At 58.9% G+C, this 57671-nt stretch carries 50 protein-coding genes (2 of these 50 only partly in view); 19 read left to right on the top strand and 31 right to left on the bottom strand.

Translation table 11 applies throughout. From position 1 onward, the window contains the following. Both J4E00_RS21735 and J4E00_RS21730 read right to left on the bottom strand, forming a co-directional pair. Positions 1-1385, bottom strand: partial view of a gliding motility-associated C-terminal domain-containing protein gene (locus tag J4E00_RS21735; RefSeq protein WP_208177387.1) — the start only. It extends 1588 nt beyond the left edge of the window; the window shows 1385 of its 2973 coding nt (coding positions 1-1385); the start codon lies at positions 1383-1385; its stop codon lies beyond the left edge, outside the window. Between the two features lie 243 nt (positions 1386-1628). Continuing rightward, the gene (locus J4E00_RS21730) at positions 1629-4571 is read right to left on the bottom strand and encodes a gliding motility-associated C-terminal domain-containing protein (protein ID WP_208177386.1); all 2943 of its coding nucleotides are present in this window, start codon (positions 4569-4571) and stop codon (positions 1629-1631) included. A gap of 288 nt (positions 4572-4859) precedes the next feature. Between J4E00_RS21730 and J4E00_RS21725 the strand changes: the two genes are divergently transcribed. The 3 genes from J4E00_RS21725 to J4E00_RS21715 all read left to right on the top strand — a co-directional run bounded on the left by J4E00_RS21725 (position 4860) and on the right by J4E00_RS21715 (position 8540). After that, positions 4860-5618: a succinate dehydrogenase cytochrome b subunit gene (locus tag J4E00_RS21725; RefSeq protein WP_208177385.1), complete on the top strand. Its 759-nt coding sequence runs from the start codon at positions 4860-4862 to the stop codon at positions 5616-5618. A 94-nt stretch (positions 5619-5712) separates the two neighbouring features. Continuing rightward, the gene (locus J4E00_RS21720; RefSeq protein ID WP_208177384.1) at positions 5713-7647 is read left to right on the top strand and encodes a fumarate reductase/succinate dehydrogenase flavoprotein subunit; all 1935 of its coding nucleotides are present in this window, start codon (positions 5713-5715) and stop codon (positions 7645-7647) included. A gap of 137 nt (positions 7648-7784) precedes the next feature. Beyond that, on the top strand, positions 7785-8540 hold the full coding sequence (locus tag J4E00_RS21715; RefSeq protein ID WP_208177383.1) for a succinate dehydrogenase/fumarate reductase iron-sulfur subunit: 756 nt from the start codon (positions 7785-7787) through the stop codon (positions 8538-8540). Positions 8541-8636: 96 nt separating this feature from the next. On the opposite strand, the gene J4E00_RS21710 is transcribed toward J4E00_RS21715, so the two are convergent. Both J4E00_RS21710 and J4E00_RS21705 read right to left on the bottom strand, forming a co-directional pair. Then, positions 8637-9491, bottom strand: a complete 855-nt coding sequence (locus J4E00_RS21710; RefSeq protein ID WP_208177382.1) for an aldo/keto reductase — start codon at positions 9489-9491, stop codon at positions 8637-8639. Between the two features lie 200 nt (positions 9492-9691). Then, positions 9692-10858 (bottom strand): MFS transporter, encoded by a 1167-nt coding sequence (locus J4E00_RS21705; RefSeq protein ID WP_208177381.1) that lies wholly within the window; start codon positions 10856-10858, stop codon positions 9692-9694. A 378-nt stretch (positions 10859-11236) separates the two neighbouring features. Here J4E00_RS21705 and J4E00_RS21700 point away from each other — a divergent pair, with 378 nt between their 5' ends. After that, the gene (locus J4E00_RS21700) at positions 11237-12484 is read left to right on the top strand and encodes an MFS transporter (protein WP_208177380.1); all 1248 of its coding nucleotides are present in this window, start codon (positions 11237-11239) and stop codon (positions 12482-12484) included. Positions 12485-12861: 377 nt separating this feature from the next. After that, a complete protein-coding gene (locus J4E00_RS21695) occupies positions 12862-13371 on the top strand; it encodes a carboxypeptidase-like regulatory domain-containing protein (protein WP_208177379.1) in 510 nt (169 codons plus the stop codon). A 116-nt stretch (positions 13372-13487) separates the two neighbouring features. Here J4E00_RS21695 and J4E00_RS21690 read toward each other — a convergent pair whose 3' ends face one another. The 4 genes from J4E00_RS21690 to J4E00_RS29885 all read right to left on the bottom strand — a co-directional run bounded on the left by J4E00_RS21690 (position 13488) and on the right by J4E00_RS29885 (position 18390). Beyond that, positions 13488-14831 (bottom strand): hypothetical protein, encoded by a 1344-nt coding sequence (locus tag J4E00_RS21690; protein WP_208177378.1) that lies wholly within the window; start codon positions 14829-14831, stop codon positions 13488-13490. A gap of 110 nt (positions 14832-14941) precedes the next feature. Continuing rightward, positions 14942-16516, bottom strand: coding sequence for a S8 family peptidase (locus J4E00_RS21685; protein ID WP_208177377.1), 1575 nt, complete (start codon positions 16514-16516; stop codon positions 14942-14944). A 560-nt stretch (positions 16517-17076) separates the two neighbouring features. Further along, positions 17077-17496, bottom strand: coding sequence for a hypothetical protein (locus J4E00_RS21680; RefSeq protein ID WP_208177376.1), 420 nt, complete (start codon positions 17494-17496; stop codon positions 17077-17079). Positions 17497-17775: 279 nt separating this feature from the next. After that, positions 17776-18390 (bottom strand): helix-turn-helix transcriptional regulator, encoded by a 615-nt coding sequence (locus J4E00_RS29885; RefSeq protein ID WP_208177375.1) that lies wholly within the window; start codon positions 18388-18390, stop codon positions 17776-17778. Positions 18391-18685: 295 nt separating this feature from the next. Here J4E00_RS29885 and J4E00_RS21670 point away from each other — a divergent pair, with 295 nt between their 5' ends. After that, positions 18686-18871: a hypothetical protein gene (locus J4E00_RS21670; RefSeq protein ID WP_208177374.1), complete on the top strand. Its 186-nt coding sequence runs from the start codon at positions 18686-18688 to the stop codon at positions 18869-18871. A gap of 2 nt (positions 18872-18873) precedes the next feature. Here the strand turns inward: J4E00_RS21670 and J4E00_RS21665 are convergent, their stop codons facing one another. The 6 genes from J4E00_RS21665 to J4E00_RS21640 form a co-directional block, all read right to left on the bottom strand. Then, positions 18874-19830, bottom strand: a complete 957-nt coding sequence (locus J4E00_RS21665) for a cation diffusion facilitator family transporter (protein ID WP_208177373.1) — start codon at positions 19828-19830, stop codon at positions 18874-18876. A 231-nt stretch (positions 19831-20061) separates the two neighbouring features. After that, positions 20062-20985 (bottom strand): T9SS type A sorting domain-containing protein, encoded by a 924-nt coding sequence (locus J4E00_RS21660; RefSeq protein ID WP_208177372.1) that lies wholly within the window; start codon positions 20983-20985, stop codon positions 20062-20064. A gap of 500 nt (positions 20986-21485) precedes the next feature. Continuing rightward, positions 21486-22907: an MATE family efflux transporter gene (locus J4E00_RS21655; protein WP_208177371.1), complete on the bottom strand. Its 1422-nt coding sequence runs from the start codon at positions 22905-22907 to the stop codon at positions 21486-21488. Positions 22908-23071: 164 nt separating this feature from the next. Beyond that, positions 23072-23437 (bottom strand): hypothetical protein, encoded by a 366-nt coding sequence (locus tag J4E00_RS21650; RefSeq protein WP_208177370.1) that lies wholly within the window; start codon positions 23435-23437, stop codon positions 23072-23074. 66 nt (positions 23438-23503) lie between these two features. Further along, complete coding sequence (locus J4E00_RS21645; RefSeq protein ID WP_208177369.1) at positions 23504-23863, bottom strand: hypothetical protein; 360 nt, start codon at positions 23861-23863, stop codon at positions 23504-23506. 386 nt (positions 23864-24249) lie between these two features. Then, positions 24250-24954, bottom strand: a complete 705-nt coding sequence (locus J4E00_RS21640; RefSeq protein ID WP_208177368.1) for a carboxypeptidase-like regulatory domain-containing protein — start codon at positions 24952-24954, stop codon at positions 24250-24252. A 595-nt stretch (positions 24955-25549) separates the two neighbouring features. On the opposite strand from J4E00_RS21640, the gene J4E00_RS21635 reads away from it, so the two are divergent. Then, complete coding sequence (locus tag J4E00_RS21635; RefSeq protein ID WP_208177367.1) at positions 25550-26077, top strand: NADPH-dependent FMN reductase; 528 nt, start codon at positions 25550-25552, stop codon at positions 26075-26077. Positions 26078-26105: 28 nt separating this feature from the next. On the opposite strand, the gene J4E00_RS29610 is transcribed toward J4E00_RS21635, so the two are convergent. Next, positions 26106-26234: a hypothetical protein gene (locus J4E00_RS29610; RefSeq protein WP_410779762.1), complete on the bottom strand. Its 129-nt coding sequence runs from the start codon at positions 26232-26234 to the stop codon at positions 26106-26108. Positions 26235-26442: 208 nt separating this feature from the next. Here J4E00_RS29610 and J4E00_RS21630 point away from each other — a divergent pair, with 208 nt between their 5' ends. Next, positions 26443-27972 (top strand): tail fiber domain-containing protein, encoded by a 1530-nt coding sequence (locus J4E00_RS21630; RefSeq protein WP_208177366.1) that lies wholly within the window; start codon positions 26443-26445, stop codon positions 27970-27972. Positions 27973-28678: 706 nt separating this feature from the next. Here the strand turns inward: J4E00_RS21630 and J4E00_RS21625 are convergent. Beyond that, entirely contained in the window at positions 28679-29212 is a 534-nt protein-coding gene (locus tag J4E00_RS21625; protein ID WP_208177365.1) for a DUF2062 domain-containing protein, read from the bottom strand. A gap of 100 nt (positions 29213-29312) precedes the next feature. Between J4E00_RS21625 and J4E00_RS21620 the strand changes: the two genes are divergently transcribed. Then, on the top strand, positions 29313-30254 hold the full coding sequence (locus J4E00_RS21620) for a YihY/virulence factor BrkB family protein (RefSeq protein WP_208177364.1): 942 nt from the start codon (positions 29313-29315) through the stop codon (positions 30252-30254). A 27-nt stretch (positions 30255-30281) separates the two neighbouring features. After that, positions 30282-31721, top strand: coding sequence for a DEAD/DEAH box helicase (locus J4E00_RS21615; protein WP_208177363.1), 1440 nt, complete (start codon positions 30282-30284; stop codon positions 31719-31721). Between the two features lie 31 nt (positions 31722-31752). Here the strand turns inward: J4E00_RS21615 and J4E00_RS21610 are convergent, their stop codons facing one another. After that, complete coding sequence (locus J4E00_RS21610) at positions 31753-32265, bottom strand: GNAT family N-acetyltransferase (protein ID WP_208177362.1); 513 nt, start codon at positions 32263-32265, stop codon at positions 31753-31755. A 184-nt stretch (positions 32266-32449) separates the two neighbouring features. Here J4E00_RS21610 and J4E00_RS21605 point away from each other — a divergent pair, with 184 nt between their 5' ends. The 4 genes from J4E00_RS21605 to J4E00_RS21590 all read left to right on the top strand — a co-directional run bounded on the left by J4E00_RS21605 (position 32450) and on the right by J4E00_RS21590 (position 36899). Continuing rightward, a complete protein-coding gene (locus J4E00_RS21605; protein WP_236050013.1) occupies positions 32450-32659 on the top strand; it encodes a hypothetical protein in 210 nt (69 codons plus the stop codon). A gap of 20 nt (positions 32660-32679) precedes the next feature. Further along, entirely contained in the window at positions 32680-33999 is a 1320-nt protein-coding gene (locus J4E00_RS21600; protein ID WP_208177361.1) for a hypothetical protein, read from the top strand. Positions 34000-34035: 36 nt separating this feature from the next. Further along, complete coding sequence (locus J4E00_RS21595; RefSeq protein ID WP_208177360.1) at positions 34036-34977, top strand: M90 family metallopeptidase; 942 nt, start codon at positions 34036-34038, stop codon at positions 34975-34977. Between the two features lie 71 nt (positions 34978-35048). After that, positions 35049-36899 carry a M2 family metallopeptidase gene (locus J4E00_RS21590; protein ID WP_208177359.1) on the top strand — a complete coding sequence of 617 codons (1851 nt, stop codon included), beginning with the start codon at positions 35049-35051 and terminating at the stop codon, positions 36897-36899. A gap of 97 nt (positions 36900-36996) precedes the next feature. Here J4E00_RS21590 and J4E00_RS21585 read toward each other — a convergent pair whose 3' ends face one another. Then, the gene (locus J4E00_RS21585; RefSeq protein WP_208177358.1) at positions 36997-38538 is read right to left on the bottom strand and encodes an alpha/beta hydrolase family protein; all 1542 of its coding nucleotides are present in this window, start codon (positions 38536-38538) and stop codon (positions 36997-36999) included. 140 nt (positions 38539-38678) lie between these two features. Further along, complete coding sequence (locus J4E00_RS21580) at positions 38679-39656, bottom strand: fasciclin domain-containing protein (protein ID WP_208177357.1); 978 nt, start codon at positions 39654-39656, stop codon at positions 38679-38681. Positions 39657-39872: 216 nt separating this feature from the next. On the opposite strand from J4E00_RS21580, the gene J4E00_RS21575 reads away from it, so the two are divergent. Further along, positions 39873-40775: a hypothetical protein gene (locus J4E00_RS21575; protein WP_208177356.1), complete on the top strand. Its 903-nt coding sequence runs from the start codon at positions 39873-39875 to the stop codon at positions 40773-40775. Between the two features lie 110 nt (positions 40776-40885). Here the strand turns inward: J4E00_RS21575 and J4E00_RS21570 are convergent, their stop codons facing one another. The 11 genes from J4E00_RS21570 to J4E00_RS21520 form a co-directional block, all read right to left on the bottom strand. Further along, complete coding sequence (locus tag J4E00_RS21570) at positions 40886-41608, bottom strand: pirin family protein (RefSeq protein ID WP_208177355.1); 723 nt, start codon at positions 41606-41608, stop codon at positions 40886-40888. Between the two features lie 132 nt (positions 41609-41740). Beyond that, complete coding sequence (locus J4E00_RS21565) at positions 41741-42565, bottom strand: helix-turn-helix domain-containing protein (RefSeq protein WP_208177354.1); 825 nt, start codon at positions 42563-42565, stop codon at positions 41741-41743. A gap of 116 nt (positions 42566-42681) precedes the next feature. Then, positions 42682-43488, bottom strand: coding sequence for a hypothetical protein (locus J4E00_RS21560; protein WP_208177353.1), 807 nt, complete (start codon positions 43486-43488; stop codon positions 42682-42684). A gap of 78 nt (positions 43489-43566) precedes the next feature. Next, positions 43567-44472 carry a hypothetical protein gene (locus J4E00_RS21555; RefSeq protein ID WP_208177352.1) on the bottom strand — a complete coding sequence of 302 codons (906 nt, stop codon included), beginning with the start codon at positions 44470-44472 and terminating at the stop codon, positions 43567-43569. 83 nt (positions 44473-44555) lie between these two features. Further along, positions 44556-45452 (bottom strand): hypothetical protein, encoded by an 897-nt coding sequence (locus J4E00_RS21550; RefSeq protein ID WP_208177351.1) that lies wholly within the window; start codon positions 45450-45452, stop codon positions 44556-44558. Between the two features lie 21 nt (positions 45453-45473). After that, positions 45474-46301, bottom strand: a complete 828-nt coding sequence (locus tag J4E00_RS21545; RefSeq protein ID WP_208177350.1) for a hypothetical protein — start codon at positions 46299-46301, stop codon at positions 45474-45476. A gap of 53 nt (positions 46302-46354) precedes the next feature. Beyond that, positions 46355-47125, bottom strand: coding sequence for a hypothetical protein (locus tag J4E00_RS21540; RefSeq protein WP_208177349.1), 771 nt, complete (start codon positions 47123-47125; stop codon positions 46355-46357). Positions 47126-47330: 205 nt separating this feature from the next. After that, the gene (locus tag J4E00_RS21535; RefSeq protein ID WP_208177348.1) at positions 47331-48227 is read right to left on the bottom strand and encodes a hypothetical protein; all 897 of its coding nucleotides are present in this window, start codon (positions 48225-48227) and stop codon (positions 47331-47333) included. Continuing rightward, complete coding sequence (locus J4E00_RS21530) at positions 48224-48898, bottom strand: DUF2306 domain-containing protein (RefSeq protein WP_208177347.1); 675 nt, start codon at positions 48896-48898, stop codon at positions 48224-48226. The genes J4E00_RS21535 and J4E00_RS21530 overlap by 4 nt, the downstream gene beginning before the upstream one ends. A 90-nt stretch (positions 48899-48988) precedes the next feature. Further along, positions 48989-51724: a DNA helicase RecQ gene (gene recQ / locus J4E00_RS21525; RefSeq protein ID WP_208177346.1), complete on the bottom strand. Its 2736-nt coding sequence runs from the start codon at positions 51722-51724 to the stop codon at positions 48989-48991. Positions 51725-51807: 83 nt separating this feature from the next. Beyond that, positions 51808-53028: a class I SAM-dependent RNA methyltransferase gene (locus J4E00_RS21520; RefSeq protein ID WP_208177345.1), complete on the bottom strand. Its 1221-nt coding sequence runs from the start codon at positions 53026-53028 to the stop codon at positions 51808-51810. 164 nt (positions 53029-53192) lie between these two features. Between J4E00_RS21520 and J4E00_RS21515 the strand changes: the two genes are divergently transcribed. Both J4E00_RS21515 and J4E00_RS21510 read left to right on the top strand, forming a co-directional pair. Then, positions 53193-54182: a BPSS1187 family protein gene (locus tag J4E00_RS21515; protein ID WP_208177344.1), complete on the top strand. Its 990-nt coding sequence runs from the start codon at positions 53193-53195 to the stop codon at positions 54180-54182. A 67-nt stretch (positions 54183-54249) separates the two neighbouring features. Next, a complete protein-coding gene (locus J4E00_RS21510) occupies positions 54250-55647 on the top strand; it encodes a sugar MFS transporter (RefSeq protein ID WP_208177343.1) in 1398 nt (465 codons plus the stop codon). A gap of 95 nt (positions 55648-55742) precedes the next feature. On the opposite strand, the gene J4E00_RS21505 is transcribed toward J4E00_RS21510, so the two are convergent. Next, complete coding sequence (locus J4E00_RS21505) at positions 55743-56288, bottom strand: RNA 2'-phosphotransferase (RefSeq protein WP_208177342.1); 546 nt, start codon at positions 56286-56288, stop codon at positions 55743-55745. 39 nt (positions 56289-56327) lie between these two features. On the opposite strand from J4E00_RS21505, the gene murB reads away from it, so the two are divergent. After that, positions 56328-57365 (top strand): UDP-N-acetylmuramate dehydrogenase, encoded by a 1038-nt coding sequence (gene murB, locus J4E00_RS21500; protein WP_208177341.1) that lies wholly within the window; start codon positions 56328-56330, stop codon positions 57363-57365. A gap of 119 nt (positions 57366-57484) precedes the next feature. Beyond that, a protein-coding gene (locus J4E00_RS21495) for a fibronectin type III domain-containing protein (RefSeq protein ID WP_208177340.1) crosses the window boundary here: on the top strand, positions 57485-57671 show its 5' end (the start). The gene runs 821 nt beyond the window's last position; 187 of the gene's 1008 nt are visible here — the first part of the coding sequence; its start codon is at positions 57485-57487; the stop codon falls past the right edge of the window.

The raw sequence follows: 57671 nt of genomic DNA, 5'->3' as shown, positions 1-57671 counted from the left end.
ATGCTGGTGGGGTTGCTACCCGGCACGGCGGTGGCCTGCAGGCTTTGCGGCGGCGGCCCTACTACCGTAATCCGCCAAACTTTAATGTCAACCAGTGGCGGATTGGTGCTAGACGAGCCGGTTGGGGTATCCTGAGCCTTAAAGGTGACCTGATACGGCAGCCGAGCCACGTTGCTGCAATCCGTCTGCCAGGCAAACGTGCCGCTGGCTTGCAACGGGCCGGTCTGCGACTGCACAAACGTGGCCGGTGGAATGATGCCCGAATAGGCAAACAAGCTAACGGCCGTAGCCGCCGAACTGGTCGGCGATACCCCGTCGGTGGCTGTCACGGTGCCGCTCACCCGCTGGCCAGCCACCACGCAGATATCGGCGGGCACAATTAGGCTAGGCGGCAGGTCATTGGTAGCCAGCACATTGATTTGCATATCGCGCACCACCTCCCCTATCAGTCTTTTTCGACCACCGCCAAACCTACGCCATTCTTCTACCACCATGGCCACGTTGTAGAACCCAACGGCTACTGGCGCATTCCAGGTAATCATGCCCGTTTGGACATCCTGAACAAATGTCGCCGGCTGGCCCGCAAAACCTGTCTGCACACCATATTGGTCAATGAAGTCGACTTGGTAAGGCGGGTTATTTGCGGCCGTAACATTGGGGGTATTGGGCAGCCGGTAGTTGGTGCAGTTTATGGGAATGGGGTTGTTAGTGCCGGTGCCCCCATTGGTCCCGGTACAGGGTGGGCCCAATGTACCCAATACTCCGGCAGGCACCTGCTGGCACGGTACCAGCTTATAAGCCAATGAGTCGCCATCCGCATCGAAGCCAGCCGGGTTGTGCTGAAATACTTGGTATAGCCCGGCTTTGTCCACCGCCGGCGCAGTGAGGATGGCAGAATGGTTGCGACCCAAGGTCGGGTCAATGGTAATTCTTGTGCGCAGGTAAAACGTCTGGGTGGAAGAATTTGCCATATTCAGCACCCCGGCAACACGGTTTTGACCAATAAACTCTACCTCAAACGCGCCGACTGACTGGTACGTGTGCTCGAAATAATAAATATTAACATCGGTGTCGGCTGTGCCCGGCACGCCTCGTACAACGGCTCGGGGAATCCCATTGTAGCAACTGGAAGTTCCATCCCCAAAGAAAACCGTTTCGAATTCTTCAGGCACATTGGGCCCGGGGTCAGTATAGAGCGTCAGCTTAAAAAATATCCGGAAGGGATTCGCCCGTGACGTGGTGTCAACCTTCGCCTGAATATCACCAGCCCGAATGTGCATGGCATATGCGATATCAGGCCGTAGGGCCAGCCCGGCCAGCAGCATTATTGTCAATAGCACTGGCCGTACCAGTAGCCTTGCCCCGAGTGTAAAGCGTTGTTCCATAAGTGAGGTAGTAGAAACCTGTGTACGAATTCAATCAAATGTAACGGATTGAACTACGACATATTGCACTAGATGCAGTGTGCCGGATTTATGCATAACTGAACGCGAATATTCCGCATACGCAACAGCAAGCTGAACCCATTTCCGTGGGTTGTACTGCTCAAAAATTAAGCCATGAAAAAGGCCGCCGCGAATAAACACGGCGGCCTCCCCCAACTCTTTAGTACGGCTATAATCCGTAGGTTACCTAATCACCTCCACCCAGCCCTTGTAGGTGCGCTTGGTATTGGCAAAGTCCGCAAACTCCACCTCGGCCAGGTAGTAGTATACCCCGCCTGAGACCCGAGTTGTGGTGCCGTTGCCAATTTCACCGGCTACCCCACCGGCGTTCCAGTTGATGAGGACGGGGTCGTCGGCGGTGGTCGTGTTCTGGAACACCTGCACGCCCCAGCGGTTGAAGGCCTGGAAACGGATGCGCCGCACCGGGCTGTTGTTCTTGGGCCGGAACACGTCGTTCTGCCCGTCCCCATTCGGCGTGAACACGTTCGGCAGCTTGAAGAACAAACAGTTGTCCTGGCAGGCCACATTGCTCGTGTCGCTCAGCGCCCCGCTGCTGGCCACGGCCTGCACGGCGTAGCAGCCGCCGGAAAACAGCAGGTTCGGGTGCACAAAGCCCGGCTGGGCCGTGCTGCCCAGGTAGGCGAAGGCCCCCGTCGGCGTGGGCCGGTAGTAGACCCGGTAGCTGGCGATGGCCGCCTCGCAGCCGGCCGGGGCCCGGCCCACGGTCCAGCGCAGGCGGTTGGTGTAGCGCTCGCGCAGCCCGGGGAACTCCGGCAGGTTCGACAGGCTGTCGCAGTTCGTCGTCACCAGCGTCAGCTCCGGCGTGCACGGCGGCGTGATGAGCACAGCACATTTTTCTTGGCTACGGTTCAGCAGCGAGCTTAGGAAAGCGAAGCCAGCGTAGCGGCCGTTGGTTTGCACGTAGTAGCAGTAACTCTGGCCTTTCACCAATGTTGGGTCGCTATCGGTGTAGGTGCCGCCGGTGGCTGTGCTGGTAGCAGTGCCAATAGGCACGAAGCCCGTTGTGTTACGGCGATAAATGGTGGTTGGCTGAGCAGTGTTATCCCACGGTACATTATATGTCCAGTTCAACACAATGGCCGTAGCCGTGCGGTTGGGAATAGCATTCAGGCGCACACTGCTGGCTGTAGGCGAGGTTTCAGTGATAGTAGCGCCAGCCCCGGCAGGGAATGTGCGCACGAAGTCCAGCTTGTAGGTATACTGCTTGTCCTGCGTGTTCAGGTTGGTGTCGGTGTAGCAGGTATCGGTGAGTGAAGTCAGTGTCGTTACCGGCACGAAGGCCGTAGCGGCCGGACTTAGCCCCTCGGCCCGTGAAAGCACATAGCTTGGGGTGCCATCAAAGGGTGCACCCGTGGCCGAGCGGGGTCGGGTCCAGCAAACCTGAATCTGACCGGTAGTGGTCTGAGTAGTGGCTACGTCTACCTTCGTAATCATCGCCCCGCGCCCAGCAATGAACGTGCACGCTTCGGCGGAGGCAATGCTCTGGCCAGCGGCGGGCAGCGGGAAGTCTGCATAGATGCGGTAGCAATAGTTCTGGCCCCGGTCGAGGCCAATCACCGTGCCGCTGGCATCGACGCCCCTATCGTTAAAGGTGGTGGTACCAATCGGGACGGTACCGATGCGCACATACCCCGCCGAAGCTGGAATGCCCGTGTCGCATGGTCCCGGCACAAAGCCCGACGGATTTACCTTGCGATAGATATGCATCTGGGTAGCATTGGCGCACTGATACGTATTCCAGTTTAGCGTAATGCTGTTGGGGTTGCCGTTGCTACCTGGCACGGGCGTGGCCCGCAGGTTTTGCGGCGGTGGCCCCACTACCGTAATTCGCCAAACTTTTTCGTCAATCAGCGGCGGGTTAGTTGTCGATGCGCCGGCCGGTGAGTCCTGGGCTTTAAAGACTACCTGATAGGGCGAGCGGGCTACGTTGCTGCAATCGGTGCGCCAGCTAAAAGTGCCCCGTGCCTGCGGTGGGCCGGTCTGCGACTGTATAAACGTAGCTGGCGGAATAATACCTGAATAAGCAAACAGGGAAATGGCAGTCTGTGGCGAGTTTGCACTAACCCCATCTATTGCCGTTACTGTGCCCGTCACCGTCTGGCCTGCCACCACACAGATATCGGCCGGAATAGTAATGGTAGGACGCAGGTTGGCAGTCGCCGACACAATAATCTGCATGTCGCGAATCACCTCTCCAATCAGGCGGTAAGTACCATTAGCAAGTCGGCGGCGCTCTTCCACCATCATTGCCACATTGTAAAGCCCCACTGCGGCAGGAGCGTTCCAGGTAATCTGGCCGGTGTTTGGGTTCATCACGAAGATGGCCGGGTTGCCACCGGAGTCCGACGGAACTCCGGTGTAGGGTACTGTTAAGGCCCCAGGAGATACGACCGGGTCGTTGGGCAGGCGGTAGTTGGTGCAGGACACTGGGCTGGGCCGGTTATTGCCACTACCACCTGTGCAAGGCGGGCCCACGGTACCGTCGATGCCCGCAGGTACCTGCTGGCAGTTGATTAGTCGATACGACAGCGAGTCACCATCCGCATCATACGCGGCTGGATTGTGCAAAAAGACCTGGTTTACGCTGGCTTTATCGATGGCTGGGGCGGTCAGAATCGCCCCATGGTTCAGGCCTAGCGCGGGGTCAATGGTAACAGCAGTACTAATGTAAAACGACTGCTGGTCCGAAAACGCCATATTCAGCACACCCCGGTTACGGTTCTCACCAATAAAGCTGACCTCGAACCGGCCAGTAGATTGGAAAGTGTGCTCAAACAAGTAGATGTTGATACTGGTATCGGGGCTGCCGGGAATGGTTCGCTTGGATGTGCGGGCCACCCCGTCTTTGCAACTCGACGTGCCATCACCGAAAAAGATAGTGGCCGTCGGCTGGTCCACCGACGATGTATTGTCGGTGTACAAAATCATTTTAAAGAAAATCCGGCGTGGATTGGGGTTGGCCGTGGTGTCCACCTTGGCCTGAATGTCGCCGGCACGGATGTGCGATGCCCGAGCGACCTGCGGCCCCCAGCTGGCCAGTATCAGCAACAGCAAGGCCGCACCCCGCATCATTGCCTTGTTCCGAAACAGAAAAAATTGTAGCATACCAACTTGGATAGCGAGAAAAAAGAAAGAAGTTCGAAGCAGTTATCCTGCCCGATTGAGAGGCTGACCAGACGTCCCCACCGTTTGGCCGGCTATGCTTGTGACCGGGCGCGCCCGTACGGGTTTATTTAACGATGCCGACAAGGGATAGATTCACTAAGGCCCTGCAATGTTTTCGAAACACGGCAGCAGCTGCAAGAAACAAGCCCTTCCATTGCCCGGTTAGCCAGTGAGGGCTACCTTTGAGCCCTTAAACATACCTCTTCACATCCCCAGTTTGGCAACTTTATGAGTTGGATATCCAAAACATTCACCAGCAGCATCGGCCGCAAGATTATTATGGCCCTCACGGGCCTGTTCCTGTGCTCGTTCCTGGTAGTTCACCTCATTGGCAACCTGCAACTTTTTAAGCACGACCAAGGCGCGGCGTTCAATGTCTACTCCCACTTCATGGGCACCAACCCCATCATTCGCACCATCGAATGGGGACTGGTACTCGGGTTTGGCTTTCACATTTATGAGGCCCTCATGCTCACCCGCCGCAACAAAGCCGCCCGCGGCGCGCAGGGTTACGTGAGTAATCACTCCGAGCAAAACAGCGAGTGGACTTCGCGCAACATGGGCATTTTGGGCACCATTATCCTGATTTTCCTCATTGTCCACCTCTACAACTTCTTCTGGCGTGCCCGTTTCGCCGGCAACCTGCCCAAAATGGGCGGCGCCGACCCCCTGACCAGCGACTACGACAACCTCTACATGGCCGTAGTGTCGTCGTTTCATATCTGGTGGTACGTGCTGCTTTATGTGGCTGCCCAAATCAGCCTCGGCTACCACTTGTGGCACGGCTTCCGCTCAGGCTTCCAGACCCTGGGCCTGAACCATCGCAAATACACGCCGGCTATCAAATATGTTGGCTACACGTTTGCCGTAGTAGTTTCGGCAGCCTTTGCTGCCATGCCCCTGTATTTCTTCCTGTTTACTGATGCCCAGGGCGAATTGGCAACCAATGCCCCTGCCCTGCTGCACTCGGTGGCTGCCGCTTTCTAATTTGCTGACGAGCAACAAAACGCCAACTGCCAATAACACTCGGCAACTTCGGCTGTTTACTTGCTGACAATCACTCCATCACTCCGTCATCACTATGCTGTTGGATTCCAAAATTCCTGAAGGCCCCCTCGCTGAAAAATGGGAGAAGCACAAGTTTAACGTCAAGCTCGTGAACCCCGCCAACAAGCGGAAATACGACGTGATTGTGGTCGGCACGGGCCTGGCGGGCGGTGCTGCCGCTGCTTCGCTCGCCGAGCTGGGCTACAACGTAAAAGCCTTTACTTACCACGATTCTCCCCGCCGTGCGCACTCCATTGCCGCGCAGGGGGGCATCAATGCCGCTAAAAACTACCAGAACGACGGCGACTCCGTGTTCCGTTTGTTCTACGATACCATTAAGGGGGGTGACTACCGTGCCCGTGAAGCCAACGTGTACCGCCTGGCCCAGGTATCGGTCAATATCATCGACCAGTGCGTAGCCCAGGGTGTGCCCTTCGCCCGTGAATACGGCGGGTTGCTGGCCAACCGCTCCTTCGGAGGTGCGCAGGTAAGCCGCACGTTCTACGCCCGCGGCCAAACCGGACAGCAGCTGCTGCTGGGGGCTTACTCGGCCCTGAGCCGTCAGATTGCCTACGGCAAGGTGAAGATGTACACCCGCTCGGAAATGCTCGACGTGGTGATTGTGGACGGGCAAGCGCGCGGCATCGTAACCCGCAACCTTATTACGGGCGAAATTGAAACCCATGCGGCGCACGCCGTGGTATTGGCTACCGGTGGCTATGGTAACGTGTTCTATTTGAGCACCAATGCCAAATACTGTAACGTAACTGCTGCTTGGCGTGCTCACAAGAAAGGCGCTTTCTTCGCCAACCCCTGCTTCACCCAGATTCACCCCACGTGCATCCCGGTAAGCGGCGACTACCAGTCGAAGCTTACGCTGATGTCGGAATCGCTCCGCAACGACGGCCGTGTGTGGGTGCCTAAAACGGTAGAAATGGCTGAGCGCGTGCGCAAAGGCCAAATCAAGCCTCAGGATATTGCGGAGGACGACCGCGACTACTTCCTGGAGCGCAAGTACCCGGCTTTCGGTAACCTGGTACCGCGTGACGTGGCTTCGCGCAACGCTAAAATGATGTGCGATGAAGGCCGTGGCGTGGGCAGCACTGGGCTGGCCGTATACCTCGACTTCTCGGAAATCATTAAGCGTACGGGCGCTGACGCAGTGAGCCAGAAGTACGGCAACCTGTTTGCCATGTACGAGAAAATCACCGACGAGGACCCCTACCAGATGCCGATGCGTATTTACCCGGCGGTGCACTACACCATGGGTGGCCTGTGGGTTGACTACAACCTGCAAACCAGCGTGCCTGGGCTCTATGCTACCGGTGAGTGCAACTTCTCGGACCACGGCGCCAACCGCCTCGGTGCTTCGGCCCTGATGCAGGGGTTGGCCGACGGTTACTTCGTAATCCCCTACACCATTGGCGATTACCTTGCTCAGACGCCGCCAAAACCGGTGGATACGAACCATCCCGCCTTTGCCGAGTCGAAAGCCTACGTGCAGGCCCGTACCGAGCAGTTGCTGTCTATTAAAGGAACGCGCACTCCTACGCAATTCCACAAAGCGCTGGGCCACATCATGTGGGAATATTGCGGCATGGCCCGCACTGCTGAAGGCCTGAAGCATGCTAAAGGCGAAATCCAGAAGCTACGCAAAGAATTCTGGCAGGACCTGAAAATCACGGGTACCGGCGAGGAACTAAACCAGGCACTGGAAAATGCTGGTCGCGTGGCCGACTTCTTGGAGTTGGGCGAACTAATGGTGGACGACGCGCTGAACCGCAACGAAAGCTGCGGCGGCCACTTCCGCGAGGAGTATCAGACTCCTGAAGGGGAAGCCCTGCGCGACGACGAAAACTACGCCTATGTAGCTGCCTGGGAATATCAGGGCGATAATCAGCCCGAAAAGCTCAACAAGGAAGAATTAACCTTTGAAAACGTGAAGCTGACCCAGCGCAGCTACAAATAAATTTTATGAGTTGTTAGCCATTGGCTGTTAGCTGTTAGCTCTGTGCTAAAGCGCCTCAGCTTTAAAAGCTAACAGCCCTCCGCTAACAGCTAATAGCTCAAAGAAAAATGGCCGGTTCCAATCCCAACGCTAAACCGATGAACCTGACCCTGAACGTATGGCGGCAACCTAACCGCCAGGCGCAGGGAAAAATTGTGGAATACCATGTGAAGGACATTTCGCCTGACATGTCCTTTCTGGAAATGCTCGATGTGCTGAACGAAGACCTGCTGCACGCCGGCCAGGACCCGGTAGCCTTCGACCACGACTGCCGCGAGGGCATTTGCGGCTCGTGTGACTTGTTCATCAATGGCCGCTCGCACGGCCCGGAGAAGGGCACCACAACCTGCCAACTGCACATGCGCAAGTTCTCGGACGGCGACACTATCACCATCGAGCCCTGGCGTGCCAATGCTTTCCCAGTCAACAAAGACCTGAGCGTTGACCGTTCGGCCTTCGACCGCATCATCCAAGCGGGTGGCTACGTGAGCGTGAACACCGGCGGTGCCCCCGATGGCAACGAGATTCCGATTCCAAAGGAGATTTCGGACCGCGCTTTTGAGGCAGCTACCTGTATTGGCTGTGGCGCTTGCGTGGCGGCCTGCAAAAATGCTTCGGCTATGCTGTTCGTATCGGCCAAGGTTTCGCAGTTGGCCTTGCTGCCCCAGGGCAATGTGGAGCGCAAAACCCGCGTCGAAAACATGGTGGCCCAAATGGACAAAGAAGGCTTCGGCGCCTGCACCAACATTGGCTCGTGCGCAGCCGAGTGCCCGGTGGGGATTTCGCTGGAAAACATTGCCATCCTAAACCGTGAGTTCCTGGCGGCTAAAGCGACATCAAATAACCTCGCATAAGGCTATTTGCTTAACAGAAAAAGCCCCGGCAGTAGCTACTGCCGGGGCTTTTTCTGTGCTGGCGCGTTCCCGAAGCATAGTTTCGGGGTATCCGGCTTATATGTTGCTCAGGGCCTGCATATCTTCCGCTGAGAGGTGGATATCGGCGGTTTTCATGTTCTCTTCCAGGTGTTTCACTTTGGACGTACCGGGAATGAGCAGGATATTGGGTGAATGGTGCAAGAGCCAGCTCAGGGCAATTTGCTGGGGCTTTACGCCGTGCTTGGCAGCCAGCTGGTCGAGGGCTTTAAGGGCGTCGGCGTTGCCGCCACCCAATGGGTACCAGGGAATGAAAGCAATATTCTGCTCGCGGGTATAAGTCATCTCGGCTTCCCACTTGCGGTTTTCGACGCTATACATGTTCTGTACCGACACTACTTTCACAAATTCCTGCGCCTTTTTGATGTCAGCCACGCTCACTTCGGAAAGGCCAATGTGCTTGATGCGGCCATCCTGCTGAGCTTTTTGCAGAAATTCCAGCGTTTTTTCGAAAGGCACGTTGGGGTCGATGCGATGTAGCTGATAGAGGTCAATCTGGTCGACTTTTAAGCGTTTGAGGCTGCCGTTGAGGGCATCTTCCAGGTGCTTGGGGCTGGCATCAACGGGCCATTGGTTAGGGCCGGTGCGGAGCAGGCCGCCCTTGGTAGCGATGATGAGGCCGGATTTGTAGGGGTGCAGGGCCTCCGCAATTAGCTCCTCCGACACGTTGGGTCCGTAGCTGTCGGCGGTATCGATGAAGTTGACCCCTAGCTCCACAGCGCGTTTCAGCACGCGGATGGATTCGTCGTGGTCGGCAGGCGGGCCCCAGATGCCGTCGCCGGTGATGCGCATAGCACCGTAGCCGAGACGGTTTACCGTAAAATCGCCGCCGATGGTGTAGGTAGCGGAATAGGTTTCAGTGGTGGTTGACATGGTGAATTGTTTGTTGAAATACCAGCCTGGCAATTTTGCCGGAGGGTTTCATAAGACAATTCGACGATGGGATTGTTTCGGTAGACTTGTTGTAGACCGTTACGCCGAACAAAGCATCTCTACCAAAGAAGTAATTCTGTTGCTTGAACTGGTATTGCGCTAAAGACGCTTCGCTCGCCATGACGTTATAGCCGTCAATGCTATGACTCTGTCCGCAGCTTGGGCACCAGCCATACTACTAGACCGCCAAGCAGCGAAATCAACGCGAACGACCAGCGCAGATTAGCGGCTTTGGCCACAAAACCCACCAACGGCGGCACCATCAGAAAGCCGAAGTAGCTAACCGTCGACACCGATGCCAGCGCGGCTCCGGCACGCAACGGGTTGGCCTTGCCTACGAGGCCGAATACCAGCGGCACCACGCACGACACGCCCAAACCGGCCAGCACAAATCCCAGGCCCGCTAGCAGCAGCGTAGGAAAAGCAGCAGCCAGCAGCAGGCCGGACGTCATCAGCAGGCCGCTGCCCTGCAGAATCCGCTTGGTGCCGAAGCGGCCCACAAGCCAGTCGCCGAGGAAGCGGCCGGAAGTCATGGCCACCATGTAGAGTGTGAAGCCGACGGAGGCCAACGCTTTGGGTGCCTGTACGGTTTGGGTGAAATATACGCCGGTCCAGTCGTAGAGCGTGCCCTCGCAGGCCATGGAGGCAAAGGCGATAAGGCCGAATTTAAGCACCGATTTTTCGGGCCAGGAGAAAAAGGAGCGCACCGCCGGGGGCGACGGAGGCAGGGCCAGGGTATTTGAGAAAAACAGGAAAGCCAGCGCCGTCAGCACCACCGATACCGCTGCAAAATGGGTGGTGGTACTCACGTCATTTTTAAGGAGCAGCGTCCCCACGCCCGCGGCCGCGAAGCCTGCTACGCTCCAGATGCCGTGAAAAGTGGCGATAATGGGCCGCTTGTACAGGGTCTGCACCCCCACTGATTGTGCGTTGACCGATAGGTTGAGCAGGTTGCGGGAGCAACCGAAGCAAAACAGCAGCGCCGCCAGCTGCCAGGTATGCGCCGCAAATCCCAGCATTCCCAGGGCCAGGTTGTAGAGCACGGCCCCCACCATCATCACCTGCCGGCTGCTGAAGCGCTGGAGCAGCTGGCCCGTTACAGGCAAGGTCATCATCAGGCCGGCGGGCAGGGCCAGCAACACCGCCCCAAGCTGCGCCTCGTCAAGGCCCAATCGGTGCTGAATAACGGGAATGCGGGAGGCCCAGGTGGCAAACCCAAACCCCGACACGAAGAAAAACAACGCCACTGCCACCCGCGCCCGCACCGGCGAAACGACCGGAATAACCAACTCTTCTACTTCATTCATAACGCGTGCAAAAGTAAAAGCCGCTACCCGCAAGGTTTCATCCCGCCAGGTTACGCCCTGTAGATGCAAACGGACTGGTTGCATGAGCTTACGAGCCACATGCACATTCATGCTGACTGTTTGGACATGCGAATGGTGCTTTTGCAGATGCAATTCATCCGTTTATAGATGCAAACAGCTGAATTGCATGAGCAAACGGACCAATTGTATGTCCAAATACTCTCTCTGTATATGCAAACAGTCTGAAGGCTGGAGCATATGGACCATTCGTACATGCAAACGGCCCGAATGCATATACAAGCCGTGCGTTCATTCCGATAAGCGTGCTGAGGCAGCTTCCGGCGGGCCGCCTGCCCGGCGCGGCCCTACTTTTGTCCCGTGCCTTCCCTCCCACCCAACCGCCGCCTGCCGCTCATCTTCGCCATTATTCTGGTCGATGTCATTGTGGGAGCGGCCATTGGGCCGGTGCTGCCGGAGTTTGTGCGGGGGCTGCCGCAGGCGCAGCTCTGGCTGAGCGTGGGCACGGGTATCTTCCTGGGAGTACAACTGTTTTCGGCCCCGCTGCTGGGGCGGCTAAGCGACGGTTACGGGCGCCGGCCTATCTTCATTCTATCGGCGGTAGGCACCCTACTGGCCAATGCGCTGCTGCTGCCCGTGCGGGCTGGCCTGTATTTCACAAACCGGGTGTCCGATGGCCTTACCAATGGCATGTACGCTACGGCGCGCTCGGCCATTACCGATGTATCGGCGCCGGAGCAGCTGTTTCGGAACCAGGGCATTGAAGGCGCCATTATTTCGCTGGGTTTTGTGCTGGGCCCTATGGCGGCAGGCCTGCTGCTCACCGTGTTGCAGGTGCCCCCGGCCCTGCAGGCTACCTACGTGGTGCGGCTGGCCGTGGGCCTGGCGGCCCTCAACGTGGTATTGAGCCTGCTGCTGCCCGAAACCCACTTGCAGCGCAACGGCGTGCGCGGAGCCGAGCTACGCGCCGAGCTGGCCCGGAGCATCAACCCGCTCACCCTCTGGGCCCGGCTGCGCGCCAAGGATGCAGCTAATCCGGGAATCCGGCGCATTGTGCTCACGCAGGTGGCCCTCACGCTCAGCACGGGGTACTATTTCTACTTTGTGCCCTTCATGAGCCTGGGGCCGCTGCACCTCGACGCCCAAGGAATTTCCTACATGTTTATGTTTTTCGGCGCGCTGAGCGTGGGGCTGAACTACGGCTTCTTCACCTTTTTTGCCGACCGCCTCAACCAGCGCCGCGCCGTGATGTGGCTGGCTGCGCTGGGCGTGCCGGTGCTGGTGGGCTATGGGCTAGTAGGTACCTCGAAAGTGGCGTTCTACGTCTTTGTCTTTCTTGATTGCTGCACGCTTTCCCTCATCCAGGGCCTGCTGGAAGGGCGCCTGGCCCGCCGCACGACGGAAGCCGACCGGGGCGAAATCTTTGGACTGAACCAGGCCTTCCAATCCCTGGCCAGCGTGGCGACAACCCTGGTTTTTGGCGGGCTGTCGGTGCTTGATTTGCGGCTGCCGTGGGGATGGTTTGCGCTATGCCTGGCCGCGGTGGCGGTGTTGGCGGCTCAACGTCAACCACGTCGCAAAGAACTTAAAGAAAGTACGGCCGCATAGCAGCTAAACGGCCTTCCTTGCCCTCATGTACGGACCTGCTCCAATCATCAGCGCGGGCCGGATATAATGGAAAACTATTGACATAGTCCAAATCACAATTAACTAAATCCGCTAATAACAGAGGCAGGCTTAGCATACATTACTGTAAATAATATGCCTTTGTTTTCTGTTTTGGCATCTTTGCAGGAACGGTACCGACATATAAGCCAAATAATCCTTATCTTGCCCTAGTTATAAGCCTACTTCGATTCTAGCTTTCGTCTAAATCACTTTCGTACTTATTCATTATTTATCGAGCGGGACTAATGGGCGAATGAGCTATAGTATAACCCCCATAAGCCTATCAATTTTTAAATTATTTTTCCTTTCCGCCCTTTATGAAATCCATTTCCCTTGTTGCGCTGGCGCTCTTTCTGACTGCCGGTACCGCGCACGCCCAGCAGCGCCCCGCTACGTCAGCACCGATGCCTACGCCAATGCCCGCACCGGTGGTGACGCCTGCCCCGCTTCCAGCTCCTGATGTACAGGAAGTACCGAGTCAAACTCCGGCTTCGGCCAATGAGCTTGAGTGCCGCGTGCTCACTGGCCGGGTAACCGACATGTTCGACCACCCCTTGACGGGGGCTACCGTGATGCTACGCAGCCACACCAAGGGCTTCAGCGTCGACGCATTTATCACCAATGCTGAAGGAAAATACATTGTCACATCCAAGCAGCCCATTCCGCGCAACACGATGTTGGAAATTACTGCTGGGGGCTACAACACGTTCGTGCTGCCGCTGGAGAACTGCCGGCCCATAGAAGCCTCCCTGGAGCCGCTGCCCGGCACGCGCTTTAAAAACGATGGTCGCATCAAAAAGACCAGCGCCAGCGGCAAAATTCACTAAGTCCTGGCGGCCTTTTCAGGGTGTCGTTGAGAACATTAGAACGTCATGCCGAGCTTACAGAAGCAGTAAAGATGCTTCTGTAAGCTCGGCATGACGTTTTTTAATCGTTAATTGAGCTACACAGTAGTCACTGCTTTCAGAAACGCATAAGCCGTTTGCGGGTGGCAGATATCGGAATGGCCGCTGATGTAGGTATCCGCTCTGAGGTTGTAAATCTGACCGGAACCGAATGGATACGCAAAGCCTACATCCTCGAGTAGGCCGTCGGTGGCCTCAGTAGTTTTTTGGGCGCCGTTGCTGCCCAAACCGCCGAATTTGTCGTTGGCATCGCCCAGGCCCTGCCCTACCTGGCCGGCCAGGCGCGAGGCCAGCGGGTACATGGTGCCCACGGCACTGTCGTTGCGGGTGTGGCTGACCACGATAGGACCGGCCACCAGTTTGTCGCTCACCACGCGGCGGAAAAAGCCCGCGTGGCCGCCATCGTCGTAGCTGCCTGAGAAGCCGTAGTGCGAAAAAGCGCCTTGCAGCAGCGTCATCGAATCTGCCATCACGCTGTGCGCGGCATCGGCCCCGGCCACCGCGGCGGAGAGCAGGCGGCAGCCGAAGCTATGGCCCACCAGATGCAGGCGCACCGCCGGCAGTTCCTGCCGCACGCGCCGCAGCACGGCATTGACGCCGCCCTGGCCCACGGTGCCGGCCCGGTCTTTCATCTGGTAGTAAGTGGTGAGATTGAGCACGTTCATGGCCGCTGCTTTGATGCCACCAAACAGGCTGCTGCCGATGCCAGCAGCATGGTCCACATCCGGCGCAGTGGAGGCCGATATGGAGCTATTGAGGCTGCCGTCGTCGGGCAGTTGCAGGTCGGTGGCGGGGGGTGGTATGCTGAGGGTAGCAAACATATCGGTGCCGTCCATCGCCATAAAATCAGCAGCCGACTCCAGCCCCGGCACTGGGGGAGCGGGCGGCAATACCTCCTTCAGCAGCTGGGCAAACTCGTTCTGGGCGGGGTCGCTGTCGAGCTGCGGCACCAGAGCTTGGGCCCGCGTGAGCTTGGCGTCAGCATCGGGCGCATCAAAGGTGCCTTTGAGACGCTCCAGCTCCGCTACCAACATGGTATTGGTAACAGGCGAATCAAAACCAGCCGCGCCGCTGGGAATCAATTGGGCATCGGCAAACTTCTTGGATGGCCAGAGCACGCCCAGCACCGCGAAGCGACGGCCGGCCAGACCCAGCGAATCCTGCGGGTCGTCGAGCAAGGGCCGCACACAGCCTAGGAAACGCTGGTACAGGTCGCGGGCTTCGGCCATGTCGTTGTTCCAGCCGTGCGACAGCACAATGAGGTCGGTAGTCGGCTGGGCTTTCAGGCCGTCCAGCAAAGCATCAACTTGGGCCGGCTGGGCCGGGCTGCCGTCCTTGGCAAACTCGACCGGGAAGTACGGGAATCCTTGGAGGTTATCCATTGCAGAAAGAGGTTTGGTGGGGTGATGATTGGTGGTTGATGGGGTTAATAGCGGCAGCTTGGCGCCATGTGTCATCCTGCGTTTGCGAAGGATGACAGATAACGGCGTCCTCACACCGCCTGAATGGCCCGCATCAAATCCACGAGGCCGCTGCCCTGGAAATATTTCTCGCGCTTGAGGTCGGTGGCGGTGCTGGTGAATAGCTCCTTCACCTGCTCGGGCCGGCCGATGAACTCGCGGCGGATGGACAGGAACGCCGCGATGGCGCCCGATACGTGCGGCGTGGCCATGCTCGTGCCGCTGTCTTCCACGTAGTCGCAGGCCAGCGGCGGATTTTGAGCGGCCATGTCCTGCTGGGCCTTGCCGGCGGCGCAAGAGAGGATTTTTTCGCCGGGCGCTACCAGGTCGGGCTTGGCGCGGCCATCGCCGGTGGGCCCCTTGGAGGAGAAGTACGACACGCCGTAGACGTGCGGCATGTCGCGGTGCGTCGAGCCCACGGTGATGGCCAGCTCCGCATTGCCGGGGTCGTTGATGGTGAGGCCCATGCCGGCCGTCACCACGCCGTTGAAGCGGCTTTGGGCCACGCCGTAGCCGGTATTGCCGGCAGCCACCACCACTACCACGCCGGATTTCACCAGCCGGTCGACTTCCACGCACAGCGGGCTTTGGCCGCAGGCAAACCACTCGGGGTCGAAGGCATAGCCCACGCTCATGTTCACACCGTGCACCAGTAGGCGGCGGCCATGGCCGTTCAGTTCCTGAATCAGAGTGATGGCTGCAATCAGGTTGCTCACGTTGCCTTTGCCGTTGGCATCCATCACCTTTAGGCTAAGTAGCTTGCACCTGGACGCCATGCCGCTCAGCTTGCCGGTATTCACGGGCACATAGGTGATTTCGCCCATCTCGCTGCGGTTGCGGTTGTAGGCACGCGGCGGCGCGTCCCAGCCCCACCGGCCGCCGATGATGCCGGCTACGTGGGTGCCGTGCCCCATGCCATCGGTGAGGGCGGTGGGCGGCTGGCCATCGGCGGCTGGCGGCGCGCCGGTGAAATCGGTATGCTCCAGCGGCTTGTCGAGGTTCAGGTTGCCCTCGGTCTCAAAATGCGGATGAGTGCCGTCGATGCCCGAATCCATCACGGCCCACACAATACCGTCGCCATACGCCCCGTAGGACGCGTGGGCGGCATCGCACTTGATGGTGGCGATGGACTTGTTCATCTGGGCCACGATTTCGAAGTCGGCCCAGATGTGGTGGATAGCCCTCGGGCCCTTGCTCATGGTGCTGTCGGCGGCGGGCACGCCCTTGTGGTCGCCCTGGTCGGCGGCCACCAGGTTCAGCACCACGTTGGCTTCCACCTCGGCGAAGAAATACTGCTGGTTGTACTTGTTCTTGGGGTTTTGGTCGCCCACAAAGCCGGGTGCCAATTCCCGTAGCTTTCCGATTATCCAGTCGCGGGCCTCGGTGCGCCCGCCCGGATATTCCAGGTTCAAATCGATGATGACGTGGAAGAGCTTAGGCGGCAGCGTCACCTCGCTGCTGAGCTGCCCCACGGAGCCGGCTGGCTCGCTGGCCAGCCGGTCGAGTCGGTTCTTTTCGTCAATCAGGTGCTGCCGGAGCGGCATGGCAATGGTGCTGGAGAGCAGCACGTCGCGCAGGTGCGACACTTCGGGCGGGATATCGGCCATATGAAAAAGGTTAGGTAGAACCCAATTTACCCGCCAATTTTCGGGCGGGCAATAGTAGCATTAACCAAGTAAACATATTTCATTTAATATTCTATTTATTTAGAAAATGGGAGGCATCAGCTGAAGCACCAGCAAGTAGTCGCCAATGGCCCTCCCACTTGTCATGTTTGCATCTCATGCTCGTGCCTTATCCACCTTAACCTTGTGCAGAAGCTATTTAGGATGACAGACGAACTTGCGAAAAACAACTTTCTAAACAGCCTCGCAATCATTCAACTACCCGCCAACAACATGAGGAAAATCAGTCAGCTCGCAGGCGACATCTGTAGGCGTGCTCTTCAACACCTACCAGCCTGTAGCGACGCTGCCACGGATGATAATCACTAGCAGATAAACACCTTGCTCGTGCGCTACGAAACCTGCCGGAAAAGCGGGCGCACCCGATTACATGCCACTTATCTTATAACCCCCTCTCGGCTTACTTCACAAAAAAAGCAACCCCGCCCGCAGGTTGCGGACGGGGTTGAGTTATAGGAAGCACAAGGCTGCCCGGTGTGATACTAGGCGGGCAGCGTGCCACGATGGTTCGTCACCTCCGTTTTGGCTTGGTTCAGTTCGGCTACCTGCACCACTACCTGACGCAAATCGACGGCCAAGCGGAAGGCTGCTACCGGCCCACGCGTAACTTTCGCCGCACCCAGGTCGCCCCGGCGTTTCACGGCAGCCCGGAGTTCGGCTTCGCGGCGCGGCCGGTACTTGCTGTCGGAGGCCATGGTGGCCAGTTGGGAATTGAGGGAAGTAATATCCTGGTCGAGGCCGGTGATTTCTCCGGTGATGTCGGTGGCCCGAGCGGTGGCCTTGCCGTCGCGGTGGTCGTAGCTCGTTTGGCGGAAGGTAAGGTCATCCAGTTCGGTCTGGATGTCTTTCAATGCTTCGTCGCACATGGCGTGGTCGGTCAGCAGTTCTACAGGGTAAGCCATTGGTAAAAATGAAAGTGTGAAAAGATAAATTACCCCAACTAAACGCGGCCCTAGTATTTACAGTATGTTGATTTTCTATCTTTATTATTCCTTCCGATATTAAGACCAACGCCGTAGTTCTAGTTCTGGCATTGGGCCTCCCCCTCGTCCCCTCTCCGATGGATAGGGGAGCCAGACACTAGGTCAGGAATTGAGGTAGCTTTAACTCTTAACTCAACGCAAAATCGGTGCCCTCTGCCTGCGGAAGAGGGTCAGGGGCAAAACCTCCGACCGCACGGCCTACCCCGCTCCCAGCAGCCGGGCCAGGGCCGCTGCCTCCGTATCCAGGGCCAGCAGGCGTACCACCGCCAGGGCGCGCTCCACTACGGTGGCGGGACTGGGAGCGGCTGCCGTTACATCGGCGGCCAGCACGTCGAGCCAACGGGTAATGTGGGCGCGCTCGACCGCGGGCGCGGGCTCAGCTAGCAGGGCAGTTTGTAGCACGGCCAGGGCCCATTGACGCCGGCTTTGCAGGGCGTTGCGCTTGCCCTCCCGATGCAGCGCCCAGCGCAGCCGGGCCGCCTGGGCGGCTACCGAGCGCTGCCGGGCCAGCAGCGGGGCCGGCGGCAAGGACCCAAAGTCAGGGAGTGCGGGAAGCGTTTCGAAGGGCGCGGCCGTGGGCAGCTCCGTGCGGAAAACAGGCGCGGCTGTCCCCTGACCGGTGGGCGGAGGCAGCAAGTTGCCCAGCCGCGCGAGGCGCGCATCGGCCAGCGGTGTGGTAGTACGGCGGCCGGCTTCTATATTGCCAATCTGTCGCTCGCTCACGCCCAGGTAGCGGCCTAGCTCGGCTTGGGTAAGGCCAAAATGAGCCCGCACCGCGGCTTCGACAGTGTTGGATGGAACAGGGCGCGACATAGGCGTTGTGGGGTGATACAGAAAAAAACGGATATAACCCCACAGAAGTTGTGGGGTTGAAGCAAAATATTTTTTAGTACCCCACAGCAGTTGTGGGGTAACAGGATTTTATTTGAAGCGACCCCACACGTATAGATAATACTCTTGCCAGTAGTGCGGTGAGCGGGCGGTGCTGTTGTGGGCGGGCATGTGTGAAATGGTATCAATGGCCATCATCCTGACGGTGCCACGCACGTTGCCCGGCGCGACCAGCCCTTCCCGCAGCTGATGCGGTATTTTTCACTTTTTGCGGAGGGTGTTCACACTCCTGCTACAGGGTCCGACGCTGCCAGAAATGGTGCGCCGCCTGCACCTCCAGGCCCACCGTCGAAATCCCAAACCGCTGCCCGCACCCTGCGGCAGTATTGCTCAATATTCCCTGGCATTCATCGACCAAAAGCTGGCGCTGGAGGCGCAGATGGTAGCGCTGGCCAGATTTTAACTTTAGGGCGCTTTCAGCGTGGCAACGTGGGCTTCTGCCGTTTTTTCCGACCCAATCGGCTGCACAAATACGTGCTTTACATCGGGGTGCGCGGCTTGAATGGCGGCGCACAGCCGTTCTACGGCCTCGGTAAGTTGAGCGGCAGGCAGCGTGGGCGCAAATTCCACGCTCAGCACCACCAACAGCTCGTGCGCGCTTAGGTAGGAAGAAAGCGGCGGCGCGGTGCGCAACACAACCTCTTCGGCCTGGGCCAGGGCAGCAATTTGCTGAAGCAGCATGGGAGCGGCAGGCTCGCCCAGCAGCAGGCTTTTGGTTTCGCGCAGCAGCAGGCCCGCCACCACCAACAGCAGCAGGCCAATGAGTAGCGAGGCCACGCCATCGAGAACGGGCATATTCAGCTGGTGGCTGAGCAGCACGCCGAGAAAGGCGATAATTAAACCCAGCAAATCGGAAGCATCCTCAAACAGCACCACGAAAGTCGAGGGGTCCTTGCTGGCCCGAAAAGCCGACCAGAACGACTGCCGCCCGCGTTGGGCATTGAACGCCCGGCGCGCCACCAAAAACGACGCCCCATCGAAGCAAAAGGCCAGGGCCAGCACCACGTAGTTCCAAGTAGGGTCTTGCAGCGGCGTGGGGTGCCGCACGTGCTCAATGCCCTCATATAATGAAAGGCCGCCACCAATGGCAAAAATGAACACGGCCACGATGAAGGCCCAGAAATACAGTTCGCGCCCATAGCCAAACGGCCGCTCGGCGCTGGCCGGCTGCTGGCTTCGGCGCAGGCCCAGCAGCAATAGCCATTCATTGGCTGTGTCCACTACGGAGTGAATGCCCTCGGCCAGCATAGCCGAGCTGCCCGTGAACCACGCCGCCCCAAACTTGATGGCGGCAATAGCCAAATTAGCCGTCAGCGCAGCCCAGATGGCCGTTTTGGGAGCATTGTTGGTAGCGCTGGGCACGGGACGTAAGCAGAAATGAATACTAAGGCTGCACGGCCACCGGGCCCTGGCAGGGTACTACAGGTACGTACCCTGTAGCGGCACGGCCAAAGCCAACGCGGATTTACCACGGAGCCAGCTTCGGCCAACAACGAATAAAGCCGCCCGGAATGCCGGGCGGCTTTATCAACAAGTAAGGCTTGCGGCCTCGCAGCTTTGCTGTTCCATACCCCGGAAATCAGCAAAAACTATTTATTGTACGACCAGGGTGCGAACTGCAGTGCCGTCGGCCGATAGTAAGCGGAGCGTGTATACGCCGGCTGGCTGGCCGCGCAGGTCCACCATCCGCTTTTCTTGGCCCGTGACTTTGGAAGCTGGCTGCCGCAGCACTACCCGGCCCGTCAGGTCCGTAACGGTCAGCGCCGAGCTAAAGAGCAATGGTTCCTGGCCCGCCTGCAACGTGAACAGCCCCGTTGCGCTGGGGTTGGGAAAGGAGGTGAGGGCATCGAGCTTGCGGGCCGTCTGGGTGGCGGTGGGCGAGGTTACCATTGTGATATCGTCCAGGTACACGGCGGTGCCCATGGTAATGGACCGGCCGGTTCCCGAAGTGATTACGATGTGCGCCGAATCGGGCACGCTCGTCGACTGGTAGGTCAGTGGTATTGCGCCCAGAGCGTAGGTAGCGCTGGGCTGGCTGATGTACGTATTGCCCCCGCCCACGATTTCAAAGGCTCCGCTGGCCCGGCTCGTGAGTGTAACCGTGATGCTGGCCGAATCATCGGCCACCGCCGTCCCCGCTGTTTTGTAATAAAACTCCATGCTATTGGGGCGGGCGGTAAAGGGCTTACCACCCAACGCGGGGCTACCCGGCACCACGGCCGTGCCCCAAACCAGAACTCCGGCTACGGCGGTAGCCCCCATGGGACCGGTTTGAACTTTGACGGCATAAGTACCCCCGTGGCTGTCGGTCGTCTTGACAACGGTATTGGTAGGCGGCAGCGTCACGCCCGAAAGACCGGCAATAAACTCTTCGGTATTGAGCCAGTGCTGGGGCACTTCTACGCCAGCACCGTTGGTACGCCAGCTTTCAAAGTCACCGTTCACAACGGTTGATTGAGCTTGGCCATGGGTACTACAAGCCAGCAGTACTGAAAAAGAAAGGAAAAATTGTTTCATATCAGGTTAATTGAGGGTGGTGAAGGGAGTGGGGTATGGAATGGGGTAGTATGGAAAAAACAGCGCATTCGATGCCAGCCACCCTCAAATCGAGGGGGTAGAATCAATTCTTATCCAAGAATCTATAAATCAGTGGGTGGAAACAGGAGGTGGTTCAAATATATAAGTCTATTGCGTATATCTTACCATTAGATTATTAAAAATAAGTATTACCCGCAGTTTCTGTAGGTTGCACCGCTAGCTATTCGGCCACGGCCTTGCCCTGCATTGCCAGTTATGCAGCAATAGCCCTATTAAACCCAAACCATCACGAACCCCAGCCTGCCATACTGAGCGTAGCCAAGGCATCTCGCGGGGTAACGGCCAATCATTCCTGATTAGTGAATAGGATGCAGGTCGTCTAGGCTGCGCTCGGCATAACTCTTACATAGCAGGAATGCTTCAGCGCCAGCCTATGCATCCAACCCAGCAGCTTGCGGGCAGGTAGCAGGACCCGCAGCTTACGCTTTGTCGTCCAGTTGCGCTACGACGTCGGCTTTGCTTTGAAGCGGGTCGGCCAGATGCTTGCCTTGCCAGTCGCCGCGCCGGTACCAGAGCAGCGCCAGCGTGGCCGCCAACACGTTGGAAATCACAAACGACCACCACAAGCCGTGGAAGCCCAGCGCCGTGTGCTGCGACAGATACCAGGCCACCGGAAATTGAAAAACCCACACGCCGATAATGGTCAGCATCATGGCCGCCAGCGTGTTGCCCGACCCACGCAAGGCCCCTGACACCGATTGCTGCGCCCCGGTGAAGCACAGACTGAAGACGGCAATTCGCACAAATTCCACCGCGTCGCGGCTCACGGCCTCATCGCCTTTCAGGAAGAAGTTGACCAGCGGCACTGCGGCCAAGTAGCCCGCCAAGCCCACTACCAGCAGCCCGCCAAAGCTGATGCCGATGGCGTAATTGGCCGTTTGTACGGCGCGGGGCAAGTTGCGGGCCCCAATGTTTTGCGCCACCAGCGTGGAGCAGGCCAGCGAGATGCCCAGCGCCGGAATGATGCCCAGCGCCAAAATGCGCGACCCAATGCCGTAGGTAGCAAGTACCGTTGTGCCAAACGAGGCCGCCAGCACCGTCATCACCGACAGCCCCAACGCCCGCGCCGACAGCTCGATGGACGAGGGCACGCCCAGCTTTATGGCCCGGCTCATCAGCGGAAAATCCAGCTTAAACCCTTTGAACGAAAGCTGAATGCCCGAGCGGCCGCGCAGCAACACGATGATGCCCACGGCCGTGCTCAGAAACTGCGTAATCAGGGTAGCCATGGCGGCACCTGCTACGCCCAGGCCCGGCACCGGTCCCCACCCATAGATGAAAAGCGGGTCGAGCAGGAAGTTGAGGGCCAGCGTGCCGATGTTTATGTAGAGCGGAATCCGAACCTCGCCCACGCCCCGCATCAGGGCCTGAAACATGAGGAAACCAAAGTTGAACACCAACCCCAGAAACAGGATGCGCTGAAACTGGTCAGCCTGGGCAAAAATGTCGGGTCCCACCCCAATCAGGCGCAGAATAAGCGGCGAGCCCAGGTGCGCTACCACCGTGAGCACCACCGCCAGCGCGGTTTCGAGCACCAGCGTCTGCACCGCAATGTGATTTACCATGGGCAGATTGCGGGCCCCGTAGTTTTGGGCTACCAGCACCGAGCCCGCTACCGAAAACCCTGAGCCCAGCGCCATCAACAGGAAGTTGATGGGGAAGCTCACCGCCACGGCGGCCACCGCGCCAGCTCCCAGCCGCCCCACCCAAAAGGCATCAACCAACTGGTAGCCGGTTTGGAGCAGGTTGCCAAACACAATGGGCAACGCCAGCGTCAGCAGCGCTTTCAGAATGGAGCCTTGGGTAAGATTGGGACGAGAAGCAGCAGCGGGGTTCATCATACTGCCTGCAAATACGGACCAAGGCACTATTTGGCTACCGCGTTGTTGGTCCTCTGGTTCGCAAGCGCAGGGTGACCGACGGCTCATCAGCTCAATTACGCTCAAAAGCAAAGCGGCCCGCCGGCGAAAACGCCAGCGGGCCGCTCCAGTAAGCTACTCCTGAATTACATCAGGTCGGCCGTGTGAGCCTTCATGATTTGACGAGCCTGGGCGAGGTTGGTGTCGCGGGCATTCACAGCCAGGTACACGAACTGGTCGCCTTTGGGCGACAGCTTCAGCAGGTGCAGCTGGTCGGTCAGGGTCAGGAGGATGTCCTGCACGGTTTGGTTCAGCTTCAGGGCCGCGATGGCTTTCAGCTTGGCTTTCACCACTTCGGTGTTGTAAGCAGCGGCCGTTTCGATGTCGAAGTCGGCGATGTTGGTGTGCGAGGCCAGCGGCATGCCGGTTTCAGTTTCTACCACGGCTACGGCCAACAGAGTGGGCAGTTCGGTCAGGATGTCTTTAACAACTTGTTTAGGAGAGGTTGCCATAAAATGGTTTGTGGGAATAAGGATTGGAATTAAGAAAAAAATTTAAACGGCTATGAGCAGGATTGCTCAGCTTGTGTGTCGACGCATTATTTCTTTGGCGATGCCCAGGTTGGCATCGGCCGTGTGTACGGCCAGGAAGCAATACCATTTGCCGTCGTTCATGGGGCGCAGGTGGTGCAGCTGGTCTTCTAAAATCACGGATATATCGGTAAGCGGACCGCCGGCCCAGGCTTTTGCTGCCAGGGCTTCGTCCATAACGCGCAGCAGCTTGGCGTTGCGCAGGCTAATTTGATTGGGGTTATAAGCAGCACTAACTGTATAAGAAGCCACCACGCGCCCCGACTGCGTGTTTACCACGCAAGCCATGAGCAGGTCGGGCAAGTCATGCAATAAGCCTTCGATTACTTCTTTGGAGCGCTTTGCCATTTCATCGTCGGTTGCAACGGTAATCTTTTTTAAAGGCAGTCGATTAAAAAATGGTAAATTCATAAAGAGTCAGTAGCAATGATATTCCGGCGGTGCCTTCTCGGTCCGGCTATGGCAGCCCGGCAGTTCTGCTTCCCCCCACCCGGCCAGCCAAATATACGGTCAGACAAGAGGAAGCAGTTTTTCTCGGGAAAACACTCGGCAATACAAGGGCTTCAGCAAGGGCTCTTTTCGCAAATTGCCGGCCAGGTGCCGAAGCGAATCAGAGGTTAGTGAAGCGTCCTAATCAATGCAGGTGGGAATGGGCAAAGCCCGCTCCGGCCCCCGTATCCTTCTTCAGAGCATGCTGCCGCCAAAACAGAGTGTCCCGAAAGAAAATCAGGTGCCTAGAACTGCCACCAATGGTGTTTCTTGGCCTTTACTTGGGGCACCAGCGTCACGTTTTGCACGCTGTAGCCTTTCACCTGCACTTGCAGGTCTTCTTCGCTGTAACCGCCGTAGCCTACTTGCAGCTTCGAGGTCTGGTTGGCCGGCACCGTCAGGGAATAATTTCCCTGCGCATCGGTGCTTACGCCACGGCCGCGTGCTTTATCAAGCACCGTAGCGCCAATCAGCGGGTTGCCATTCTCATCCAGAATGCGGCCGGTTACGGTCGTCATCTTGGTAACGGCAACGGTTGCCTCGGGCGCATCGGCTACTTTCGTCAGGTCCTCACCGACAGCGGCTACTACCATGCCCGAAGGCAGGGTGGCACTAGCCGTGCTGTGCAGGTTGTTGCTGGCGAAAGCGGCACCGCTCAGCAAAGCGGCCACCATCACGATGGAGCCCGCCCGCCGACGGAAACGAGCCGGCTCGGTGCGAATGAGGTCAAATTGGTTTTGAAGCCAGCCCACGGGCCGGACATCGTGGCCTTTGGCTTTGAGGGTGTGGAAGCGCTGAAACGCTTCGCCGCCCTTGTCCGGATTGGCCTTTAGGTAAGCGTCCACCAGTTCGGTGTTCTTACCCGACAAGTCGCCCCGGAGATAGGCGTCCCGGTACCCGGGAAGCAACTCCTGGGTAACGGGGTGAAATGGGTGAGCAGTTAATGCCATATTGAAAGAGAATTGAGGAAATTGAAAACGATTATGGCGGCCAGCACAGGCTTTGAACTCGTACTGTTTGACAAGTTTACGGGCAAAAAATAGCGACGTTAATCGGTTTTCGATGAATCAAGTGTTTTAGAACACAAACGATTGATTTTACCAGTCTAAAGTTTTAAAATTCCAATTTTTGGAATAAGGACGAGGTTAAGAAATTCTTGGCAAAATACCGCTTTATTTATCTTAGTCACTATTTTGCAAGGTTAAACGCATACAAATGACACAAAATAATATTGCAAAATTTCAAGTAATAGACAATAGCGATAAATCTCATAGCAAACCTCCTCTTTAGTTCCCATTCTGGGATTAGTTCAATAATTCTCATCTCCTACTCCATCGCATCAGTTTCTTCCCTCAAGATGCGGATGAGCTTACTTCTATCCGTAGGAATGCAAGGGTAAAACCAAGGCCAGAGTGCCGCTTTTTACTGTGCCTATTGAGCGCGTTACTTCCCCAACGGGTAACTTTCCCTGGGTTCATAACTTCAGGTATAGCTGTTGAGTTAGTAACATAGCTTCACGCCGTTCTTCTTTAGCATCGCCTCGTTTTGATAACCATCCTTGCTGGTACCAACCGGCCCCACTCCCGCGCCCGTCGCATTGCCAACTACTATCAGACCATCCTCGCGGACTTGGGCGCCAGCAGCCAGATTCTGGACCTGGCCGAGTTGCCCGAGAATTTCACGGCAACAGCTCTTTACCACAATGTTGGCAACCACCCGGAGTTTAACAACCTGGCCACAATGCTGGACGCGGGCGAGAAGCTGGTGATTGTGGTACCGGAATACAACGCTTCCTTCCCCGGTGTGCTTAAGGCGTTTATTGATGGCCTGACTTATCCGGGTGGAATTCAGGGCAAAAAAGCAGCGCTGGTGGGCCTGAGCAGCGGCGGGCAGGGCGGTTTGCTGGCCATGGCCCACCTCACCGATGTGCTGATGTACTTAGGCGCCAGCGTACTGCCCCAGCGCGTGCGCCTGCCCTTCATCAACCAGGACCTGAACGCCGAGGGCGGCCTCAACCATGACCTTTCCCGCAAGCTGCTTCACGAGCAGGCAGTAGCCCTGCTGGCATTCTGACGCAATGCTTTAGTAGGGTGTTTGAGAATTAGAGCATTCGATTCAGGCAGAGGGTCGTGTTGGGCAGCATCAGCCAGGTCACATGACTAGCCGGAATGTACTCGTAGTCGATGACCAAGCGGCGGAAGCCTATCAGCCAGGCGAAAGTGCGTTCCACCACCCAGCTTTTGGCTACCGGGACGAAGCCGTTGAATGCACTCCTTGAGAGGGCCGGAGGGTGAAGTGAACCCGTTGCCCATCTGTTCTACTTCGCCAGCTAGTGCAACTACGCCGGTGCCCAGCTTCCCCTACGGCGGCTTGGCGCTTTACTCTTCAGGTACTTAGCTAGCCTATCTTATATTTGCGGGCCACTTTTTCCTACTGTTATGAAAGCACCCGTACTCCTCGCCACCGCCCTGCTGCTGACCACACCGGCCGTCCTCCGGGCCCAATCCGTCGGTATCGGCACCACCACCCCGGCCAGCTCCGCCGTCCTCGACGTATCGGCTCCTAACCCGGCCACCACGCCCCAGGGCTTCCTGCCGCCGCGCCTGACCAAGACGCAGCGCGAAGCCATCCAGAACCCCGTGCCCGGCCTGCTGGTGTACCAGACCGATAGCCCCGCCGGGGCCGCCGCTGGCCTCTACCTCTACGGCGGCAGCTCCTGGACGCTGCTGCCCACCGCCGCCAGCGGCGACAACCTGGGCAACCACGTGGCCACCCAAAACATTGTGCTGAACGGCAACCAGTTGGTGGGCGGCACCGCTGCCACCCCCGGCACGGTGGGCCTGCGCGTCAGTTCCGATGGCCTGGTCCGCATCGGCAGCACCAGCACGGCCGGTCGCCCTGCCGCTGGCTTCCCCTACGGCCTGCGCCTCGACAACGCCGACGCCGGCCTGCTCGCCACCGGCAACCTGGGCTACGGCATCATCCCGGCCAGCGGGGCCGGGCTGCGGCTGATGTGGCATCCTTACAAAGCCGCCCTGCGCGCCGGGGAAGTTTCCGGCGCCCAGTGGGACGATGCCAACGTCGGCTTCTACTCCCAGGCCTTTGGCAACAACGTCACGGCATCGTCCTTCGCCACCTTCGCCAGCGGCGACGGCTCCACCGCCAGCGGCACGGCCAGCACAGCCATGGGCAGCAACAACACCGCCAGCGGTACTGGCAGCGTGGCCCTGGGCGCCGCCAACACCGCTAGCGGCTTCTGCAGCCTGGCTGCGGGCTATACCTGCCGGGCCGCAGGACAAGGCGCCGTGGCCTTGGGCTACCGAACCAACGCCCTCAACGACTATTCCGTGGCCCTGGGCCAACGCAGCAGCTCCAACGGATTCACCGGCACCTTCGTGGCTGCCGACGCCAGCTCGACCAACACCTTCACCAGCACGGCCAGCAACCAGTTTGCAGCCCGCTACGTCGGCGGCTACCGCCTGTTCACCAACATCAACGCCAACATCGGCGTGCAGATAGCAGCCGGCGGCAACTCCTGGACCGTCATTTCCGACTCCACCAAAAAAGAGCGGGTCGTGCTGGCCGACGGCAACCGTTTCCTGGAGCGCATCAACCGCCTGCGGCTGGGTTCGTGGAACTACCGGGGCCAGGACCCCGGCACCATGCGTCACTACGGCCCCATGGCCCAGGACTTCTACCAGGCCTTCGGCCGCGATGCCGTGGGCCGCATCGGCAACGACTCGACTATTAACCAAGCCGACTTCGACGGGGTCAATCTTATTGCCATCCAGGCCCTCTACCGGCAAGTGCTGGCGCTACAACAGGAAAACGCCCGGCTTCGGGAACAGGTCCGACGCATCGACAACCGCTCGGCTACCCAGCCAGCCGGTGCCGCTACCGCCGCAGCCGACCTGGAAGAGCGCCTGCGCCGCCTGGAAGCCTTGCTCAGCCCCCAGGCCCAACGCTAAGCGCGTGTTTGGAATTTTTAGTTTTGGTCACATCTAGCATCCGCTTGTCGAAGCAGGCATGACCTTCCGGATACCTTTTTGCCAAAATTCAAACACGCGCTTGGTGCGGCAAACGACTGATGGGGCTTATGTGGCTTAGATTAGCACTTATACCAAGACCCTGGCAGTGCGGAGGACATGGCTTTGGCTTAATGACTGATGGAAGAACGTAGGTGTTCGAAGAACCTTAGAGGGTGTTTGGGATAAGTAGGCTGGGCAAATAAAAACGAGCCCGTAAGTTGTGCGGGGAGTTTCTAGGCTCCCGGACGCTTTATGGTTGACAGCTATCAATCGCTTGCTGACTCGCAGTGGCAAGGTATGCGACCGCTGTTGCCCATGCACGGAACTATGGGGCCTGGCCACGGTGCTCCCCGACAATGGCTACCGCGGTGGCGTTGCCGCCCACCTATAGGCCTTGGGCCTGCGCCACGAACTGGCTAGCCGCCCGCCGAGCATTCGCGGCTTTATGCCCGTGGAGCGCTGGGTGGTCGAACGCACGGCGGGCGGCTAGCCAGTTCGTGGCGCTTGGCCGTCGACTACGAATTTACCCCCGCCAGCCATGAAGCGTGGCTGCTGATTGCCCACTCAACCATCTGCCTCAATCAACTATGCCCCGCCTAAATCCCAAATACCTTCTTAATGAAGGAGTGAGAAATTGGGGCATCTGTTACCCTTGATTGATAACTGCGTCCTGCTTGGCCAGCACCCGCCGGAATACCGCCCGCAGGATGAAGTACAGCAGTGCGACCAGCGGCACGGCCAGCAGCACCCATAGCAGCAGGGCACCCAGCTCGGCGCGCCAAAGCAGCTTGCCCACCGCTGCCCAGCCGTCGTGGTCGATGAGATAGCGGATGCGTTCTACGGTGAGGTGCTTCACCTTATCACCCTGCCCCATGATGGTGGCCCCGGCGCGCAGAAACGGGATGAGCAGCAGCAGCTGAAAGGCGCTCATGAGGTGGGCCGCCAGCTGCATGGCGGCCACATTGAGGCGCAGCCGCAGGGCAGTGGTTACACTCACTACAGTGGTAACGCCAAAAAGCGGCACCAGCCCAAACGCTACCCCGAGACCGATGGTCAGGGCCAGCTGCTCAGGTGAGAGGCCGGCTTTGAGCAGGTCGAGAAAGGGGTCGAGCACGCGGCGGCGCAGCCAGGAGCGGGGCGGGGCAGCCACCGGGAGCGGCTCAGTTTCGGGAATCGACATAAAGCATGTGAGCAGTGAACCGGGCTATTCGGCAGCCCGTACCTTCGTCGGGGGGCTTCTTCTTTACGGATGAGCCCGAGAATGTTGCCCCTTGGGTGTTATGACAAAGTTAGATTCGCCGGCCGAGCTGCCGGGTCCGTGGTGGCGCGAGCTGCCCATTTTGCTGCACCGTGCTGCCCGCGAGCTGGGCCAGAACGACCCGTTGCGGCTGGGCGCGGCCACGGCATTCTTCACGTCGTTTGCGCTGCCGCCCATCCTCATTATTCTTATTCAGCTGCTGAGCTCGCTCTATTCCACGTCGATGGTGCGGCAGCTGCTATTGGGAAAAATCAGCAACCTGGTGGGCGCTTCGGCAGCCGGGCTGGTGGCCCAGATTGTGATGAACGTGGCTGACCCCATGCGCAGCCGGCTGGTGACGGTGGCGGGCTTCGCATTTCTGGTGTTTGTAGCCACCACGCTGTTCACGGTTATTCAGCACTCGCTCAATCAACTGTGGCAAATCCGGCCGAAGCGCGGCACCGGGCAATTTTCACAGGCCCTGCGGGAGCGGGCCCGCTCGGCGGGCATTCTGCTGGCCACGGCGGTGCTGTCGCTGCTGGCCTTTGGTACCGATTCGGCCCTGGGCCTCTTTGCCGAAAGCATTCACGACTTCGACGCGACCTTCACCTACTTCATCATTCGCGGGCTGAATGCCGTCATCGCTTGGCTGATTCTGGCGGCCTGGTTTGGCATCACCTTCCGCACCCTGAGTCTGGCCAAAGTGCCCTGGCGCGCTGTGACGCGGGGCGCGGCGCTCACGGCGTTGCTTATCAGCCTAGGCGAAGTGGTGCTGGGGCACTTGCTGGTGGCCCGCGATTTGGGACCGGTATACGGGCCGGCGTCCAGCTTGGTGCTGGTGCTGCTGTTCGTGTTCTACTGCGCCATGATATTCTACTTCGGAGCGGCGTTTACGAAGGCGTATGCCCACCGGATTGGCCTGGACATTCGACCCAAGAAAACAGCCGTGCGCTACCGACTGGTGAACGTGGAGGAGGAACGCTAGCTCAGGCGCAACGTCTACCTTTGTGTCGTGCAAACTCCTGATACCTCCGCCGCTGGCGCTGCGCCCGCGCCCAAGCCTGACCTCCAATTCGCCGATTTCGCCCTCTCCCCTGCCCTGCTGGCGGGCGTGGCCGAACTAAATTTCACCCAGCCCACCGCTGTACAGCAGCTGGTACTGGCCCCCGCCCTTGAGGGACAGGACGTGGCCGGGCAGGCCCCCACCGGCTCGGGCAAAACCGCCGCCTACGGCCTGGCTGTGCTGCAGCAGGTTGACCCCACCTCGGCTACTATGCAGGCGCTGGTGCTGGTGCCGGCCCGCGAGCTGGTGCTGCAGGTGCGCGATGCCCTGCAACGACTCGGCAAGCACATTCCCAACCTGCGGGTGGCTGGCTATTATGGCGGCCACGCCATGCGCGACGAGGTGAAAGGCCTGCAGCAGATGCCCCACGTGGTGGTGGCCACGCCCGGCCGTATGCTCGACCATTTGGAGCGCCGCACCATTGTGCCCAACCGCTTGAAAGTGCTGGTGCTGGATGAGGCCGACAAGCTGCTGGAACTGGGTTTTCAGGAGGAAATGGCGACGATAATTAGCCGCCTGCCACAACGCCGGCAAACGCTGCTGTTCTCGGCCACTATGCCGGATAAAGTACTGAGCCTGGTGCGTGAGTACCTGACGCGGCCCCGCGTGATGAACGTGGGCGGCTCCAACGCCACCACCCTGCCCGAAAGCTTGGTGCTGCGCGGCCACGTGCTTAGCGCCGCCGACCAGAAGCCCGCTGCCCTCTACCATATTATCAGCCAGCCCGAGGCCGGCCGTTCGCTCGTTTTCGCCAACACCCGCGACCGGGTAGAGGAACTCACGCGCTTTCTGCGCGGCCGGGGCCTGGCCGCTGAAGCCCTGCACGGCAAAATGCTGCAGCCCGAGCGCGACAAGAGCATGATGAAGCTGCGTAACGGTTCGGCCACCGTGCTGGTGGCCACTGACGTGGCTGCCCGAGGCCTCGACGTGAACGACCTCGACACCGTGGTGCAGTTCGACCCGCCCCACGAAACCGATACTTTCCAGCACCGCGCGGGCCGCACGGCCCGCGCCGGCGCTACCGGCACCGCCCACCTGCTCGTCACGCCCTACGAGCAGCAGAAGATTCAGCAGTGGCCCACCGCCAAAAACGTGCAATGGACCGGTCTGCGCCCACCAGCCCTGCCCGCTGCCGCACCCAAAGCCCCACGCCCGAGCACCGTCACGCTCCACGTATCGGCCGGCAAAAGCGAGAAAATCAGCCGGGGCGACTTGGCCGGGGCCTTCGTGAGCGTGGGCGGCCTAGAGCGCGACGCCGTGGGCCGCATCGAAGTCTTCGACCACCACAGCTTCGTAGCCGTACCTGAGGCCCAGGCCGAGGAAGTGCTGGCCCGCATGCAGGGCGCCAAAGTGAAAGGTAAAAAAGTAAAAGTGGCGCTGATTCGGTAGCGGCCATTGATGACATTAGACCACTGCCCTCCTACTCCACCTCACGGCTGGCGTGGGGGTGCAGTGACTTGATGCACGTAATCATGTCCTCGCCAAAACCGGCTTTTTGGTAAACGCTACGGGCGTGGGTGTTTTGGGCGAATACGCTCAGGGCGAGCGTGGCAAAGCCATGGTCCCGCGCCCAGGTTTCGGCGTAGGCCAGCAGGGCGCGGCCCACACCCTGGCCCTCGGCAGCAGCGTCCACAATTAAGTCGGCGATGTGGGCGTGGGTCTGCTGGTAGTAGTCGGTACTGCTGCTGAGGTGGAGTAGCCCCGCTGGCTGGGTAGTTTCGGCGATGAAAACATGGTGGTCGGGCGTGGGCTCCAGCACGGCGCGCGTCAGCACGTCGCGGTCGAATTGCGTCATGTGCGCCGGGTCGCGCCAGGCCGGCGGGCCAAATGCGTTGAGGCGCGGCACCAGGGCCAGGATAAAAGGCAAATCGGTAGGCTGGGCCGGACGAATCCGGACTTCAACGGGAATAGCAGGGGTGGTGGCGGGCTGCATCGGGAACGGGTTCAGTGGCTACATTGGTAGTTGAAAGCACTTATCCATACGCAAAACCAACCATCCCATTCGCCTCCTCTTCATTTGCAGCCAAAATAAATGGCGCAGCCTCACCGCCGAGCGGCTGTTCGACGACCACCCGCACTACGAGGCCCGCTCGGCCGGCACCGAGCCGGGGGCCAGGGTGCGCGTCACAGCCGGCCACCTGGGCTGGGCCGAAACGGTCTTCGTGATGGAGCGCCGCCACGCCAACCGCCTGCGGGAAAAGTTTGCCGAAGAGTTGCGCGGCAAAACCCTCGTGGTGCTGCGCATTCCTGATAAATACCCATTTGGAGACAGTAAGTTGATTGCGCTGCTGCAGGAGAAGCTGCTGGTGCATTTGCCATTGCTTTAGCTGCATCATAATCTACCCTTATGCTGCAACGATTACTACTTCTGCTTACGGCTTCGCTGTTTTACACCTTCCAAACGCGGGCCCAGGCCTACGAGCCGGGCTTACTGGTGCGCAGCAACGGCGATACGCTCCGGGGTGAAATCGAAAACGGGTTTTGGGTAGAGCCACCGGCTCTCATTCGGTTTCGAGCCGAACCCAACGGCCCGAGTCAATTGCTTCAGCCCCGCCAGTTACGAGTTGTGTGCTTCACCAACGGCCGGTATTTTCGCTATCAGGCGTTACCAATCGACCACGCGGCTGAAACCCGGCAGCGTGACCTTCGGCGCGGCTATGCCACCGACGTGCAAATCGATTCACTGCTGGCCGAAGTGCTGCTGGATGGCCCGGCCACACTCCTGCGCGTGGTCCAGCCAGGTAGTATTCACTACCCGCTGCTGCTTCCCGGCCAAGCACCTTTGGATTTGTGCGAACACCAGTACCTGCGCGAAAATGCCAACGGCTACTGGCAGAAGACCGATGGCAATAACTTTCGCGGGCAGCTGTTGCAGGCCTTTGCCAATTGCCCGGAAGCTCGCGCTGCAGTGCTGCAAGCCACATTTACAGCTCCAAGCCTGGTAGCCGTAACACAGGCCTATAATACTGCCTGTACTCCCAACCACCGGCCCGGCCGCAGCTGGCTGGCGACGGCGGCACCCCGCCGCTGGGTCGCGTTTCAAGGCGGGGTGCTGGCGGGAGCGCGCTACAACTACCTGACGCCCAGAAATTCCTCAAACGAGGCATGCTCCGACTGTAAGGTGCGCCCGTTTGCCGGGCTCTACGCCGACCTGTTTTTACCCAGCCGTTCGGTGGCTATTTACGGCGAGTTAAGCCTGAGCAGCTTTAGCAGCCGGAGCAGCCTATTGGCTAATTACGTGTCGCTGCCTAACGGCAACTTCGATGAGGTGTATAGCTATTATAAGTATCAGTCGACCCTGGCCACGGCACGGCTGGGCTTGCGGTACTTCGTGCAGCTACCCCACGAGCAACAGTTGCTGCTGGGATTAGGCTTCGAACTAAACCGGGTGCTCGGTTCCACCGTGACCACCACCGCCGGCCCGCCAGCCAGGCCCACCGACCAGGAGCTGGCGTATGCATCGACCGCGCTATTTCCCAACCTGGGCCTAGGCTGGCGCTACAAGCGCTTCACCCTGGACCTTGATGGGCAGATGTATGTGCGCGGCAATGACAATTCTTTTTCCGGCTTTTTATTCGGCTCGGACATCACCACGCGACTAGACTTGGCCTACCGCCTAAGCCGCAATCCCGATGCGGCAACCCGGGTGGCCACTGCTAGTAAATAAGCCAACCCAGACCGCGGCGGGCCGTTTAACCAGCCCATGCCCTATATCATTTCCCTGGCCGTATTGGTGGCCATTCTGTACGCGTTTTACCAATACGCCACCGCCGACTCGCGTCGCCGCACCGCCGCGCTGGCCGAAGCGTTTCCCGCCGCCTGGCGGCAGATTCTGGCCGAACGCGTGGCTTTCTACCTGTCGTTAACCAAGAAAGAAAAAGTCCGTTTCGAGAAGCAGGTGCAGGTATTTCTGGCCAGCACGCGCATCACCGGCGTGCAAACCGAAGTGGACGACACCACGCGCTTACTGGTAGCAGCGTCAGCCCTGATTCCGGTGTTTGGCTTTCCCACCTGGGAATACAGCAACCTCGGCGAAGTACTCATTCTGCCCGATGCCTGGCAGCTGGAAAACGACCCCGGCAAAGAAGTAAAACCGCTGCAAGGCACCCTACTCGGCTCGGTGCAGGGCTTCCAGAACCAGCACTATATGCGCCTGTCCAAAGCCTCGCTCGAGCAAGGTTTCCGCGACGGCATGGACCGCCAGAACGTGGGCATTCACGAATTTGCGCACATGCTGGACGAAGCCGATGGCGTGATTGATGGCCTGCCCAAAGCCGCCCTGCCACCCGAGCTGATTCAACCCTGGACGGTGGTGATGCAGCGCGAAATTGCGGCTATTCAGGCGGGCAAGTCCGAAATCAACCCCTACGCCGCCACCAACGAGGCCGAGTTCTTCGCCGTCGTCACCGAATACTTTTTTGAAAAGCCGGAAAAGCTGCAGGAGAACCATCCGGAACTGTACGAGCTGCTGAGCCGCGCCTTCCGCCAAAACCCCAAAAAGCGCTTTCTGCGCTTTGCCGTGGACCCGCGCGAGTGGCTGAAAACCCTGCGCAGCCGCCGCAAGTTTGGTCGCAACGACCCATGCCCCTGTGGCAGCGGCAAGAAGTATAAGGACTGCCATCTGGCCCAGGCCCAGGCAGCGTAGAAACGTTTTCATCTGGCATCCTAAGCGTAGCGCTAGATGACAGGCGGGCGCACAATGTATTTCTTTGCCGGATGAAAAAGCACCTGCTTCCCTTTCTGGCCGCGGCCACGCTGGCGGCCTGCGCACCCACTGCCAAAGCGCCCGTAGCCACCACGCCCGTGGCACCACCTGCGCCGCCCACTGCCCCGGCCCTGCCCGATTACCGGGCCGTAGCCGAGGACTTCCTAAGGGGTTACAATGCCGAGTATGTGCGCCTCTACACCGCTTCGAGTGAGGCTGAGTGGCGCTCCAACACGCACATCGTACCCGGCGACACCAGCAATGCGGGCGCCACCACCCGCGCCAACCAACGCATGGCCGCCTTCACGGGCAGCACGGCCAACATTGAGCAGCTGCGGGAATTGCTCAAGCACAAAGATGTCCTCACGCCCATCCAGGCCAAACAGCTGGAAACGGCCCTCTACAACGCCGCCAACAACCCGCAAACGGTAGCTGATGTGGTGAAAAAGCGCATCAGCGCCGAAGCCGCCCAAACCGAAAAGCTCTACGGCTTCGACTACAAATACGCTGGCAAGTCCGTCACCACCAACGACCTTGACGAGCTGCTGCGTAAGGAAACCAATCCCGTCAAGCGTCAGCAGGTGTGGGAAACCAGCAAGGCAATCGGCCCTACCCTTAAAGACGGACTGCTGAACCTGCGCGACCTGCGCAACCAGACCGTGCAGGCCCTCGGCTACCCCGATTATTTTACGTATCAGGCCAGCGACTACGGCATGACGCGTGAGGAAATGATGGCCCTCGTGCGTAAAATCAACACTGAGCTACGCCCACTCTACCGTGAGCTGCACACCTATGCCCGCTACGAGCTAGCCAAAAAGTATAAGGTGAAGCAGGTACCCGACTTCCTGCCCGCTCACTGGCTGCCCAATCGCTGGGGCCAGGACTGGGGCTCGCTGGTAGAAGTGAAAGGCCTGAATCTCGACGCTGTGCTGGCCAAAAAAGGTGCAGAATGGCAGGTGAAGCAGGGCGAACGGTTCTACCAAAGCCTGGGCTTTCCGGCCCTGCCAGCCTCGTTTTACGAAAAAAGCAGCCTTTACCCTTTGCCCAAAGGCGCTGCTTATAAGAAAAATAACCATGCCTCGGCCTGGCACATGGACCTGAACCAGGACCTGCGCAGCCTGATGAGCGTGGAAGCCAACACCGAGTGGTACGAAACTGCTCATCACGAACTGGGCCACATTTTCTACTACCAATCCTACTCCAACCCCGACGTACCACCCCTGCTCCGCCAGGGAGCCAACCGCGCCTACCACGAAGCCATCGGCACGATGATGGGCCTGGCCGCCAAGCAGAAACCCTTCTTGGCCGGCCTGGGCCTGATTCCGGCCAACACCAAAACCGACCAGATTCAGCAGCTGCTCCAGGAAGCGTTGAGCTATGTGACTTTCATCCCGTTTGCCTCGGGGGTGATGAGCGAATGGGAAAACAGCTTCTACGCCGAAAACCTCTCGGCCGACCAGCTAAATGCCAGGTGGTGGGCACTGTGTAAAGAGTACCAGGGCATGGTGCCGCCCACCCCGCGCGGCGAAAACTTCCTCGACCCCGCCACCAAAACCCATATCAACGACGACCCTGCGCAGTATTATGACTATGCGCTGAGCTACGTCATCCTGTTTCAGCTGCACGACCACATTGCCAAAAACATTCTGCACCAGGACCCACACGCCACCAACTACTACGGCAACCGGGAGGTGGGCGATTTCCTACGCGATATCATGCGTCCCGGCTCCAGCCGCGACTGGCGCGTTGTGCTAAAGGAAAAAACCGGCGAGGACCTTTCGGCCCGCGCCATGATTGATTATTTCCAGCCATTGATGGCGTACTTGAAAGAGCAGAACAAGGGACGGAAATACACGATGTAAGCAAGTCACCGGCAGGCAACCAGTCAACAATCCAGACCGTCATGCTGCACATAGGCGCAGCATAACGTTTTTTTGATAGAAGTACTTTTGTCTCAGCTCATTTGCCGGCTTGCTGCAATACCCAATCCCGAACAACATCCAGCATCACAGGATATACCACGGGGTCAACCGTACCATCGGTGGCGGCTATTTGCTCCGAAGCAGGGGTTTGAAACCAGTGGTTTATGGCGGGCAGGCGGCGCACTGTTACGCGCTTGTTGGCCCGGAGGCCCTTTTCGAGCGCGGCTAGGTTGGCAGCCGCATTCACCTCGGCATCGCTCGTGCCATTAAGTAATAATACCGGGCACTGCACATCGGCCAGCCCGGGCTGCGGGTCGAATTTGAGGTAGTAGCGGTACCACGGGGTGGTGAGCTGCACGGCGCGGGCACGGGCAGCTCCTGGGTCCATACTGGGGTAGCGCTGGTGCAGCATATTTACCACGATGGCCTGGGCCTGGTCATCGTTCGGCGTCTGCCGGATGATTTCAAACATGGAACGCCGGAATTTGAGCATGGCTTCCAGTTCCTTACGCTCCGCAGACTTAATTTTCAGCCGTTGCTGGGCCACATAGGTTTCTACCTGCGCCGCGTTGGAACCGCTGTTACGAAGTTGTTCAGCCTTGCGCAGCACTTCGGCCCAGGCGGCGCGGCGGGCCGTGCCAACGCGGGCGGTATCGGCGGGGCTGGTGATGGGTTCGGCCTGGTTAGCCAGCAGCTCCAGCCCTACTAGTCCGGAGGCCGCCAGGGTAGCCACAAATGCCGGCGGCAAAGGCTGCGCCGCTGCTAGCAAAGCGACATTTCCACCCTCGCCATGCCCGATGAAGCCAGTGCGGGCCGGGTCGAGGCTGGGCCGCAACCGCAGGTATGTAAGCGCCGCCTGGGCATCGCGCACCAGGTCGGCGGTGGTGGTCAGCGGCACCGAGCCCGTCGATTCTCCCACGCCACGGTCGTCGAGGCGCAGCACGGCAATGCCCTGCCGCGCCAGAAACGATGCCATATCGGCAAACAAATGGTAGCTGCCCTGCCGGGTATCCCGGTCCTGCGCCCCCATGTCCGACAGCAGCACCACCGCCGGAAACGGTCCCGCGCCATCGGGGATGCTGAGCGTGCCGGCTAGCTTCACGCTGCCGGGCTGGCTAGCCAGGGTCACGGGCTCAGTGTGATAGGTGGTAGCTTTCACTACCACCGTCGGCCCGCTCACAACAGCCCCTGCGGGCACGTTGCGTCGTAGTGTGACGGGTACCCGCAGCCCTGGCTGGGTCCATTGGCCAACCAATTCCTGTCCGTCAGCACTCAGCAAGCAAACAAAGCGGCTATCAGCCTTTGGCGCATAAAACACCAATGTATCGCCCCGAAAGGTTAGTGATATTGGGATACGGTTGAGCCGCTTGGCGGGCAGGTCCAGGGTCGAAACCAGTTTGTTGGGCCCCACCTGCCCCACTTCCAACTGAATGGGTAGGCTGCCCCCCGGAATGGGCAATGGCCCCTTCCACACGCCAACCACGGGCGAAACCGCAGCTGCACTGGCAGCCTTAACCGCAACAGCTGACGAGTCCCGCGCCGGCGTGGGCGTTTGCGCGTGTACTTGGTTGGGCAGCATCACGCCCGCCAGCAAGCCCAGGCCCGCCAGCCGACAAACAGTTTTGACAATGGCAGGTCGGGACCTGTTCCAGTACCTTAATACCACTCGCACGCTTAACTTAAAGAGACATTGCTGCTGCCACCATTGGCCTCATAGCATTAGGGTAGCAGCACTTTGTCGATGACGTGCACCACGCCATTGGTGCACTGCACATCGGGAATCACCATAGTAGCCGGCGTTGTAATGTTCCGGGATTTCACCGTCAGTATCCCATTGGTAAAAGCACCAAGTTGCAGGCTACCACCACCGAAGGTTGCTACGGAAGTACCATCCGGCAATTCTGGCGTGAACTTGTTAGCGTTTGTGCCTGCTAAAACGTGGTTGGCCAGTACGTTTGTTAGTTTGGCAACGTCCGCTGGCGAAAGGTTATTGATGAATGTTACACTGGGGTAGCCCGCAGTAATAAAGGCCTGGTCGGAGGGCGCAAACACAGTGTACGGGCCGGGCTGCGAGAGCAGTCCGGCCAGATTGCATTTCACCACCGCAGCCACCAGCAAGGTTAGCTCCGGGTTCGCGAATACCTTCGCACCAGCCAATGCCTGCGCCGATTCAACCACGTTGCCACCAGTGGCAATCAGAACTTTGTCAATGGGGTGAATCAGACCATTAGCGGCCTTCACGTCGGTACCCAGAATCTTCGAGCCGTTTACGTAGCGGCTGCCATCAGCCCGCTGAATAATGCGGCGCGTAGGCCCCAACGCCGACGGCGACGTGCTATTCGTAGCGAGTGCATCGCCTGCCAGAGTACCGCTGTACACGTGGTAAAGCAAGGTGTTGGTCAGGAAATCGCCCTGGAGCGCCGTAAAATCGACTGCTTCTTTGATACCCAAACGATTGAAGGCAGCATTAGTAGGCGCAAACACGGTATAGTTACCATCCGCAGCATTCGGATTCTTGTTGCCCAGTGTAATAGCCACCCCGCCCCGAATAGCAGCATCTTCTAACAATTGGAAATCGGAATTTGTCACCGCGATGTTGGTGATGGATGGCTCAATATCTTTATTTTTTGCACATCCGCCCAACAACAGCAGGCTCAGGGCCAGCGCGCTGGCTTTGGGTAGAAGATTTTTTTTCATCGCGTAAATACTTGATTTTATCGGCTTAAAGAACTGATTTGGCCCAAAGCACTGACTATAAACGATTTTAAAAAGGGTTCGGATTGTGCGAAGATAAATCCATAAGTCCAAACACAACCGTAAATTGCGTCCTGCTTGTCTTCGCGCGCAAACCAAGTTGGCCCGAAGATTAACCTTTGTGCTTATTTATTCCCGGTTCGTTGGTTTCTTGCCATTATGCAAAAACTCTCCTCTCTACTCGCTTCGTTTCTGCTTGTTGGCGCAGGTACCACTGCTCATGCCCAGGGGCTTGTCAGTGGCTTTATGGCCGGCAAGGGCCATGGCTCCGTGGTAGTTTCGGCCACTGCCGAGCGTTACAAAACAGCCTACCTCGCCCCCGTAAAAGCAGAAGGCATTCCGGTTTTCCAGGAAGTACAGGTCAACTCCCTCAACCTGTACGCGACCTATGGCTTCACCGACAAGATTGATGCCGTGGTCAGCCTCCCCTACATCCAGTCAAAAGGCAAGGCCGCCGACCTTGCCATCAACGACCTGAACGTGCAGCGGCCGACGGAGGGCTTCACCAACTCCCGTCAGGGCCTGCAAGACCTCACGGCGCTGCTCAAATTCAAGTCTTTCTCGCGCGAAATCGGAAGCAGCATCCTCGATTTACTCGGGGTAGTGAGCGTGAGCACCCCCGTAAGTAACTACCAGACCAACACCGGGTATGGCTACATTATTGCCATCGGCAACCGGGCCACTAAATACTCGGCCCTGGGGGTAGCGCACCTCAAAACCAGTTCCGGCGTATTTGCTACCGGGCAGGTGGGCTACAGCTTACGCACCGGCGAAGTGCCCAATGCGCTGATTGGCGAAGCCAAAATTGGCTATGCCGGCCCCAAAAACTACATCGAAGGCTTCGCTTCGTTTCAGGAATCAAACGGCGGCACCGACATTTCGGAGCAGGGCTTCACCGGCTTCTTCCCTTCAACACGCGTCAACTACATTCGGGTGGGCGCCAGTGCTTACCGGCCCATCACCGATGGCTTCGGCCTGACGCTAGGGGCCAGCACCTATGTAGCTGGGCGCAACATTGGAAAGTCGACGGGCTTTTCGGCTGGCATCACCTACAACTTTTAAGCTGCAGATTCTGCAAACTGTTTTCCAACGCCAAAAAGGCCGGATAATGTCCGGCCTTTTTTGGTGTTAATGTGTTTGACGTAGCCTGATGTTCAGGACGGCAGGCTGCGTTAGTAGTTAGATTCCGACGATGGCAAGTCAATCAGGATGAATTGCGCATCCTTGGCGGCCCGAATCTGTACTACATCGTCATCGGTCATCCGTGCCTGGTCGTTGGGGCCCAATTCAGTGCCATTTACGAAAATGACGCCCTCTTTTACGTAGATGAAAGTGAGGCGAATGGGAAATGTCTTGAACTCTATTTCTTTGCCTTCGCTCAGGTTTGACCAGTATACGGTGCTGTTCGAATTCATATACACCACGTCTTCCAGCACTTTCTGCCCCGTTACAAGGGGCACCAGCTCGTTTTTGCTGCCACTTATGAAGCCGATGTCTTTTTGCTCGTAACTGGGCGCCAGGCCCTTTTGGCCGGGAATAAACCAGAGCTGGTAGAGGTGCAGGGGCTTGTCCTGGCGGTTGAATTCGGAATGGGCCAGGCCGGTACCAGCGGTCATGCGCTGCACTTCACCGGCCTTGATGGTCGTTTTGTTGCCCATTGTATCCTGGTGCGTGATTTCGCCATCGAGCACCAGCGTCACGATTTCCATCTCAGAATGCGGATGCTGCGGAAAGCCCGACTGGGCAGCCACACTATCGTCGTTGAACACCCGCAACGGCCCGAAATGCAGGTTGTCGCGGTCGAAATAATCGGCGAACGAAAACAGGAAATAGCTGCTGAGCCAGGCAGCAGGAGCAGCATGATGGCGGTCGGCGGCGGAAATGTATTTGAGCATAAGGTGAAGTCTACAGAATGGGAGTGCCTCCCATACGCGACAGTCAGCCCGGAAGTTGGCAAAGCCAAAACGCCATACCGGGCACAGGCGATACTTCACCTGTGCCCGGTATGGCGTTTTTCTTATTGCTGCTTATGCTTTTTTCAGCAACGCCACCTGCTGCTGCAGGTCGAGAACAAGGCTGGCTACGCGCTCCAGCGATAGCTCGGCGATGGGGAAAGTGCTGCTGATGTAGCTCTTGGCTTCCCAGATTTCGAGCACGTCATCGGCATTCACATCATAGGATGAGAAATGCGGGTTGTCGGAGTGCAGCACGAACATGGCGCCGGAACGCAGCTTGTTGTATACGCGCTTGAACACAATACCGTCGCGGTTGCTCACCACAATGCACGGCGTACCGTCCTTAATACTGGACCAGTCTTCTACGTAGCGGCCCACGATGACAGTGCCGCTGGCAATAGGCAGCATAGAATCGCCAGCAATTTCAAAAGCCCGGTAAGTGCCGGTCTGCGAGAGCATGGGCAACCGGAACTTGGGCAATACCTCCAGGTACTCGCGGTCGGCGTAGCCATTGAGGTAGCCGGCGGCGGCTTTCTGGGGCACCAGCTCGATGTTCTCGTTCTGGTCCTGGTCTACGGTGAAGGCCAGCACGCGGAGCTTGCCACCGGCGGGCGTGGGCGGCTCAGGCTGGTCGTCGGTTTCGGCACCTACAGCATCGGGGGCCGGGGCCGTGCCGATGATTTTGGCGTTCTTTTTCTTGCTAAAGTCAGTGGTTACGAGCTGGTCGAGGGTGATACCGAACAGACGGGCCATATTGACCAAGGTAGCGAGGCGGGGCTCAGCGCGGCCTTCTTCGTAGGCGCCCACCAAGGAGCGTTTGATGCCGAGCTTGTCGGCCATCTGGGCCTGTGTGAGGGCGAGCTCGCGCCGGCAAAACTTAAGGTTTGTGTTAATCATGGGGAGGGACAGCGGCCGGGAATGGCGTTGGTTTCAACGCGAATTCGGCTGGTGAAGTTAGCAACGCAAGTGCGAAGATACTAATTCACTTAGCTAATAATTTTCTGCCCACCACTTTAGCGTCGAGCTACTGGCTTCTCTGCCCACCATTCTTCGTTTTTCCAGAAATTATCCCAGCCCACGCGGGCATATTGAGGGTTGATGAACACGTCGCGCTCGCCAATTTGGAAGCGTGAAAGCACTTGCTGTGTCACGGCGATTCCTTGTTTCCAGATAGCGGGCACGGTGGTTTCGGTAGTGGCATTCTCGCGCCACTGACCGTCGAACAACAGGCCGCCGTTGCGGGTAGCGGGATTGGTGGTGTAAGGGGCCAGCCGCGCCTGGTTGCTTGGTGTGAGGGTAAAATCCAGGGCCAGGCGACCATTGAACTGCCCACCCAGCCCCCGCTGGCTGGTAGCTTGCAAGGCAAAGCTGCCCGTAGCGCAGTAGGTGGGTGCTTTGGCTTCGGTGATTTCGGTAGGCGCGGCCAAGTCGGTGGTCAGGCGCTGCACTTGCTGGAGCTCAATGCTGCCGCGAAATGGCGTCACGTCGCCGTAGCAGCGAAACTTGCCGGCTACGAGGTAGCGGCCGGGGCTTTTGGCATCGGCCTGCACCGTGGTAAACACGAATTCGAGGCGGCGTCCATCGTAGCCGAAACAGCCGTTGAGTACGTCTTCGGTGCCGCTTTGGGCGTGGTGCTGCCAGAGCTTGCCCAGGTTGGTGCGGGCCAGAAATGCCTGGCGGGCGGCGTTGGAGAGCACGGCCCCGGGCGCGGCCAGCGGCACGGCCAAGCTAGAGGGCGTAGCAGGACGGGTGAGCAAATATTGGGGTTGGGCCGCGCCAAACAATAGCGCAGGCACCGTGAGAAACAGAAAATACCGCATACAACCGGAATAAAGTAGCGTGTCGGCATCCGGCTATATTGCTAGATGCCGCTTACTATTTATCAACGAACGTACGGATTATTTTAGTGTGGTGCGGACTGACATCGCGGCTGAATTCAACCCCGACGGTAGCGGTGCTTCGCCTGCCGAGTCAGCCCACCATTCGTCGTTTTCCCAATAGGTATTCCAGCCCAGATGAGCATATCTTGGGTTAATAACTACCTCCCGGTCCCCAATATTAAATTCATCGAGCACGTGCTGCGCCTCGACATACGACAACAGGTCTTCGACCCAAACCACGGGGCGCGTGCGGTGGGTTGCGGCACTGGTCCACCGGCCTTCGTACTTGATTTCGCCGCCTTGTGACGCAGCCTGTCCGTTGCGCATTGACAGTTCCACCGAGCCGTCCTTTTCCAACGACCAATCAATGGCCAGCCGGCCCCGGAAGGTGCCGCTACCGCGCCGGGTTTTATCCTCCCGCAGTTCAAAGTCACCGAGGACGCTGTACATATCGGCTTCGTTGCGTAGCTCTTCGCCGAATTCTGCTTTCGCCTCGGCTATTTGCCGGGCAGAATAGCGTGGCTGGCTGAACAGGTGCGTTAGGGTGACGGTGCCGGCGAATGGGGTGATGACGCCTTGGTACCGGTCTTTTCCACGCAGGTAATACACAGTGGGGTGGACGGAGTCGCGGCGGACCTCGGTCAGCACCATCTCAATGCGGTAGTGACTGGAGCCGAAGAATCCGTTTTGGACATGGGAATAGTGCCGAGCCGTTCCGTTGCCCACCGTTTGCAACAGCGGCGAAAAGTCGCAGCGTTGCAGCAGCTCCCGGATTGCAGGAGTGAGCTTCCCATCGGGAGTGGTGGAAACCGCGCTAACCAGTGCCTGGGCTACGGGTTGGGCGGCGGCTTGCGTGGGCGGGTCCTGGTGCTGGCAGGCGGTACCGGCCACAGCCAGTGCGAGTGTCCGGAAGAGGGTTTTCATTCAGGTTGAGGCCGATGTGATGGCAAGCAGAACGAGTACCTCGAAAACTTTCGGGTACTCGCTCTGCTTGCGCAAACTGCATCTCAAAGGCTGAGTGCGGGTTTCGCGGGTTTGGCCCACCACTCGTCATTTTCCCAGGCTTCACTCCAGTCCAGGCGGGCGTATTTGGGATTAAGGGAGTCGCCCCGGTCGCCGATGTACAAATCGGACATCGCATCGGGCACCACGGCCTGGGCGTAGGTTGCGAAGGCAACGTCCTTCCGGAGTCCCGAGCGCAGGCTCTGCCATTGCCCCCGGAACAGCAGGCCGCCGCCGCCGGTGGGCAAGCTGTTATCGGGTAAGGTCTGAACGAGGTCTAGCTTGCCCGACCCCAACTGGTAAAAATCCATTGCGGCAGTACCCCGGTAAGTGCCGGCACCATCGGCGGCCGGATTTTCGCGCAGCACGAAGTGTGCAGTAGCGGTGTAGGCGTGGGCATGAGCCTCTTCGACGGAGTCAAGGTCTAAATAAACCTTCAGCGGTTTCACGGCGTCCACCGTAATGGTGCCATCGAAGGGGGTGATGTTCTTTTTATAGCGCGTCCGGCCCTGCACCTGAAATACATTTGGATGCGCGGCGTCCTGCCGTACCTGCTCGACAATAACGGAAATGTGGCGGTGCTCGGGGCCATAGAAACCGTCGAGAATGGTGGGCCGGGAGTGGTTGTTTTCCTGCTGACCAAAATTGGCCTGCCACAAAGGAGCCAGGTTATTAGCCACCAGAAAGGCCGGGGCGTCGGCCACTGATGCTGTCGCTTTGGTGGCCGCCAAGGAAACAGAAGGGCGCCCCCCGTCCATGGCCGGTGCCGCCGTGGGCATTTCGGGGATGGCCGCCGCTGGCTTGGTGCTCGCTGCCGAACCTGACTTGGTTTGGGGCTGGCAGGAGGCGGCTAGCAGCAACCCGGCGCCGGCAAGGACAAATGCACGAAATGACTGGTTCATGGGAAAGGCGTTTACTACTGTTTATAGGCTGAGATTGGGCTTGGACGAGGTGGCCCACCATTCGTCGTTTTCGTACCATTCATTCCAACCGTATTTGGCCAGTTCGGGGTAAACGGTATCACCGCGCGACCCCAGCCCGATTTTCTCCAGGGCCTGGGGCACTATCACGAGGAAATTGCTGGACCAGGAAGCCGGTTTTTGTTGGCCCGTGGCGTTGTTTCGCCACACGCCCTGAAACAGCAGGCCGCTGCCCTTGGTGGGATTGTCGAAACCAAGGTCGATGCCGTTGAAGGTGGCCTGCCGGGCTTGATTGCGGGCATTCACGCAAAAGTCGAGCATCGCTTTGCCCGAATACACCCCGGCACCTTTGGTTTTGGGGTCTTCGCGGAGCGTGAACTCGGCAAAGGCGGTGTAAGCGCGGAGCTTGCTGCTATTTTCCATTTCCGCGGTGTCGGGCAGGGCCGCAATACGCGTGACGGTGCACGTGCCTTCGAAGGGAGTAATTACCTTTTTGTAGCGGTTGATGCCCCAGATGTGGTACTGCTCGGGATGCAACGAGTCACGGTGCACCTTCGAGAAGTAGAAGGAAATGCGGTAATGGTCGGGGCCATAAAACCCTTCCATCGTGGGATTGCCCTTGGCTTCGGCCGTAGCGTTGCTCCAGGCATACGACAAATCGACTTGCGGCAGAAGTGCTGATGATGCCGATGCTGGTTGAACTGTCACGCTCGGCTTCGTCACCAAGGCTGGAGCAGCTTTTGCGGCAGTAGCGTCGGTTTGAGGTTGGCAGGCGGTGATGGACAGAGCCAAAGCCATTGCCATTACGAAGCCGCAGAGAGGTTGTTTCATAGTGCAAAGAAGAGCAAAGTGGCTTGATTCGTGTGACCAGTAATTGGTGGTTGTTATAGGCTGAGCCTGGGTTTGAGTGGTTTGCCCCACCACTCGTCGTTCTGGAAATATTCGGTCCAGCCATACTTCCGATACTTTGGATTTACCGTTGCCATACGGCCCCCAATATCAAAATCTCCGAGTACCGCATTAGCAACCGGTGCAAATTCATCGGCCCACAATACCCGCTGCCTTTTACTGGTGCGGGCATCGGTCCATTTTCCTTCGAAAGCAAAATGCCGGGAGCGGGACCGGATAGCGCCTTCTACCGCGAACAAGGAGGATTTGTCGTGCTTTACCGCGAAATCAATCGCCACGAGTCCATCCAAGTGGGCAAGTTGTTTGGTAGAAGAAGTATGTTGCTGAAAATGAAACAGGCCGGTAGCAATATAAATACCGTCGGCACTTTCGAAAAAATTGCGGACCTGGCGTAGCTCAATGGTTCCGCTTAGGGATGAAATCACGCCCGCTACCCGCATTAGGCCGGCCAAATGATAAGTACCGGGCACGACGCCGTCCTGGCTCACTTGGGTAAACACGACTTCCAGCCGCTGTTCGTGCGGCCCGAAAAAACCATTTTGCCCGTAGGTTTGAAACAAGTCCGACAAGTTGTGGTGCCGGAATAGCGTGTCACGCTGCACGCGGCTCAAAGTATCAGCCAGTTGCATAAGCCGTTGGCTTTGGCTCGGCAGCGTCATCTCGTCCTGGGCAAGCTGTTGCTTACGCTCCTTGAGCGCCTTTGCCTGCCGACGGCCGAAGCCGTACAGGATGGTGGCCAGTAGCACAATCAAAACCGTACAGGTGTACCATGCTACTCTTTTCATCTGGACGAATTCAGGGAGCGTTTAGGCCGCCAATTTACTGCGCAGCTCGGGCATAAGCTCCTACAGAAAATATCGCCCCAATCCGATACCAAACAGCGGTTCCGTTAATATCAGATTACCCTCCGATGAGAGCGAAGCGCTGGTTGAACCAGTACGCCAAATGGCTTTACAAATTGAGTTTGGGCGCGGGCGAATCGGCCCACCACTCGTCGTTGTTCCAATACTCATTCCACCCCAGCTTGGCGTATTTGGGATTAATCTCGCCCATGCGCTCGTCCAGCATAAAGTCTTTGAACACGTCGGGCGCAACAGCGGATACCCAAGGCGCTACGGTGAACGACTTCACCTGGCCCGTCGAAACATTGCGGCGCTTGCCTCTGAGCAGCAGGCCGCAGCCCCGGGTTGGAAATCGTTCGTCAATGCCTTCGTGGTCGAACACCGTCACATAGTTTGGCTTTTGGGAAGGCACCGTGTAAAAATCGAGTAAAACCTCGCCCTCAAAAATTCCGCTGTTCTCCTTTTGCGCTTCCCGCAGCTGCAATTGGGCACGGGCCGTGTAGGTGTGGCCGCTCAGAGAATCTGCCGCCCGGCCTTCCAGGATGGACTTGGCCTGCAAGAAGCCGGGATACGACAGGTCGGCAATCCGGCGCACGGTTAGGGTACCGCTAAACGGCCGGATGTTTTGCCGGTAGCGGCACTTGCCCAGCACGCGGTACACAGCAGGGTCGCCAGGGTCACGCGTCACTTGCGTAAATGCCATGGCGAAATGGTAGTGGTCGGGGCCAAAAAAGCCCTCGAAAACTGGCTTGGTTCTATCCTGCCCGTCGTTATTTTGCCAGAGAGCGGAGAAGTCATGCGTTCGCAATAGTTCTCGCATGGGCGGCGTAAGGGTATCGGCAGCCGTGAACAAGGACGGGAGCGGCGGCATCTTTGGTACATGCTGCTGGACGGAATCTGCCGAGGCCACTGGCGTAGCAGCAGCGGCTGCTGTGGTAGCAGGCTTCTGCTGCTGGCAGGCCGCTAGTAGGCCAGCCAATACGAACGGGTAGAACGCTTCTTTCATGCCGCCAATTTACTTCGAAGCTCCGGCATAAACTCCCGCAGGAAATACCGCCCCAGCCCACCTTCAAGCAGCAGTTCTACCAGTATCAAATTACCCACCCACGACAGCCAAGTCACCGTCAGGTACGTCTCAATCGGCTTGGTTTCGAACACGTAGTACATCACGTAGCTCTCGCCGCGCAGGGCCAGCGCGGCCAGCGTCACGGCGAAGGACCGCAGCATCCAATCCACGTGCAAGGGCCACTGGCGCTGGCGGGCGGCTTGGTAAGCCTTCCACGTGCAGAGCCACCACACCAAGCATTGCAGCGTGAAGCCGACCTGCGCCGCCAGTCCGCCGTTGGCAAAGCGCGCCAGAATGAGGCCCGACGGCGCCGCCAGCGCCAATATCCCAATCACATAGCCTTTGCCGAGCTGCCGGTGCAGCCCCGGCCCGCGCCGCGCCAGCACCGGCAGAAACTGCAGCAGCCCCAGCACCAACACCACCAGACTAGTGGTAATGTGAACATAGAAACCCAGCCGGAAAACCGGGTTGTCGTTGGTTTCGTCGCTCTTGGTGGTGAGGAAATGGATGCCCTTTTCGAAGGTGTAGTAGGGTAACGTTTTGGTGAGCATCAGGCCCGCAAAGGCGGCGATGAAAGCGGCGGCAATAAAGAGGGTTATTTTCCGGAGCATGAAAGCAGCGTGTTTGGGCAGCAACTTGCAAATAAAAGGCCCACCGTAGTAACGGCGGGCCTGCTTAAATATTGGCTTAACAATATTGGTCTATTGTCCACGCAAACGCTTGTGGTACAGCGCGGCCATGCGCAGCTGGAAATAGTCGTACTTCTCACGCAGGTGGTCGAACAGGTCGCGCAGCGTGACGTCGCCGCCCAGTTGGGCACGAGCGGTGAGGATTTCGGCCAGCTCCGAGTCGCTCACAAAGTCGTGGATGCGCAGCTCGCGGCCCTTGGCGTAGGCGTTATAGAGGTGCGTTTTCACGGTGCTCAGGGCCAGGCCGCGGCGCTCGGAAATATCTTCCGGCGTGAGGCCCATCTGGTGAAACTGGATGGTGGCGTCTTCGGAGTCGCTCACGGGCTTGTCGGCCACGGCGGCAGCAGTGGCCGTTGGGGCCAGGCGCGGGCGGTTGGGCTCGTTGAACATGCTGTCCGAATCGGAGGGCACGTACTGGCCGCCCCCGCCGTGCTCCAGAATGAGCTTAATGAAGACCTCGCCGTAGGTTTCGAACTTCTTCATGCCCACACCCGAAATACCCAGCATGCCCACGCGGTTGACGGGGCGCTCGGCCGCCATTTCCTGCAGCGTGGCATCGGAAAACACCACATAGGGCGGCACGCCCTGCTCGTCGGCAATGGCTTTGCGGAGCCGGCGCAGCTTGTCGAACAGCTGCGCTTCGGGGGTGCCCATGGCGGCTGTGGAAGCGGCGTTGGCGGCTTTCTTGCTGGCACGGGTGGGCTTTTCGGCCTTCTCGCTGGGCTGGAATTTGCGGAGTGGCAGCGTGAGCTCGCCCTTGAGCACCTGGTGGCCACGCTCGGTGATTTTCAGGGCGTAGCCTTCCTCATAGGCAATGTAGAACAGGCCGTCGTTCAGCATCTGGTGGATGTAGCTGTACCAGTCGAGGTAGGGCAGGTCGCGGCCCGCGCCGTAGGTTTTAATCTGGTCGTAGCCGCCTTGCAGCACGGCCTGGTTGCGCATGCCGCGTAGGATATCAATCAGCAGGTTGATAGCCACTTTTTCACGGCTACGGAATACGGCCGAGAGGGCTTTTTGGGCAATCAGCGTGCCGTCGAACGTAGTGGGCGGGTTGCGGCAGATGTCGCAGTTGCCACAGTCCTCGCCCAGGGTTTCGGAGAAGTAGTTGAGCAGGATTTTGCGGCGGCAGCTGGCGGCTTCGGCAAACTGCTGCATGCGCTCCAGCTTGGCAGTGTTGAGCTGAGCCTGGCGCGCGGGCACGTCCTTGGTCACCATCTCGCGCATCTGCATCACGTCGGCGAAGCTGTAGAACAGGATGGCGGTGCTGGGCGCGCCGTCGCGGCCGGCCCGGCCGATTTCCTGGTAGTAGCCCTCAATGTTTTTGGGCAGGTTGTAGTGCATCACCCAGCGCACGTTGCTCTTGTCAATGCCCATGCCGAAGGCGATGGTGGCCACAATGACCTGTAAATCGTCCTGCAAAAAGGCTTCCTGCACCTTGCCGCGCTGCAGGGGCGTCATGCCGGCGTGGTAGTGCCCGGCCTTGATGCCCTTGGCAATGAGCTTCTGGGAGATGGTTTCGCAGGTTTTGCGTGAGAGGCAGTAGATGATGCCTGGGTCTTGCGGGTGCCGGCCGATGTAGTCGATGACGGAGCCCACCCGGTCCTGGCCGGGGCGCACCATCAGGTTGATATTGGGCCGGTCGAAGCTGGAGAGGAACACCCGTGGCTCACGCATGTTGAGCTGGGTGATGATGTCGCGCTTGGTAAGGCGGTCGGCCGTAGCCGTGAGGGCGATGATGGGCGTGTTGGGGAAGTGGTTTCGCAGCTGGCCCAACTGGGTGTACTCGGGCCGGAAATCGTGGCCCCAGCTTGAAATACAGTGCGCCTCATCAATAGCAAAAAGGCTGATGTTTACCCGATTCAAAAACTGCAAAAAGCCATCGGAAAGCAGTTTCTCCGGCGACACGTAAAGCAACTTCAGGTGTCCACTCACGGCCGCCCGGGCAATGTCATTGGATTCCGACTGGCCCACGCTGCTGTTGATGTAGGCCGCGGCAATACCGTTGCCTTTCAGCGCTTCCACTTGGTCCTTCATTAGGGCAATGAGGGGCGAGACGACTACGCAGGTGCCTTGGGAAACGACGGCTGGAATCTGGAAGCAGACCGACTTGCCGCCGCCGGTGGGCATGAGCACCACGGTGTCTTTCCCCCCCAGGATGTTCTGGATGATGTCGCCCTGCATGGGGCGGAAATTGTCGTAGCCGTAGTACCGTTTCAGGGCCTGTTGGGCGGCTTGCATGATGGGCGGGGCGGTGGCTAGTTCGGGCATATCGTTCTGGGTAACCTCACCCCCCGGCCCCCTCTCCTGCGGAGAGGGGGAGCCAGACGACTCGTTGGGGAGCTGTATGTTTTGTAGATTCTCGGTTATTATGGCTAAGACCTCGTCTAAGCTGGTTAGCACTTGCTGGTTGGTGAAACGCAGTTCGCGGTATCCTAATTCCGTTAGTGTGAAGGTACGGCCGGTATCGTATTCAGCCTGCTCTGTAGTAAGGTGGATTTCACCGTCTAGCTCGATAGTGAAACATACTTTGACGCAGATAAAATCAACGATATAGCCTTGAATGGCATGCTGGCGGCGGAACCTTACTCCAAGCTTGGAATTACGCAGGGCCTGCCAAAGCAAGTCCTCCGCATCGGTGGGTCGGCGGCGGTTTTGGCGAGCAAAATCTTTGAGGTGCTTGCGCCACGGGCGCACTTCGGTGGTGAATACGAAGTTGGCAACGTCTTCGGGGCCGGCTGGGGTTTCCATGTGGGTAAGATAGGGCGGCGCGACTGGCTCACCCCACCCCCGGCCCCCTCTCCCGCGGAGAGGGGAACCTGACGACCTTATTTCTAGCTACCGCCAGCGTCCGCGCCGTCGTGGCTCCCCCTCTCCGCGGGAGAGGGGGCCGGGGGGTGAGGTGACGGCGCCCGCCGGCTCCCCCGGTACAGCTCATACTTCAGCAGCCGGCAGTCAATCGGCCCGTTAAACAGTGGGATGCGCCGCGCCGGCTTTAGCCCGATGCTTTTGGCCGCTTCCAGATTGCCAGTGAATACAAAAGCCTCGTAGCCCTGGAAATTCGTTTTCAGCGCGTCCCCTATCGTCTTGTATAGAGCAGCCATCTGGGCCTCCTCCCCTATCCGCTCGCCGTAGGGTGGGTTGGTGAGTACGATGCCGGGCTCCTCCTTGGCGGGCGCGGTGGCGTCCTTCACGTCGCGCACCGAGAGACGCACGCAGTCTTCGAGGCCGGCCGCGGTGATGTTGGCGGCGGCCATGTCAATGACTTTGGGGTCGAGGTCGGAGCCGGCGAGGTAGGCTTGCGGCTCTTCAAGGCGCTGGGCTTTGGCTTCCTCGCGCACCTGCTCCCAAAGCTGGGGGTCAAAGTCGTACCAGTTTTCGAAGCCGAACTTGCCCTGATGAAACAAGCCTGGTGCGATGCGCTGGCTGATAAGGCCAGCCTCGGTGAGGATGGTGGCCGAGCCGCACATGGGGTCGATGAGGGGCTTTTTGCCATCCCAACCGGAGAGCAAAACCAGCCCGGCGGCCAGCACCTCGTTCAGGGGCGCTTCGTTGGTGTGCTGGCGGTAGCCGCGGCGATGCAGCGAGTCGCCGGCCGCGTCGAGGCTCAGGATGACTTCGTTTTCCGTCATGCGCAGGTGCAGGCGGATGTCGGGCTGGCGCGTGTCGATGCTGGGCCGCTCGCCGGTGCGGTTTCGAAACTGGTCTACGATGGCGTCTTTGGTGAGCTGGGCTACGAAGAGCGAGTGCTCAAAGGTGGAGCGGTTCACCACGGGCGTGATGGCAAACGTCTGGCCCGGCCCGATGAAATCCTGCCAGTCGATGCGACTCACTTCGCGGTACAGCGCCTTTTCATCGGCGGCATAAAAGGCCGCGAAAGGCCGCAGCAGACGCATGGAAAGCCGGCTCCAGAGCGCCACCTCGTAGAGCAGGCGGTGGTCGCCGATGAATTCGACGGCGCGCGAGCCTACGTGGGTGATGTCGGCCCCAAGGGCATAGAGCTCGTCGGCGAGCAGTTCTTCCAGGCCAAACTGGGTGGTGGCGGTGAGGTGCATAGTAAGGCAAAGGTCGGGCAAAAGCGCCGGGTTCGGAAAGTACCTGCCAGAGCCGGCACCCGACAACGCTCAACAGCCAGCATTAAACCCCAGCCCTCCCAGGTATTCTACCAACCGCCAAGGGCTGGCTTTAGCAGCCATTATCACCCCTATTTCCCCAAATCATGCATCTATTTCTTGCACGCTGCCTTCATCGGCGGCTACTGGCCAGCCTAGTGGTATTGCTAACCGTCCGGCTCCCGCTGGGCGCCCAAACGCTGCGCACCGCCGTGGTGCCCAGCGCCACCGACCCTTCCATCGATGCCTTTGACAGCGAGCACACGCTTTACCGCAATCCGGCTGTGGCTTCCCGTCACGAGCTGCTGATTTTTCTACCCGGTACCTCTGGAAAAACGCGTGGCACCAGTCTTTTTTGCACCACCGCAGCCAATCTTGGCTATCACGTCATCTGCCTCATGTATCCAGACGAGGTCTCGGCAAGCATCTGCCGGAATTCGCCCGACTCCACTGCATTTGACACCTTTCGGCGCACAATCATCGAAGGTGGTACCTCGACATTTATAACGGTCAGTTGCGCTAATAGCATCGACAACCGCTTGCTCAAGTTGCTGTTTTACCTGCGCGCTACCCGCCCGGCCGAGGACTGGGGCCAATTCCTGCAAACCACGCCAAAACAGCCGGCCGGCGGGGCATCCGAAGAGCCCGCGTGGGAACGGCTGGCCCTGGCAGGCCAGTCGCAGGGTGGCGGACACGCCGCGCTACTCGCCAGCCGCCATCGTGTTGCGCGGGTTCTTCTGTTCAGCTCCCCCAAAGATTGGAGCCGGTACTACAACCGGCCCGCTGCCTGGTATGCAGCATCTCAAACGCCAGCGGACCGGTACTATGCCTTTGTGCACGAGCAAGACCAGCAGGGCTGCACCTATACCCAACAGCTGAAAATTCTGAACACGCTGCACCTGGGCAATCCTCAAAGCGTGGACAATGCTGCCCCGCCCTACCAGCACGCGCATGCCCTGAGCACCAACTACCCCGGCACGCTGGTAACCTCCCAGGTTGCTCACACCAGCGAAGTAGGCGATGGTCAAACACCGAAGAAAGCCGATGGTACCCCGCTCTTTCAATTGGTGTGGCAGTATATGCTGACGGCAAAGTAGAATCACCAAAGACACCGCTGGTCAACCCGATTGGGGCTAAGTTGAGCTTTGGCCCTACTTTCGCCGCATGGCTTCTCACCTACCCACTTCCGCTACCAGCATCGCCGCGCCCGCCCGCTCCTACGCCGGCCCCATGGTGCTGATGACGACCCTGTTCTTCCTGTTCGGGGCCGTCACCAATTTCAACGATGTGCTCATGCCCTATTTAAAGGACGTGTGCCAGCTCACCGATTTGCAGTCCTCGGCGGTGCAGTCGGCCTTCTTCGGGGCTTACTTCCTGATGTCGCTGCCCGCCGGCTGGGTCCTGAAAAAACTGGGCTATCAGCGCGGCATTGTGGTGGGTTTGCTGGTAATGGCCGTGGGGGCGCTGCTGTTCATTCCGGCCGCCGACTCGCGGGCATTTGCGCTGTTCCTCACGGCGCTGGCCACGCTGGGCGCGGGCATCACGCTGCTGCAAGTAGCGGCCAACCCCTACGTGAGCATTCTGGGGCCGGCGCGGGGCGCAGCGGCGCGGGTGAGCGTGGTGGGCGTGGCCAACAACTTCGGTGGGGCGCTGTCGCCGCTGGTGGGCGGCCTGGTGCTGTTTGGTGGCTCAGTGGCGCTCAAGGCGCGGCTGGCGGCACTACCCTTGAACGAGCGTTTGGCTGAAGAATCGCAACTCGTGAAAGGGCCTTACGTTGGGCTGGCGGTATTTCTGGTACTGCTGGCGGCCCTGTTTTTCTTCCTCGTGAAACTGCCCGATATTGAAGGCATACCCGAAGAAGCCGCTGAAGAGGCACGGCCCATGGCAGCGGGCCGCACGTCGGCGCTGGCATTTCCGCACCTCGTACTGGGCATCGCGGCCATTTTTGTGTACGTGGGCGTCGAAGTCGGGCTGGGCTCGTTTCTGATTCGCTACGGCGAGAGCCAAGGGATTCGTCAGTTATCGGCCTTCACCCAAAGCTTGGTGCAGGGGCTAAACGTGGCCACCAACTACGCGCTGGTACTGTTCGGCAAGGAGCCTTCGGCCATTGATACCACGGCCGGCTTCACCAAGGCAGTGGGCGCGGTGCTGGTGTCGTCGTATTGGTTCGGCTCGCTCATCGGCCGGGTAGTGGGCATTCCGCTGCTGCTAAAATTTCACAACCGCGTGCTGCTGGTGGCGGTGTGCGCGGCCGGCACGGCGCTGGTGGGCGCGAGCATCCTGAGCACCGGCGAAACTGCCCTGTGGCTCATCGTACTCTGCGGGCTGATGAACTCCATTATGTGGCCCGTCATTTTCCCACTGGCCATCACCGGCCTCGGCCCGTTCACCAAACAAGGCTCATCTTACTTGATTATGGCCATTGTGGGCGGAGCGCTTATTCCGCCACTCATGGGCTGGCTGGCCACGCACGGCGGCGGGCTACGCGTGGCGTTTGTGGTGCCGGCGCTGTGCTACTTATATCTGCTGTTTTATGCGGTGAGCGGCTACCGGGTGCGGTAACAGTTTGGGGGCTAATAATGAGAGTTAGTTCTGAAAGCACTCCCCACTACACAGTCTGAATTTACGGCATCATCATGGCTGCCGCATTGCCTGTGCTACAGCCCTCCCAGGTACTGCGGCGGCACTTCGTCTACCAGCCACACGCCGTTGCCGGATTCGTAGAACACCACGCTGGCTGCGTGCATTGCGGCGGCGTCCACGGTTAGGATGATGGGCTGGCCGCGCCGGGCGCCCACGCGGCGGGCAGTTTCCTCATCGGGTGAGAGGTGCACGTGGTGGCGGTTCATTTTGCGCAGGCCCTCGCGGCGGATGGCGGGCAGCGCCGCCGGGGCCGTGCCGTGGTAAAGCTCGGCCGGCGGTGTGGCGGGCAGCAGCTGTAAATCGACCTCCACGCTGTGCCCCTGCTGGGCCCGAATGCGGGTGCCGTCGGCATCGAAGGCGAAGCGCTGCTTGTCGCAGCTTTCCACAATTTCGGTCAATTCGGCCAGGGTGATGGGCGTGCGGTGCGCCGCGCAGGCGGCCAGTAAATCGGCTACGTTCACCCAGCCGCCTTCCTGCAAAGTCAGGCCGATGGCATCCGGCCGGTGGCGCAGGTGCAGGCTGAGAAATTTGCTGAGTCGGGTAGTTTGCTTGGTATTCATTGGCTAAAGATACCAGTTTGGCACCGGTACCTTTGCGGCATGGTCCTCGAAGAAAACGTCCCCCTCCGCCCCTACAACACCTTTGGCCTTGATGTGCAGGCCCGTTATTTTGCCCGTTTCGCCTCGGCCGATGAGCTGCGCCAGCTTCTGAAACTGCCTCAAGTGCAGTCGGCCGAAAAGCTGCTTATCCTTGGTGGCGGCTCCAACCTGTTGTTCACGCAGGATTTCAACGGGGTAGTGCTCAAAAACGAGATTCGTGGCCTCGAAATCATTTCCGAAGACAACGACACTCACACGACCCTGCTTCGCGCCGGGGCTGGCGAAAGCTGGCACGGCCTCGTCGAATACAGCCTCGACCAGCATCTGAGTGGCATTGAAAACCTCTCTCTCATCCCCGGCACCGTGGGCGCGGCCCCGCTCCAGAACATCGGGGCCTACGGAGCCGAGCTGCGCGACACCTTCGACCACCTCGAAGCAGTCGAAATAAGCACCGGCGCGCTACGCGTGTTCACGGCGGGCGAATGCGGTTTCGGCTACCGCGAAAGTGTGTTCAAAAACGTGCTCAAAAACCAGTTTGTGGTCACCGCCGTGGTGCTGCGCCTGCACCGCCATGCCCAGCCCAATGTGCGCTACGGCGCCATTTCGGAAACCCTGGCCGAGTTGGGCATCGAAGGCGAGCCTACGCCGCAGGAAGTAAGCCGCGCCGTCATCCACATCCGGCGCAGCAAGTTGCCCGACCCTGCCGAAATCGGCAATGCCGGCTCTTTCTTCAAGAACCCCGAGGTATCGCAGGCCAAGTTCGACCACCTGAAAAGCCAGTACCCCGAGCTGCCCGGGTATCCCGTGCTCGGCGGCGTGAAAGTGCCCGCCGGCTGGCTCATCGAGCGCGCCGGCTGGAAGGGCCTGCGACGCGGCCCCGACGGCGGCACCCACGGCGTGCACGCCCGCCAAGCCCTCGTGCTGGTGAACCATGGTGGCGCCACCGGCAGCGAAGTCCGCCAGCTGGCCGAGGAAATAATCTCCTCCGTACGTCAGCAGTTTGGCATCGAGCTACACCCGGAAGTTAATATTTTGTGATTACATAGCACTCGCTTCACAGAGTAGCTAATCCCTCGAATCTAAGCAGAAGAATACCGAATTTGTTAGCAACTTTGTAGAAGCCGGTTTTCTCTGGTCTGCTTATATTTCAATTTACTATGCTAGCAAACGTATTCTTATCGGTTCTGCTTATCGGGGCATCAACGGCCAGCACTACTCCCCTATCCAATGCGGCCGCGCCCCCTGTTCTCACTGTGAAAGCGGCCCGGGCACAGGGCGTCGGCAGCACCGTCACGGTACGGGCCGTAGTGCTGAATGGGGCTGAAATGGGTAATATCCGCTACG

The sequence above is a fragment of the Hymenobacter negativus genome (assembly GCF_017571495.1).
Classification (GTDB): Bacteria; Bacteroidota; Bacteroidia; order Cytophagales; family Hymenobacteraceae; genus Hymenobacter; species Hymenobacter negativus.
Note: the sequence above shows the minus strand (reverse complement) of the source record. Positions and strands in the feature narration are given on the sequence as shown.

What these genes read in the sequence shown, in the direction of transcription:
- J4E00_RS21730 (WP_208177386.1), bottom strand. Translation starts at nt 4,571, where the DNA reads ATGCTACAATTTTTTCTGTTTCGGAACAAGGCAATGATGCGGGGTGCG.
- J4E00_RS21725 (WP_208177385.1), top strand. Translation starts at nt 4,860, where the DNA reads ATGAGTTGGATATCCAAAACATTCACCAGCAGCATCGGCCGCAAGATT.
- J4E00_RS21720 (WP_208177384.1), top strand. Translation starts at nt 5,713, where the DNA reads ATGCTGTTGGATTCCAAAATTCCTGAAGGCCCCCTCGCTGAAAAATGG.
- J4E00_RS21715 (WP_208177383.1), top strand. Translation starts at nt 7,785, where the DNA reads ATGAACCTGACCCTGAACGTATGGCGGCAACCTAACCGCCAGGCGCAG.
- J4E00_RS21710 (WP_208177382.1), bottom strand. Translation starts at nt 9,491, where the DNA reads ATGTCAACCACCACTGAAACCTATTCCGCTACCTACACCATCGGCGGC.
- J4E00_RS21705 (WP_208177381.1), bottom strand. Translation starts at nt 10,858, where the DNA reads ATGAATGAAGTAGAAGAGTTGGTTATTCCGGTCGTTTCGCCGGTGCGG.
- J4E00_RS21695 (WP_208177379.1), top strand. Translation starts at nt 12,862, where the DNA reads ATGAAATCCATTTCCCTTGTTGCGCTGGCGCTCTTTCTGACTGCCGGT.
- J4E00_RS21690 (WP_208177378.1), bottom strand. Translation starts at nt 14,831, where the DNA reads ATGGATAACCTCCAAGGATTCCCGTACTTCCCGGTCGAGTTTGCCAAG.
- J4E00_RS21685 (WP_208177377.1), bottom strand. Translation starts at nt 16,516, where the DNA reads ATGGCCGATATCCCGCCCGAAGTGTCGCACCTGCGCGACGTGCTGCTC.
- J4E00_RS21680 (WP_208177376.1), bottom strand. Translation starts at nt 17,496, where the DNA reads ATGGCTTACCCTGTAGAACTGCTGACCGACCACGCCATGTGCGACGAA.
- J4E00_RS29885 (WP_208177375.1), bottom strand. Translation starts at nt 18,390, where the DNA reads ATGTCGCGCCCTGTTCCATCCAACACTGTCGAAGCCGCGGTGCGGGCT.
- J4E00_RS21660 (WP_208177372.1), bottom strand. Translation starts at nt 20,985, where the DNA reads ATGAAACAATTTTTCCTTTCTTTTTCAGTACTGCTGGCTTGTAGTACC.
- J4E00_RS21655 (WP_208177371.1), bottom strand. Translation starts at nt 22,907, where the DNA reads ATGATGAACCCCGCTGCTGCTTCTCGTCCCAATCTTACCCAAGGCTCC.
- J4E00_RS21650 (WP_208177370.1), bottom strand. Translation starts at nt 23,437, where the DNA reads ATGGCAACCTCTCCTAAACAAGTTGTTAAAGACATCCTGACCGAACTG.
- J4E00_RS21645 (WP_208177369.1), bottom strand. Translation starts at nt 23,863, where the DNA reads ATGGCAAAGCGCTCCAAAGAAGTAATCGAAGGCTTATTGCATGACTTG.
- J4E00_RS21640 (WP_208177368.1), bottom strand. Translation starts at nt 24,954, where the DNA reads ATGGCATTAACTGCTCACCCATTTCACCCCGTTACCCAGGAGTTGCTT.
- J4E00_RS21630 (WP_208177366.1), top strand. Translation starts at nt 26,443, where the DNA reads ATGAAAGCACCCGTACTCCTCGCCACCGCCCTGCTGCTGACCACACCG.
- J4E00_RS21625 (WP_208177365.1), bottom strand. Translation starts at nt 29,212, where the DNA reads ATGTCGATTCCCGAAACTGAGCCGCTCCCGGTGGCTGCCCCGCCCCGC.
- J4E00_RS21620 (WP_208177364.1), top strand. Translation starts at nt 29,313, where the DNA reads ATGACAAAGTTAGATTCGCCGGCCGAGCTGCCGGGTCCGTGGTGGCGC.
- J4E00_RS21610 (WP_208177362.1), bottom strand. Translation starts at nt 32,265, where the DNA reads ATGCAGCCCGCCACCACCCCTGCTATTCCCGTTGAAGTCCGGATTCGT.
- J4E00_RS21600 (WP_208177361.1), top strand. Translation starts at nt 32,680, where the DNA reads ATGCTGCAACGATTACTACTTCTGCTTACGGCTTCGCTGTTTTACACC.
- J4E00_RS21595 (WP_208177360.1), top strand. Translation starts at nt 34,036, where the DNA reads ATGCCCTATATCATTTCCCTGGCCGTATTGGTGGCCATTCTGTACGCG.
- J4E00_RS21590 (WP_208177359.1), top strand. Translation starts at nt 35,049, where the DNA reads ATGAAAAAGCACCTGCTTCCCTTTCTGGCCGCGGCCACGCTGGCGGCC.
- J4E00_RS21585 (WP_208177358.1), bottom strand. Translation starts at nt 38,538, where the DNA reads ATGCTGCCCAACCAAGTACACGCGCAAACGCCCACGCCGGCGCGGGAC.
- J4E00_RS21580 (WP_208177357.1), bottom strand. Translation starts at nt 39,656, where the DNA reads ATGAAAAAAAATCTTCTACCCAAAGCCAGCGCGCTGGCCCTGAGCCTG.
- J4E00_RS21575 (WP_208177356.1), top strand. Translation starts at nt 39,873, where the DNA reads ATGCAAAAACTCTCCTCTCTACTCGCTTCGTTTCTGCTTGTTGGCGCA.
- J4E00_RS21570 (WP_208177355.1), bottom strand. Translation starts at nt 41,608, where the DNA reads ATGCTCAAATACATTTCCGCCGCCGACCGCCATCATGCTGCTCCTGCT.
- J4E00_RS21565 (WP_208177354.1), bottom strand. Translation starts at nt 42,565, where the DNA reads ATGATTAACACAAACCTTAAGTTTTGCCGGCGCGAGCTCGCCCTCACA.
- J4E00_RS21560 (WP_208177353.1), bottom strand. Translation starts at nt 43,488, where the DNA reads ATGCGGTATTTTCTGTTTCTCACGGTGCCTGCGCTATTGTTTGGCGCG.
- J4E00_RS21555 (WP_208177352.1), bottom strand. Translation starts at nt 44,472, where the DNA reads ATGAAAACCCTCTTCCGGACACTCGCACTGGCTGTGGCCGGTACCGCC.
- J4E00_RS21550 (WP_208177351.1), bottom strand. Translation starts at nt 45,452, where the DNA reads ATGAACCAGTCATTTCGTGCATTTGTCCTTGCCGGCGCCGGGTTGCTG.
- J4E00_RS21545 (WP_208177350.1), bottom strand. Translation starts at nt 46,301, where the DNA reads ATGAAACAACCTCTCTGCGGCTTCGTAATGGCAATGGCTTTGGCTCTG.
- J4E00_RS21535 (WP_208177348.1), bottom strand. Translation starts at nt 48,227, where the DNA reads ATGAAAGAAGCGTTCTACCCGTTCGTATTGGCTGGCCTACTAGCGGCC.
- J4E00_RS21530 (WP_208177347.1), bottom strand. Translation starts at nt 48,898, where the DNA reads ATGCTCCGGAAAATAACCCTCTTTATTGCCGCCGCTTTCATCGCCGCC.
- recQ (WP_208177346.1), bottom strand. Translation starts at nt 51,724, where the DNA reads ATGGAAACCCCAGCCGGCCCCGAAGACGTTGCCAACTTCGTATTCACC.
- J4E00_RS21520 (WP_208177345.1), bottom strand. Translation starts at nt 53,028, where the DNA reads ATGCACCTCACCGCCACCACCCAGTTTGGCCTGGAAGAACTGCTCGCC.
- J4E00_RS21515 (WP_208177344.1), top strand. Translation starts at nt 53,193, where the DNA reads ATGCATCTATTTCTTGCACGCTGCCTTCATCGGCGGCTACTGGCCAGC.
- J4E00_RS21510 (WP_208177343.1), top strand. Translation starts at nt 54,250, where the DNA reads ATGGCTTCTCACCTACCCACTTCCGCTACCAGCATCGCCGCGCCCGCC.
- J4E00_RS21505 (WP_208177342.1), bottom strand. Translation starts at nt 56,288, where the DNA reads ATGAATACCAAGCAAACTACCCGACTCAGCAAATTTCTCAGCCTGCAC.
- murB (WP_208177341.1), top strand. Translation starts at nt 56,328, where the DNA reads ATGGTCCTCGAAGAAAACGTCCCCCTCCGCCCCTACAACACCTTTGGC.